The 57,671-nt window shown below is 71.2% G+C and carries 42 protein-coding genes, 1 tRNA gene and 3 pseudogenes; 40 read left to right on the forward strand and 6 right to left on the reverse strand.

Annotated elements, in window-relative coordinates:
* Positions 1-126, forward strand: a pseudogene (locus ACFPK1_RS32065) (IS630 family transposase); the annotation flags it as partial.
* Here ACFPK1_RS32065 and ACFPK1_RS32070 read toward each other — a convergent pair.
* Positions 123-284, reverse strand: coding sequence for a hypothetical protein (locus tag ACFPK1_RS32070; RefSeq protein ID WP_378024990.1), 162 nt, complete (start codon positions 282-284; stop codon positions 123-125). The pseudogene ACFPK1_RS32065 and the gene ACFPK1_RS32070 sit on opposite strands and share 4 nt — an antisense overlap.
* Before the next feature lie 890 nt (positions 285-1,174).
* On the opposite strand from ACFPK1_RS32070, the gene ACFPK1_RS32075 reads away from it, so the two are divergent.
* The 4 genes from ACFPK1_RS32075 to ACFPK1_RS32090 all read left to right on the forward strand — a co-directional run bounded on the left by ACFPK1_RS32075 (position 1,175) and on the right by ACFPK1_RS32090 (position 4,075).
* Positions 1,175-1,771 carry a ScbR family autoregulator-binding transcription factor gene (locus ACFPK1_RS32075; RefSeq protein ID WP_378024991.1) on the forward strand — a complete coding sequence of 199 codons (597 nt, stop codon included), beginning with the start codon at positions 1,175-1,177 and terminating at the stop codon, positions 1,769-1,771.
* Positions 1,772-1,914: 143 nt separating this feature from the next.
* On the forward strand, positions 1,915-2,910 hold the full coding sequence (locus ACFPK1_RS32080; RefSeq protein ID WP_378024992.1) for an AraC family transcriptional regulator: 996 nt from the start codon (positions 1,915-1,917) through the stop codon (positions 2,908-2,910).
* A gap of 142 nt (positions 2,911-3,052) precedes the next feature.
* Positions 3,053-3,622, forward strand: a complete 570-nt coding sequence (locus ACFPK1_RS32085) for a type 1 glutamine amidotransferase domain-containing protein (protein ID WP_378024993.1) — start codon at positions 3,053-3,055, stop codon at positions 3,620-3,622.
* 39 nt (positions 3,623-3,661) lie between these two features.
* Entirely contained in the window at positions 3,662-4,075 is a 414-nt protein-coding gene (locus ACFPK1_RS32090) for a GlcG/HbpS family heme-binding protein (RefSeq protein WP_378024994.1), read from the forward strand.
* A gap of 508 nt (positions 4,076-4,583) precedes the next feature.
* Here the strand turns inward: ACFPK1_RS32090 and ACFPK1_RS32095 are convergent.
* Entirely contained in the window at positions 4,584-5,525 is a 942-nt protein-coding gene (locus ACFPK1_RS32095; protein WP_185717352.1) for a GlxA family transcriptional regulator, read from the reverse strand.
* 107 nt (positions 5,526-5,632) lie between these two features.
* On the opposite strand from ACFPK1_RS32095, the gene ACFPK1_RS32100 reads away from it, so the two are divergent.
* From ACFPK1_RS32100 to ACFPK1_RS32160, 13 genes are all read left to right on the forward strand, one after another.
* Positions 5,633-5,944 carry a putative quinol monooxygenase gene (locus ACFPK1_RS32100; protein WP_006247389.1) on the forward strand — a complete coding sequence of 104 codons (312 nt, stop codon included), beginning with the start codon at positions 5,633-5,635 and terminating at the stop codon, positions 5,942-5,944.
* Positions 5,945-6,721: 777 nt separating this feature from the next.
* Positions 6,722-8,047 carry an ISL3-like element ISPfr2 family transposase gene (locus ACFPK1_RS32105; protein WP_378024995.1) on the forward strand — a complete coding sequence of 442 codons (1,326 nt, stop codon included), beginning with the start codon at positions 6,722-6,724 and terminating at the stop codon, positions 8,045-8,047.
* 32 nt (positions 8,048-8,079) lie between these two features.
* On the forward strand, positions 8,080-8,388 hold the full coding sequence (locus tag ACFPK1_RS32110) for a putative quinol monooxygenase (RefSeq protein WP_378024996.1): 309 nt from the start codon (positions 8,080-8,082) through the stop codon (positions 8,386-8,388).
* Positions 8,389-8,640: 252 nt separating this feature from the next.
* The gene (locus tag ACFPK1_RS32115; protein WP_378024997.1) at positions 8,641-9,165 is read left to right on the forward strand and encodes a 2Fe-2S iron-sulfur cluster-binding protein; all 525 of its coding nucleotides are present in this window, start codon (positions 8,641-8,643) and stop codon (positions 9,163-9,165) included.
* On the forward strand, positions 9,162-10,238 hold the full coding sequence (locus tag ACFPK1_RS32120) for an FAD binding domain-containing protein (RefSeq protein WP_378024998.1): 1,077 nt from the start codon (positions 9,162-9,164) through the stop codon (positions 10,236-10,238). Before ACFPK1_RS32115 ends, ACFPK1_RS32120 begins: the two co-directional genes overlap by 4 nt.
* A complete protein-coding gene (locus tag ACFPK1_RS32125; protein WP_378024999.1) occupies positions 10,235-12,349 on the forward strand; it encodes a xanthine dehydrogenase family protein molybdopterin-binding subunit in 2,115 nt (704 codons plus the stop codon). The genes ACFPK1_RS32120 and ACFPK1_RS32125 overlap by 4 nt, the downstream gene beginning before the upstream one ends.
* Positions 12,350-12,416: 67 nt before the next feature.
* Complete coding sequence (locus ACFPK1_RS32130; RefSeq protein ID WP_378025000.1) at positions 12,417-13,421, forward strand: zinc-binding alcohol dehydrogenase family protein; 1,005 nt, start codon at positions 12,417-12,419, stop codon at positions 13,419-13,421.
* 283 nt (positions 13,422-13,704) lie between these two features.
* Complete coding sequence (locus ACFPK1_RS32135; protein ID WP_378025001.1) at positions 13,705-14,844, forward strand: glutathione-independent formaldehyde dehydrogenase; 1,140 nt, start codon at positions 13,705-13,707, stop codon at positions 14,842-14,844.
* Positions 14,845-14,877: 33 nt separating this feature from the next.
* On the forward strand, positions 14,878-15,696 hold the full coding sequence (locus ACFPK1_RS32140; protein ID WP_378025002.1) for a SigB/SigF/SigG family RNA polymerase sigma factor: 819 nt from the start codon (positions 14,878-14,880) through the stop codon (positions 15,694-15,696).
* A 114-nt stretch (positions 15,697-15,810) separates the two neighbouring features.
* A complete protein-coding gene (locus ACFPK1_RS32145) occupies positions 15,811-16,200 on the forward strand; it encodes an ester cyclase (protein ID WP_378025028.1) in 390 nt (129 codons plus the stop codon).
* Positions 16,201-16,235: 35 nt separating this feature from the next.
* The gene (locus tag ACFPK1_RS32150; RefSeq protein ID WP_378025003.1) at positions 16,236-16,670 is read left to right on the forward strand and encodes a PPOX class F420-dependent oxidoreductase; all 435 of its coding nucleotides are present in this window, start codon (positions 16,236-16,238) and stop codon (positions 16,668-16,670) included.
* 138 nt (positions 16,671-16,808) lie between these two features.
* Positions 16,809-17,807: a sulfite oxidase gene (locus ACFPK1_RS32155; protein WP_378025004.1), complete on the forward strand. Its 999-nt coding sequence runs from the start codon at positions 16,809-16,811 to the stop codon at positions 17,805-17,807.
* Complete coding sequence (locus ACFPK1_RS32160; protein ID WP_378025005.1) at positions 17,807-19,453, forward strand: Na+/H+ antiporter; 1,647 nt, start codon at positions 17,807-17,809, stop codon at positions 19,451-19,453. Before ACFPK1_RS32155 ends, ACFPK1_RS32160 begins: the two co-directional genes overlap by 1 nt.
* 149 nt (positions 19,454-19,602) lie before the next feature.
* On the opposite strand, the gene ACFPK1_RS32165 is transcribed toward ACFPK1_RS32160, so the two are convergent.
* From ACFPK1_RS32165 to ACFPK1_RS32175, 3 genes and pseudogenes are all read right to left on the reverse strand, one after another.
* Complete coding sequence (locus ACFPK1_RS32165; protein ID WP_378025030.1) at positions 19,603-19,857, reverse strand: hypothetical protein; 255 nt, start codon at positions 19,855-19,857, stop codon at positions 19,603-19,605.
* A gap of 56 nt (positions 19,858-19,913) precedes the next feature.
* Positions 19,914-20,210, reverse strand: a pseudogene (locus ACFPK1_RS32170) (DUF6247 family protein); the annotation flags it as partial.
* 85 nt (positions 20,211-20,295) lie between these two features.
* Positions 20,296-20,361, reverse strand: a tRNA-OTHER gene (locus tag ACFPK1_RS32175).
* Positions 20,362-20,711: 350 nt separating this feature from the next.
* On the opposite strand from ACFPK1_RS32175, the gene ACFPK1_RS32180 reads away from it, so the two are divergent.
* From ACFPK1_RS32180 to ACFPK1_RS32280, 21 genes and pseudogenes are all read left to right on the forward strand, one after another.
* Entirely contained in the window at positions 20,712-21,752 is a 1,041-nt protein-coding gene (locus tag ACFPK1_RS32180; protein ID WP_465252236.1) for an IS110 family RNA-guided transposase, read from the forward strand.
* 427 nt (positions 21,753-22,179) lie between these two features.
* On the forward strand, positions 22,180-22,968 hold the full coding sequence (locus ACFPK1_RS32185) for a leucine zipper domain-containing protein (protein ID WP_378025007.1): 789 nt from the start codon (positions 22,180-22,182) through the stop codon (positions 22,966-22,968).
* A 279-nt stretch (positions 22,969-23,247) separates the two neighbouring features.
* On the forward strand, positions 23,248-23,667 hold the full coding sequence (locus ACFPK1_RS32190; RefSeq protein WP_378025008.1) for an IS110 family transposase: 420 nt from the start codon (positions 23,248-23,250) through the stop codon (positions 23,665-23,667).
* 234 nt (positions 23,668-23,901) lie between these two features.
* The gene (locus ACFPK1_RS32195) at positions 23,902-24,765 is read left to right on the forward strand and encodes a polysaccharide lyase (protein WP_378025009.1); all 864 of its coding nucleotides are present in this window, start codon (positions 23,902-23,904) and stop codon (positions 24,763-24,765) included.
* A gap of 76 nt (positions 24,766-24,841) precedes the next feature.
* Positions 24,842-27,334, forward strand: coding sequence for a hypothetical protein (locus ACFPK1_RS32200; protein WP_378025010.1), 2,493 nt, complete (start codon positions 24,842-24,844; stop codon positions 27,332-27,334).
* A 691-nt stretch (positions 27,335-28,025) separates the two neighbouring features.
* Positions 28,026-29,489 (forward strand): tyrosinase family protein, encoded by a 1,464-nt coding sequence (locus tag ACFPK1_RS32205; protein WP_378025011.1) that lies wholly within the window; start codon positions 28,026-28,028, stop codon positions 29,487-29,489.
* A 51-nt stretch (positions 29,490-29,540) separates the two neighbouring features.
* Positions 29,541-31,184 carry a WD40/YVTN/BNR-like repeat-containing protein gene (locus ACFPK1_RS32210; RefSeq protein WP_378025012.1) on the forward strand — a complete coding sequence of 548 codons (1,644 nt, stop codon included), beginning with the start codon at positions 29,541-29,543 and terminating at the stop codon, positions 31,182-31,184.
* Positions 31,185-31,211: 27 nt separating this feature from the next.
* Positions 31,212-32,672, forward strand: coding sequence for a LodA/GoxA family CTQ-dependent oxidase (locus ACFPK1_RS32215; protein WP_378025013.1), 1,461 nt, complete (start codon positions 31,212-31,214; stop codon positions 32,670-32,672).
* Complete coding sequence (locus ACFPK1_RS32220; RefSeq protein ID WP_378025014.1) at positions 32,669-33,694, forward strand: FAD-dependent monooxygenase; 1,026 nt, start codon at positions 32,669-32,671, stop codon at positions 33,692-33,694. Before ACFPK1_RS32215 ends, ACFPK1_RS32220 begins: the two co-directional genes overlap by 4 nt.
* Before the next feature lie 120 nt (positions 33,695-33,814).
* Positions 33,815-35,767: a ferritin-like domain-containing protein gene (locus tag ACFPK1_RS32225; protein WP_378025015.1), complete on the forward strand. Its 1,953-nt coding sequence runs from the start codon at positions 33,815-33,817 to the stop codon at positions 35,765-35,767.
* A 47-nt stretch (positions 35,768-35,814) separates the two neighbouring features.
* Entirely contained in the window at positions 35,815-37,542 is a 1,728-nt protein-coding gene (locus tag ACFPK1_RS32230) for a M4 family metallopeptidase (RefSeq protein WP_378025016.1), read from the forward strand.
* 1,105 nt (positions 37,543-38,647) lie between these two features.
* Positions 38,648-38,820: pseudogene (locus ACFPK1_RS32235) on the forward strand (transposase); the annotation flags it as partial.
* A gap of 686 nt (positions 38,821-39,506) precedes the next feature.
* Entirely contained in the window at positions 39,507-41,375 is a 1,869-nt protein-coding gene (locus tag ACFPK1_RS32240; protein ID WP_378025017.1) for a metallophosphoesterase family protein, read from the forward strand.
* A complete protein-coding gene (locus ACFPK1_RS32245; protein WP_378025018.1) occupies positions 41,372-44,734 on the forward strand; it encodes a DUF6603 domain-containing protein in 3,363 nt (1,120 codons plus the stop codon). Before ACFPK1_RS32240 ends, ACFPK1_RS32245 begins: the two co-directional genes overlap by 4 nt.
* A complete protein-coding gene (locus ACFPK1_RS32250; protein ID WP_378025019.1) occupies positions 44,734-47,346 on the forward strand; it encodes a hypothetical protein in 2,613 nt (870 codons plus the stop codon). The genes ACFPK1_RS32245 and ACFPK1_RS32250 overlap by 1 nt, the downstream gene beginning before the upstream one ends.
* Before the next feature lie 50 nt (positions 47,347-47,396).
* Positions 47,397-51,197, forward strand: a complete 3,801-nt coding sequence (locus tag ACFPK1_RS32255) for a hypothetical protein (RefSeq protein WP_378025020.1) — start codon at positions 47,397-47,399, stop codon at positions 51,195-51,197.
* Positions 51,198-51,207: 10 nt separating this feature from the next.
* Positions 51,208-52,722, forward strand: a complete 1,515-nt coding sequence (locus ACFPK1_RS32260; RefSeq protein WP_378025021.1) for a hypothetical protein — start codon at positions 51,208-51,210, stop codon at positions 52,720-52,722.
* A gap of 98 nt (positions 52,723-52,820) precedes the next feature.
* On the forward strand, positions 52,821-53,525 hold the full coding sequence (locus tag ACFPK1_RS32265) for a hypothetical protein (protein ID WP_378025022.1): 705 nt from the start codon (positions 52,821-52,823) through the stop codon (positions 53,523-53,525).
* Positions 53,526-53,926: 401 nt separating this feature from the next.
* On the forward strand, positions 53,927-54,334 hold the full coding sequence (locus ACFPK1_RS32270) for a transposase family protein (RefSeq protein WP_378025023.1): 408 nt from the start codon (positions 53,927-53,929) through the stop codon (positions 54,332-54,334).
* A gap of 174 nt (positions 54,335-54,508) precedes the next feature.
* Entirely contained in the window at positions 54,509-55,060 is a 552-nt protein-coding gene (locus ACFPK1_RS32275) for a transposase (RefSeq protein ID WP_378025029.1), read from the forward strand.
* A gap of 318 nt (positions 55,061-55,378) precedes the next feature.
* On the forward strand, positions 55,379-55,585 hold the full coding sequence (locus tag ACFPK1_RS32280; protein ID WP_378025024.1) for a hypothetical protein: 207 nt from the start codon (positions 55,379-55,381) through the stop codon (positions 55,583-55,585).
* Between the two features lie 324 nt (positions 55,586-55,909).
* Here the strand turns inward: ACFPK1_RS32280 and ACFPK1_RS32285 are convergent, their stop codons facing one another.
* Complete coding sequence (locus tag ACFPK1_RS32285) at positions 55,910-56,467, reverse strand: hypothetical protein (RefSeq protein WP_378025025.1); 558 nt, start codon at positions 56,465-56,467, stop codon at positions 55,910-55,912.
* Positions 56,468-56,968: 501 nt separating this feature from the next.
* Between ACFPK1_RS32285 and ACFPK1_RS32290 the strand changes: the two genes are divergently transcribed.
* On the forward strand, positions 56,969-57,112 hold the full coding sequence (locus ACFPK1_RS32290) for a DNA ligase-like domain-containing protein (protein ID WP_378025026.1): 144 nt from the start codon (positions 56,969-56,971) through the stop codon (positions 57,110-57,112).
* The last annotated feature ends 559 nt before the right edge of the window (positions 57,113-57,671 follow it).

Consider the following 57,671-nt stretch of genomic DNA (forward strand, 5'->3'; position numbering starts at 1 on the left):
CGCGCCTGGATCAAGGCCTGGAACGACGACCCCAAGCCCTACGTCTGGACCAAGACCGCCGACGACATCCTTGACAGCATCGCCAACTACTGCAACCGCTGGCGAACTTACGACTCAGGACACTAGGTGGTGTCGAGCATGTAGTCGCGGAGGAGGGCGAAGTAGGCCTCGGTGAGGTTGCCTTCGGCGAGATGGGCGCGGGCGATGTGGGCGACGATGCCTCCGCGCGGGTCGGGGTGACGGTAGGCAGCCCGCGGGGGTGGGGCCGAGCCGTATCCGGCCATGGACGCGGTGCGAAATCGGCTGTGCCGCGCCTCGGGTGCCCTACTGCGTCACTTCGTCGAGCGGTCACCGCGTGGAGAGAGGCCGATTCCGGATCGAGTCCGGGGCCGGAATCGTCTCGGCGCTCCGGGTGGTGGGTCCTAGCGTCGTCGCCGTCCGTACCACCGCGGGAGCCTGGCTCCGAGGGGCCGGATTCGGAGGGCGTGTGGGCGGCATGGGTGCTCGGTTCACGGCGTGGCCACCGCGGGCGGGCCTGAGGCCTTCGATGAGGGCACATCGTGGCGAGAACAGCGGGAGCGCGGCGACGGTCGCAGCGTCCGGACGCGACGCTGGGGGTTCTGGTGGAGGTGGCCTCGACGCCCGACCACGGAGATGAGGCGGTGATCGCGATTCGTGCGATCGGGGCCGGCCGGCTGGCGCTGGCGGTGGCAGGTGTCGTCGATGACGGCGTCGTCGATCGACTCCGGGCTCTGCTCGCCGGACCCCTGGTCCGTGAGCTCGGCGCTCAGGAGCTGGTGATCGACCTGTCCGAGATGCGCGCCTGTGAGCCCGGTCTGGCCCGGTTCCTGCGCCGGGTACGTCTGCGGCGCCAGGCCGCGGGGTGCCGGGTGGAGCTGCGCAATCCGTCGGGAGGCGCTCGGTGTGGGTCTCGAGGACGCCACGTTGAGCGAGGTGTTCACCGTTTACGACGCGGCCCGTCGCCACAACCCGCGCTGAGGTCGGCGACGGATCGGGCTCCGCAGGCGGGCCTGGGTGTCGGCGGAGTAGGCGCCTCGTCGTGCCGGGAGAGAGGAGAGCTCCTGTGAGCGATCCAGAAGGGTGGGCGGACAGGTCCGCTTCCGTACCGGGCACCGGCCGCCCCCGTCGGGCGGGGGAGCGTCACGAGCAGTCGGTGGCGACGCGTGCGGCGATCGTGGCGGCCGCGGCGGAGCGGTTCGCCGAGGTCGGATACCACGGCGCCACGCTCAGCGAGATCCTGGCTCGCAGCGGGGTGACCAAGGGTGCAATGTACTTCCACTTCCCGCACAAGGAGGCTGTGGCCGAGGTGGTGATCGCCGCGACCGACGCGGTCTGGGGTGCGCTGCTCGCCGATCTCGAGGCACGGGGCTGGGACCCGTTGCGCACCGTGGTCGTGATGACCGAGCGGGTCGTCGACGCGGTGCGCCGCGACCCGGTCGCTCGCGGCGGGGTCCGGCTGCTCAACGACGTCGCCGTAAAGGTCGAGCACGGTGCCGCGCACTACCGGTTCGCCGAGGAGGCCGTCGCCGCTCGCCTGCGGGAGGCGGCCGAGGCCGGCTCGCTGCGCCCGGCGGTCGACGTGGCGGTGCTGGCCCGTCAGGTCGCGACCCTGATGGCCGGGCACCACCTGATCTGCGATCGCAGCGGCACCCTCGACGTGCTCCCCGCCCGGGTCGCCGCCATGTGGGACGTGCTGCTGCCCTTGATCGCCACTGACGACTGGCTCGCCGAGTACCGCGTCAGCACCTGACCCGGCTCCCGCGGTTCCGTACCGGGCGCCCCGTTGGTGTAGTTTCGTGAAACGCACCTGCACGACCCCGGTGCGTAGTCATCCCCGGCTCGCTCCACCAGCGGCGGCCCGCCGGCCGTGAGACTCGGCGCGGGAGGAAGCCAGTGAATCAAGAGTTGCCCGCACCGCCCGAACGGCCGCTGATCCGGACCGACGACCTCGACGACCTGGTGTCGCGGGTCACCGACCTGATGTCTAGCCACACGGTGGCTCCGGCGCGCTCCGGCGGGTTCGTCGCGGAGGTGTCCGGTGTCCGCACCCCGGGTCTGTCGCTGCTGGAGATGGACTACGGGATGGCGGTGCGGTTGACCGCCGATCCCTGGCCAAGCTACGTCGCGGTGTCGCTCCCGCTCGCGGGTGGGATGACCGCGCAGCACGCGGGGCGCCGGGTCGACGCGGTCAGCGGGCGGTCGGCCGTGGTGGGCGCCCCGGCCTCCGAGCTGGTGATGGACTGGGGCGAGGCGTTGCGGTTGCTGGTGCTCCGGATCGACCTCGACGCGCTGCAGTCGTTCGCCGGCCGGTTGGTCACCGCCGCCTCGCCCGACTGGCCTGACCTGCGGTTCGACCCCGTCATGGACGTCCCCGAGATCACCGCCGCGCTGCTGGGACAGGCCCGGCTGATGCAACGGGTCGTCGCCGACACCGGCTCGGGAGCGGTGAACCCCCTGGTGACCGCGCAGATGCGCGAGCAGGTGATGAGCACCCTGCTGCTGGGGCAGCCCAACAGCTGGACGGCGGCGCTGCGCCACCAGCCGGAATCCGTGCCTCATACGACGGTCTCGGAGGCCGCGGAGCTGATGCGGACCCACGCCGAGGAGCCGCTGACCGTCGAGGGCATCGCCCGCGCGGTGGGTCTGTCGGTGCGGGCGCTGCACGCGGGGTTCCGCCGCGAGCTCGACCGGTCGCCGAAGCAGTACCTCCAGCAGGTCCGCCTCGAGCGCGCCCGCTCCGACCTGGTCGCAGCCGAGACCGGGAGCGGTGTCCGCGTCATCGACGTCGCGCACCGGTGGGGCTTCAGCCACCCCGGACGTTTCGCCACCGCCTACCGCCACCACTACGGCGAAGCACCCGCCGTCACCCTGGCCCGCACCCTGCGCTGACGGGCGGCAGGCGCCGCCACCTGCGACGACGAGTGCCGATTCCGCACCGCCGTCCCGTCCGGAAACGGCTCTGGCCCGCGGGTGACGGCGCCTAGCGTCGTGGCGTCCGCACGGGCGGTCCACGACGAAGAGGTGACGATTGATGGCGGAGGAACTGCGTGGTCGGCGGGTGGCCATCCTGGCTACCGACGGCGTCGAACAGGTCGAATACACCCAGCCCCGCCAGGCCGTGGAGGACGCGGGCGCGCAGGTCACGCTGCTCTCGATCCACAGCGGCGAGATTCAGGCGATGAACGGTGACATCAACAAGGGCGACACGTTCCCGGTCGACCGGCTGGTGTCCGAGGTCTCGCCCGACGACTTCGACGCCCTGATCCTGCCCGGCGGCACCGTCAACCCCGACGGGCTGCGGGTGAACGCCGACGCGGTGCGGTTCGTGGGGGACTTCGTCCGTTCCGGCAAGCCGGTCGGGTCGATCTGTCACGGCCCCTGGACGCTGGTCGAGGCCGACGTCGTGCGGGGCCGGACCCTGACGTCGTTCCCCAGCATCCGCACCGACATCCGCAACGCCGGCGGACACGTCGTCGACCAGGAGGTCGCCACCGACAACGGCCTGGTCACCAGCCGCAACCCCGACGACCTGCCCGCGTTCGGCGCGAAGCTCGTCGAGGAGTTCGCCGAGGGCCGCCACCCCGCGAGCGCGCAAGCCTGACCCCGGCCCCACTCGCGCCGCTGGAAACGGAGACCGACGATGAGACAGATCGAAACGGTGGCCCTCGAGGACGCCCGCCGGGTGATCGCCGCGGGTGAGCAGAAGGCCCGCGAGATCGGCTCGCCGAGCAACGTGGCGGTGGTCGACGCGGGCGGGAACCTGGTTGCCCACATTCGGATGGACGACGCCTGGATGGGCAGCATCGACATTTCGATCAACAAGGCGTTCACTGCGCGGGCGTTCGACACCTCGACCGCCGACCTCGCGAAGAACGCCCAGCCCGGTGATCAGTTCTACGGCATCAGCGACTCCAACCACGGCCGGGTCATGATCTTCGCTGGCGGCGTGCCGCTGCGCGGAAGCAACGGCAACGTCGTCGGTGGGGTGGGAGTGTCCGGGGGTACCGGCGACCAGGACCAGGCCGTCGCCGAAGCTGCCGGTGCCGCGTTCTGACGTCGAACCCACCGACCTTCCAACAGGTCGGCCTCAGGACGACGCTACCTCGCGAAGTTCCGTCTGGCGGACGGGTTCACCGCCGTCGCCGCGACCGCACCTGACGAACAACGTGGCTCTTCCCAGATGAGGGTGTAGGTCGGCCGGGCGCGTCGGTCCGCAGATAGACGTCGAGGTCTCCCGACGATGGAGGTTCCTACGCCATCCATCCGAAAGACCTCGACGTGTCCGACGCTACCCCGCCGGCCGGCTTCGGCCGCCCTGACCTGACCGCCTTCGCGGCTCATCCCAATCGACCCTGATCGGGTCTGCTGACCCCCTCGACGAGAACGCAGCGACATCACAGCCACCCAACCCCGACCGTCCGGGAAGCCGGGGCACGTCACATGGCCTGTGCTGCGGGCGTGTCGAGTGGGTCGTCCAGGGGCGACGCAGGAGCGTCGACGCGACGTGCTGAAAGGTGGTTCCAACCGAGCGCTAGGACACCGGCTACAGGCATGGCGATAGGTCAGGAACGGCGTCGCTCCCTGCGCAGGAGGGAGCGCAGAGTCTCGGCGTTCGCGTAGCCGACCCGTCGCGCGATCTCGGCGGAGGTGAGGTCCGTGGTTGCTGAGAGGTGCCGAGCTCGTTCGATGCGAAGCCGTTGGACGAAGCCGAGCGGAGTGAGGTTGAGCGCCGCACGGACTCGTCGTTCGAGGGTGCGCCGGCTGGTGCCGAGCGACTGCGCGACGAAGGCGACGTTGAACGGTTCGTCCAGGCGGACGCGCACGAAGCGTTCGAACTCGACGACGATCGGGTCCTCGTGCCGGAGATGTTCGTAGGCGACGAAGGCCGCCTGCGACGGGCGCTCGTCGATGATGAGGAGCTTGGCGACATGTTGGGCCAGGTCGGGGCTGATCGATCGCACGAGTGAGAGCGCGAGGTCGATGTGGGCGAAGGCGGCGCCGGCGGTGACGAGGTTCCCGTCGACCACGACCATGGTGTCGAGATCGAGGGCGACGGTCGGATAGCGCTTCAGGAACTCCGGCCCCAGGAACCAGCTGGTCGTCGCCCGCCGATGATGCATCCGTCCGGTCTCGGCGACGGCGAACACGCCGGTGCACGCCGCGGCGATCCGGGTGGTCGCGTCGTCGAGGCGCCCGAGTGAGGCGATGACCGAACGAGCATCTCGGCTCTGGAGGGCGTCGTGGGTCGCGGCGGCCGTGAGGGTTCCAAGCGCAGGGACGACGACCACGTCGAACTCTCCGGACTCCGACAGCGGGTGGTCCACCGACAGGGTCATCGATGCCGTCGTGGTCACTCGCCGTTTCGGTCCGAGGATGGCGAGTTCGATCGGGTCGATCCGCGGGTCGACATCGCCGCGGGCTCCGTCGGCCACCCGCACGATGTCGATGACCGACGCGACCGCCGAACCGAAGCAGCCGTCGATCGCGATCAGTCCGATACGCATGGCGCGAACAATAGCAATACTGCCGTATACGCCACTCCCCACCGGCCCTCGCTCGTCATACGCTGAACTCGCCCCACGAAGAACCCCGACTTCAAGGAGAACCCCTCATGTCCACACCCGCATCACTTCCGTATGCCTTCGTCGCCAAGATCGTCGCGGCCGATGGACAGCACGACGCGCTCGCCGATCTGCTCGCCGGCGCTGTCGCACTCGCCAACGAAGAAGTAGGAACGATTGTCTGGTTCGCGGCTAGGACCCACGCCGACACCTTCTGGATCTTCGATGCATTCCCCGACGAGGCCGCTCGCGACGCCCACGCCAACGGCGCCATCGTCGCAGCCCTGATGGCCAACCAGCACCTCCTCGGCGCAGCACCCGAGATCCTGGCGGCCGACGTCCTGGCGTCCAAGCTCCCGTAGTCCGCCAACGCACGAGACGATCGCGCCCCGCCGAGCCGTCGGACCCGACCGCCTCGACACCCGCACCACGTTGACGATCCCCGACGGGCCGATCACGAGGAGGCCAGGCAACACCAGGCGCAAGCCTGGAGCGGCACTGTTTCACCGGTGGTCATCGAGAGAGTCAGCGCGGTTCCATGGCAGCGCAACTGTGTCAACTTGCCCTCCGTCCCGCGAGGCGCCGTGGGCGGGTCGTGGTTGCGATCCGTTGCCGTGACGGGAGACGCGTTGCGCGTCGCAGCGATGACGGGTCGTTGGCGTTCCGGGGCGTTGCGTTCGTGCGCGCCGCGCGTGCGGCATGGAGCATCTCGCTGCGCACACAACGATCGCTGCGCCGACGCACCGTTGACACCTCGCACGTCCAGGTCGCGACACAACGCCACGCTGCGTTGCCGAGCGGAGCGAGGCATATCGGCACACGGACAGGAGGCCGGCCGCGAGCGCTCAGCCGGCGAGGGGTCCGTCGCAGAGGAGAGCGACGTCGGTGTCGGGCAGAGCCGTGAGGCCAGCGCATCGCGCGACCACCAGAACCGAACCGCCCCTGCCCTGCGTTTGCGCAGGTCAGGGGCTGTTCGCCGGAGCCGCCTGTCGGAATCGAACCGACGACCTAATCACGTCGGCTTTGCGGGCTCTTCCCAGATGAGGGTTGTAGGTCGGCCGGGCGCGTCGGTCCGCAGATAGACGTCGAGGTCTCCCGACGATGGAGGTTCCTACGCCATCCATCCGAAAGACCTCGACGTGTCCGACGCTACCCCGCCGGCCGGCTTCGGCCGCCCTGACCTGACCGCCTTCGCTCGACTCGACGGCCTCGGTCTGAGCGTGACCGGGCAACGACTTGAACCGGATCGTGCGGTCCTCGCGTGCCGCGTGGTGGAACCAGATCAGTCTTGCCGACGGTGCGGCAGCGAAGGCGCTGCTCGTGACACCGTGATCCGGCGGTTGGCCCACGAGCCGCTGGGCTGGCGACCGACCGTGCTGGAAGTTGTAGTGCGCCGCTACCGCTGTGCCGACTGCGGACACGTGTGGCGCCAAGACACCAGCGCCGCGGCGGAGCCACGCGCGAAGCTCTCGCGCACCGGGTTGCGGTGGGCGCTGGAAGGGATCGTGGTCGCACACCTCACCGTCGCCCGTGTCGCCGAGGGACTCGGGGTCGCGTGGGACACCGCCAACAACGCGGTCATGGCCGAAGGCAATCGGCTGCTGATCAACGACCCCACGCGGTTCGAGGGCGTGAAGGTCATTGGCGTCGATGAGCACGTCTGTCGCCACACCAGGCGTGGCGACAAGTACGTCACCGTGATCATCGACCTCACCCCGGTCCGCGATGGCGCCGGCCCAGCAAGGCTGCTGGACATGGTCGAGGGCCGGTCGAAGGCGGCGTTCAAGACCTGGCTCGCCGACCGCGACGACGCCTTCCGTGACGCGGTCGAGGTGGTCGCGATGGACGGCTTCACCGGGTTCAAGACCGCCGCTGCGGAGGAGATCCCGGACGCGGTCACGGTGATGGATCCCTTCCACGTCGTGCGCCTGGCCGGTGACGCCCTCGACAGGTGCCGGCGCCGGGTCCAACTCGCGATCCACGGGCACCGTGGGTTCAGGGACGACCCGCTCTACAAGTCGCGGCGCACGCTGCACACCGGCGCGGACCTGCTCACCGACAAGCAGAGCGACAGGCTACGCGCGCTGTTCGTTGATGACGCTCACGTCGAGGTCGAGGCGACCTGGGGTGTCTACCAGCGCATGATCGCCGCCTATCGCCACGAGGACCGGCAACGTGGCCGCGAGCTCATGGAGAAGCTGATCACCGACCTCAGCGCCGGCGTCCCCAAGGTGCTCACCGAGCTCACCACCCTGGGCCGGACCCTGAAGAAGCGAGCCGCCGACGTGCTCGCCTACTTCGAACGACCCGGCACCAGCAACGGGCCGACCGAGGCGCTCAACGGACGGCTCGAACACCTGCGCGGCTCCGCACTCGGGTTCCGCAACCTGACCAACTACATCGCCCGAAGCCTGCTCGAGACCGGCGGCTTCAGACCCCAACTCCTACACCCCCGATTGGGATGAGCCAACAACGTCCTTGAGGAGAGAGATCGATCATGGCTGAGCCAGTGACCGTAGGGTTCCTTGTGCGTATCGAGGCGCTGCCGGGTCGAGAGACGGACGTCGAGGACTTCCTGCAGCACGGGCTGACCCTCGTGCAGGACGAACCCGCCACGGTCCGGTGGGTCGCCTTCCGGTTCGGGCCCTCGTCGTTCCCTATCTACGACGCGTTCCCCGACGACGCGGGGCGCCAGAGGCACCTCAACGGTCCAGTCGGGCAAGCCCTCGCCGAGAACACCGGCACCTTGTTCGAGCAGCCCACCATCGAGCCCGTGCACGTCATCGCCGAGAAGTCACCGATCTGACCGACCCACCACGGCGCCGGGTGGCCTGGCCACCCGGCTGCCTGCCGAAGCCGGCGGACACCCGCTCGGTCCCCACCGAGCCGCGACCGCTTGACGGCCTCATCCGGTCACCGTCACTGCCGACGCGCGGAACCCACTGACTCGGGTCTCTGCGACCTCGATCCCCTCGCCTACCGCTGAGGCGGTCGTGCGGGTCGTGGTGCGGGTCGGGGTGTGCATCTAGCCGTAGACAGAGAGTGGGTAACCAGAGTCATGGACACCTCCATCACGCTGAGCGTGGACGGTCAGGAGCGGTCGCTGACGATCGATTCCCGGACCACTGTGCTCGACGCCCTCCGCGAACATCTCGACGTCACGAGCGTCAAGAAGGGTTGTGATCACGGCCAGTGCGGTTCGTGCACGGTCCTGCTCGGCGGTCGGCGCACTCTGGCGTGTCTCTCGCTCGCTGTCGCCCACGACGGCGACGAGGTGGTCACCGCGGACGGGCTCGCCCCGGAAGGGGAGCGGCACGCGATGGCGCAGGCGTTCCTGGACGCCGATGCCTACCAGTGCGGCTACTGCACCCCGGGCCAGATCACGTCGGCGGTGGGGATGCTCGCGGAGGTCGACGGCGGTCACCCGAGCGCCGCGGCGACCGACGTGGCCGCCCCGCCCCGGCTCGACCGCGCCGAGATCGCCGAACGCATGAGCGGCAATATCTGCCGCTGCGCCGCGTACGCCAACATCGTCACCGCGATCGAGAACGCGCACGCCGCGCAGGACGGAGCCCTGCGATGAGGCCCTTCACCTACGCCCGCGCCGACGACGCCGCCGGCGCCGTCGCCTCGGTGACCGCCGACCCGGACGCGATGTTCCTCGCCGGCGGCACCAACCTCGTCGACCACCTCAAGCTGGGCATCGCGGCGGCGGGCACGCTCGTCGACGTCACCGGCCTGACCTCGGACCGGATCGAGGACCTGCCCGGCGACGACGGGCAGGAAGACGGGCTGCGCATCGGCGCCGCGGTCCGCAACTCCGACCTCGCCGCGCACCGCCGGGTGCGCGCCGAGTACCCGGCGCTCGCTGAGGCGCTGCTGCAGGGCGCGTCGGGCCAGCTGCGCAACATGGCCACCACCGGCGGCAACCTGCTCCAGCGCACCCGGTGCGCCTACTTCCAGGACCGCACCACACCGTGCACGAAGCGATCACTCGACGAGTCGTGCTCGGCGCTCGGGGGCTGGGCGCGGTACCACGCGATCCTCGGCGCCGCCGAGGACGACGAGGGTCTGCAGCGTTGCATCGCCACCCACCCGTCGGACATGGCCGTGGCGATGTCGATGCTCGACGCGCGGGTGCAGGTCCTCGGCCCCGAGGGCGAGCGCACGATCCCGATCGGGGAGTTCTACCGGCTGCCCGGCGACGACCCGACCCGTGACACCGTCCTGCGCCACGGTGAGCTCATCACCGCCGTCGACCTGCCGCCCGCGCCGATCGCCACCAACTCCACCTACTACAAGGTCCGTGACCGGGCGTCCTACGCGTTCGCGCTCGTCTCGGTGGCCGCCGCGCTCGAGGTCGACCGCACCCCCGACGGGCCGGTCGTCGCCGACGTGCGCATCGCCCTCGGCGGCGTCGCACACCTCCCGTGGCGCGCGTTCCGCGCCGAGGAGGCGTTGCGCGGGCGCCCGGCGACCGACGAGAACTTCCGCGCCGCCGCGGAGGCCGAGCTCGAGGGCGCGCGCCCCGTCGAGAGCCCGGCCGGCGGTAACGCCTTCAAGATCCCGCTGGTGGCCGGGACCGTGACCACGGCCCTGCGCCGCCTGACCCAGGACCCGTCCGCGACCGACGGCGTCCCCGGAGAGTCCGCATGAGCATCACCGCACGGTCGATGGGCACCTCTCAGCCCCGCATCGAGGGCCCGCAGAAGGTCGCCGGCACCGCCCGCTACGCCTTCGAGCACCCCGTGGTCCGGCCGCTGTACCTGCACCCGGTGCAGTCGACGATCGCCCGTGGCCGGATCACCGCGGTCGACGCCTCGGGGGCCGAGGCCCTCGACGGTGTCGTGGCCGTGATCACCCACGAGAACGCAGCCCGGCTCGCGGACACCTCGGACGCCGAGTGGTCGGTCCTGCAGACCCCCGAGGTCGGGTTCCGCGGCCAGTACGTGGCCGCGGTGCTCGCCAAGGGATCCGAGATCGCCCGCCAGGCCGCCGAGCTCGTGGCCGTGACCTACGACCAGGACACCCACGTGGCGTCGCTCGACGAGCACTCGCCCGATCTCTACGCCCCGGACGTGGTCAACCCGGCGTTCGCGACCGACGAGAGCATCGGCGATCCGGACGCCGCTCTCGCCGCCGCCGAGTACACAGTGCGCCAGACCTACACCACGGCGATGACCCACAACAATCCGATGGAACCGCACACCACCATCGCGACCTGGGACGCCCAGGGCGGCCGGCTGACACTGTTCGAGTCGACCCAGGGCGTGGTCACCACCCGCGACGCCGTCATGAACCTCTTCGGTCTCGACGCCGACGCGGTAACCGTGATCGCCCCGCACGTCGGCGGCGGGTTCGGTTCCAAGGGCAACCTGCACGCCAACACCGTGCTGGCCACCCTCGCCGCGATGGCCGTGCCCGGCCGGGCGGTGAAGTACGCCTTGACCCGCCAACAGATGTTCGACCTGGTCGGGTACCGGACACCGACCATCCAGCACGTCGCGCTCGGCGCCGACACCGACGGGACCCTGACCGCGATCACCCACGACGTGGTCGAGCAGACCGCACGGTTCAAGGAGTTCGCCGAGCAGACCGCGACCTACAGCCGCTCGATGTACGCCACCCCCAACCGGCGCACCACCCACCGGCTCGTCCCGCTCGACGTCGGGATGGCCTCGTGGATGCGAGCGCCCGGCGAGGCACCGGGCAGTTTCGCCGCCGAGGTCGCCATGGACGAGCTCGCCGTCGTCACCGGCCTCGACCCCATCGAACTGCGGGTGCGTAACGAGCCGACAGTCAGCCCGGAGTCGGGGCTGCCGTTCTCCAGCCGTAACCTCGTCGCCTGCCTGCGACGCGGCGCCGAGCGCTTCGCCTGGTCACATCGCGACCCGCAGCCCCGCGCCCGCCTCGTCGACGGCTGGTGGCACGGGACGGGGGTGGCCAGTTCCAGCTACCCGGTGTTCACCATGCCCGGATCCACCGCGGTCATCCGCTTCCACCGCGATCCCTCGCTCGACCCCGCCCTCGGCGCCACCGGGCGCTACGAGGTCGAGCTCGCCGCCGCCGACATCGGCACCGGAGCACGCACCGTCCTCACCCAGATCGCCGCCGACGCGCTCGGCGTGCCTACCGAGGTCGTCGACGTCGCGATCGGCGACACGGCGCTGCCGACCGCGTCGCTGGCCGGCGGGTCCTCGGGCACCGGCTCGTGGGGCGCGACCATCGCCGACGCCGCCCACCGCTTCCGCGACAAGTGGGGCTCCGACCCCGAGGACGGCGCCGAGGCCGACGGGGCCATGCCCGACAACCCGTACGGCGACCAGTACGCGATGTCGGCGTACGGAGCGCATTTCGCCGAGATCGCGGTCCACGCCGATACCGGCGAAATCCGAGTGCCACGGATGCTCGGCGTGTTCGCGGCAGGACGCATCGTCAATCCGACGTTGGGGCGGTCGCAGTTCCTGGGGGGTATGACGATGGGCCTGTCGATGGCCCTGCACGAGCAGAGCGTGCTCGACCCGCGCACCGGCCACGTCGTCAACCGTGACCTGGCGAACTACCACGTCGTCTCCAACGCCGACGTCAACACCATGGAGATCGACTGGATCGACGAGCAGGACCCCTACGTCAACCCGATGGGCACCAAGGGCATCGGCGAGATCGGGATCGTCGGGTCGGCCGCAGCCATCGCCAACGCCGCTTACCACGCCACCGGACGGCGCGTGCGGTCGTTGCCGCTGACGGTGGACGAATTCCTCGGCTGAGCGGTCGCCGCAGGCGGCGGGACGGACCAGCGGGGCCAAGCTTTCACCGAGAGTCGAGGATGGGCGGATGACCCCAACGATGCGTGCCGTGGCCCACCGTCGTCCCGGGGGCGCGGACGTCTTCGAGGACGTCGAGCTGCCCGTTCCCGCGCCCGGCCCGAAGGACCTCGTCGTCGCCGTCCGCGCTGTGTCGGTCAACCCGGTCGACATCGAGCTCCGCGGGAGGAACGACCCCGAGGGCGAGGCCGACGTCCTGGGCTACGACGCGGCAGGGGTCGTCTCGGGCGTCGGCGCGGAGGTCGAGCTGTTCGTCCCGGGCGACGAGGTCTACTACTCCGGCTCGACCGCGCGGGCGGGAACAAACGCGCAGGTTCACGTGGTCGACGAGCGGATCGTCGGGCCCAAGCCGCGCACCCTGTCCTTCGCCGAGGCGGCCGCGCTCCCGCTCACCACCATCGTGGCCTGGGAGACCCTCGTCGACCGCTTCGGCGTCGGCACCGACTCCACCGGCACGCTCGTCGTGGTCGGTGCCGCCGGCGGCGCCGGCTCGATGGTCATCCAGCTCGCCCGCGCGCTGACGGGGCTCTCCGTGATCGGGACCGCGTCGCGCGAGGAGTCGCAGCGCTGGGCGCGCGACCTGGGCGCCCACCACGTCGTCGACCACTCCGGCGACCTCGGCGAGGCCGTCGCCGCCGTCGCGCCCGACGGTGTCGACCTCATCTTCTCCTCGCGGACGGGCGGGATGATCGAGACCTACGAGCGGATGCTGCGCCCGGGGGGCGCGATCTGCGCGATCGACGGGCCCCAGGGGCTGGATCTGCTGCCGCTGAAGAACAAGAGCATCACGTTCCACTGGGAGCTCATGTTCACGAGGCCGCTCTACGGCACCGACGACATGGTCGCGCAGCACGACCTCCTCGAGACCGTGGCCGGTCTCGTCGACGCCGGCACGGTGCGTACCACCCTCACCCGCGAGCTCGGCCCCCTCGACGCCACCGCCCTGCGGCAGGCGCACGAGCTGGTGGAGGCCGGGCACATGGTCGGCAAGGTGGTACTCACCGTCGAGAGCTGACCCGGCAGCGATCAGCACGAGCACCACGTCACGCAGCCGCGCAAGGAACTCGCGGTATCGGTCGGGTCGACCGCCACCCTGGTGGCCGATCATCGACAAGGCTCTCTCGCGAGCGGCCCCGTGGACCCGTGGGGACGTGCCGATTCCGGCTCCCGGCGGAGCCGAGAACGGCTCGGTGGACGCCGGGACGCCTCCTACCGTCGGGAGGGTTCTGCGCTGCCCCTCCGCCGTCGCACCGGGGTGTGGGCGGGCGTATCGACTCTCGAGGTGTGGAGGACCTGCTGTGAAGGCGCTGGTTTACGAGGGCCCGAAGTCGGTGTCGGTGAAGAACGTGCCGGACGCGATGGTCGAGAAGCCGACCGATGTCCTGGTGCGCATCACGACCACGAACATCTGCGGGTCGGACCTGCACATGTACGAGGGCCGCACCGGGCTCGAGGCCGGGAAGATCCTCGGTCACGAGAACACGGGCGAGGTCGTCGAGGTCGGCTCCGGCGTCGACCGCGTCAAGGTCGGCGACCAGGTCAGCCTGCCGTTCAACATCGGCTGCGGGTTCTGCGAGAACTGCGAGCGCGGCAACACCGGCTTCTGCCTCACGGTCAACCCCGGCACCGCCGGCGGCGCCTACGGCTTCTACGGCATGGGTCCCTACGCAGGTGGCCAGGCCGAACTGCTGCGCGTGCCCTACGCCGACTTCAACTGCCTCGTCCTGCCCGAAGACGCCCGGGACAAGCAGAACGACTACGCGATGCTCTCGGACATCTTCCCGACCGGCTGGCACGCCACCGAGCTCGCCGGGATGCGCCCGGGCGAGTCCGTCGTGGTCTACGGCGGCGGCCCCGTCGGGATCATGGCCGCCTACTCCGCGGTGATCCGCGGCGCGAGCCAGGTGTTCGTCGTCGACCGCCACCCCGACCGGCTCAAGCTCGCCGAGCGGGCCGGCGCCACGCCCATCGACGACTCGCAGGGCGACCCCGCCCAGCAGATCCTCGACCAGACCGACGGCAGGGGCGCCGACCGCGGGTGTGAGTGCGTGGGCTACCAGGCCCACGACGCCCAGGGCAACGAGGACCCGTCGATGACGCTGAACTCGCTGTTCCAGGCCGTGCGGCCCACCGGCAAGATCGGCGTGGTCGGGCTGTTCCTGCCCGACGACCCGGGCGCGAAGACCGAGGACGCGAAGACCGGGCGCTACCCGCTCGACTACGGCACCACGTGGTTCAAGGGCCAGGGCATCGGCAACGGCCAGGCCAACGTCAAGAACTACAACCGCCAGCTCGCCCAGCTGATCCACCAGGGCAAGGCGAAGCCCTCGTTCATCGTCAGCCACGAGCTCTCCCTCGACCAGGCGCCCGAGGCGTACCAGAACTTCGACGACCGCCTCGAGGGCTGGACCAAGGTCCTGCTCAAGCCCGCCGCCTGATCCGGTCCGAGCGATCCACGGAGAGGACGAGCAGTGGCGCGTGGCGAGGACGACGGGGAGTACGCGCGTTACGCGCCACTGCTCGCGGAGTACGCCCGGTTGAGCGGCGGCGACCCCCGCCGATCCGGGCTGCGCGAGCGGCTCGTGGTCGGCTACCTGCCGGTGGCCCGGCACGTCGCGCGCCGGTTCGCGAGCAGGGGTGAGCCGGTGGACGATCTCGAGCAGGTCGCCACGATCGGGCTGCTCGGTGCGTTGGAGCGGTTCGACCCCGAGCGCGGCCGGGACTTCCTGCCCTTCGCGGTGCCCACGATCATGGGCGAGGTGCGACGTCACTTCCGCGACCGCACGTGGTCGGTGCGCACCCCGCGCAGGGTGAAGGACGACTACCTCGCGGTCGGGAAGGCCATCACGTTCCTGTCGCAGGGTCTGGGTCGGGCCCCGACCGTGCCGGAGCTCGCCGAGCACCTCGGTCTGACTCCGGACCGGGTGGGCGAGGCGATCGCAGCGGGCGGAGCCCTGCGGCCCGCCTCGCTGGACGAAGGCCGGGACGAGGGCGACGACGGCGGTCCCCTGTCCGGCGTCCTCGGGACGCTGGATCCCGACCTCGGGCGGGTGGAGGTCGGGACTGTCGTGCAGGACCTGGTGCGGGCCCTGCCCCAGCGTGAACGCACGATCCTCGCGCTGCGCTTCGTCCACGAGAAGACCCAGACCGAGATCGCCGAGGTCCTCTGCATCTCCCAGATGCACGTCTCGCGCCTCCTGGCCCGGACCCTCGCTCAGCTGCGGGGCGAGGCCGAAAGCATGGTCGCCGCGGACCCGGAGCACGGCCTGAGGGGCCTCGTCGCCAGCTGACGCCACGAGCCCTGGCTCGCCGCGGAGTGCCAGCCGGCTTCCCGAGGCGGCACGGCCGCCCGCCCGATCCACCCAGACCTCAGGAGCAGCCCCGTCAGCAGTCGGGACGACAACATCGCCACGCAGGAGAAGGCCGCCGAGCGCCTGAACGCCGGGGACGTCGACGCCGGGGTGGACATCATGTTCGCGCCGGACGCGGTCGACCACGATCCGGCGCCGTTCCAGGAACAGGGCCGCGAGGGGTACCGCCGGTTCTTCCACTACCTGATCTCCGCGTTCCCCGACTTCACGATCACCCCGCAGCGGATGGTGGCCGACGACGACACGATCGCGTTCGCCTACACGCTCACCGGGACCCACCAGGGCGAGTTCGAGGGCGTCGCCGCGACCGGCCGGCGCATCGAGGTGCGCGGGCTGCAGCTCGGACGCTTCGAGGACGGCCAGATCGTCGAGCGGTGGGGCGCCACCGACATGGCGGTCCTGCTCTCCCAGCTCCGAGCCTGACCCCCGCCCGACCCTGCGCTACGAGAGGACCCGTCATGGCCGACACGAAGAACGGACCCGAGCTCCACCCGGTCACCGAGGAGCTCGCGAACGGCAAGAACTTCGCCGCGGTGACCACGGTGCTGCCCAGCGGCAGGCTGCAGACCCAGATGCTCTGGGTCGCGATCAAGGACGGCTCGCTGGTCCTGAACACCGAGACCCACCGTCGGCGCTACAAGAACCTCCAAGACGACCCCCGGATCACCGTGCTGATCCGCGACGAGGACGACCCCTACCGCTACGCCGAGATCCGGGGGCGGGTCGAGCGCACCACCACCGGATCCGAGGCGCGCAAGCACATCGACGAGGTCGCCCACCAGTACCTCGGGACCGACTACCCGCCCGAGGGCATCAAGTCCGAGCGCGTGATCCTCTGGGTCACCCCCGAGCGCCAGACGATCATCGACCAGAACAAGGACACCAGCGACTGAGCGCGGGCCCGTCGACCATCGCCAGCCACGAGGAGAGGAGATGTCGGTGACGAGCACGCCGACCAAGCGCGCCGGCATGATCGTGCACGAGCAGGAGCCCTACAACGCCGAGCCGCCGCGGCGGCGCTCGCCGAGAACGTGATCACCCCGGTGGAGGTGTTCTACGGCCGCAACCACGGGGCCATGCCCGAGATCGACCCGCGGGCGTGGCGGCTGCGTGTCGGCGGCATGGTCGAGCAAACCCTGGAGCTCTCGCTGGCCGAGCTCCAGCAGCGGTTCGCCCCCGTGGAGGTGACCGCCACCCTCCAGTGCGCCGGTAACCGTCGCGCCGGGCTGATGGCCTACCGAGACATCCCCGGACAGCACCCGTGGGGAGCGGGCGCGACGTCCACGGCTCGTTGGCGCGGGGCACCCCTGACCGACGTGCTGGCCGCGTGTGGCCTCGACCCGCACGTCACGGACATCGCGTTCGACGCCCCCGACGTCGCGTCGGAGGCCGACCCGCCGCAGCCCTTCGGGGGGTCGATCCCGGTGGACAAGGCCATCGCCCCGGAGGTCCTGCTGGCCTGGGAGATGAACGGTGAGGCGCTGCCGACCGCACACGGCGGGCCCGTCCGCGTCGTCGTTCCCGGCTACATCGGCGCCCGCAGCGTGAAGTGGATCGGGCGGATCACCGCTCAGGACCACCCGTCGGACAACTTCTTCCAGCAGGGTGCCTACCGGCTGCTGCCCGCCGACGCCGACACGGCACGGACGCGGCCGGGAGACGGCGTCGCGCTGGGCCCGGTCGCGCTCGACTCCGAGATACTCGCCCCCGACGACGGGGACGAGCTGCCCGCCGGAACGACCCGCGTGGCCGGCTACGCCTTCGCCGGTGACGACCGCACCGTGGTCCGCGTCGACGTCACCACCGACGGTGGCGGCACCTGGGTCCAGGCCGAGCTCGACGCGCAGCCCACGCCCTGGACCTGGCGGTTCTGGCACGCCCGTGTCGACGTCCCGCCCGGCCGGGTCGAGATCATGGCGCGTGCCTGGGACAGCACCGCGGCCGTGCAGCCCGAGCACGCCGCCACCGTCTGGAACCCCAAGGGCTACGTCAACAACTCCTGGCCCTCCGTCACCGTCACCGCGTCCTAGTGGTCGAGATCGTCGCCGTGGTGGTCGGGCTGGTGACGCTGACGGCGGGGGTCCGGGCGGGGGCACGTCGGCTCGGTGTTCCCGACCCGATCGCGCTGTTGGTGGTGGGCGCGGCGGTGTCGTGGGTGCCGGGGGTCCCGCCCTTGCGCATCGACCCCGACCTCGTCCTGGTCGTCCTGCTCCCGGTGCTGCTGTACTGCGCGGCGTTCGCCGCCTCGCTGCCGGCGTTCCGGCGCCACGTCCGGCCGATCCTGCTGCTCTCCGTCGGCCTTACGATCGTCTCGGCGCTGGCGGTCGGCGTGGTGGCCTCTGCCGTCGTCCCCGGCCTCGGGTTCGCTGCGGCGTGCGCGCTCGGGGCCGCCGTCGCGCCACCGGACGCTGTGGCCGCGACCGCCGTCGCCCGCGGCATCCGCATGCCGCGGCGGGTGGAGGCGCTGCTCGAGGGCGAGAGCCTGTTCAACGACGCCGCCGCGCTCAGCGTGCTCACCGTCGCCGTCGGCGCAGCCACCGGCGAGAGCCTGTCCTTCACCCAGGCGACGGGGCAGTTCCTGCTCAACGCACTCGGCGGCCTCGTCATCGGTGCGGTGATGGCGGCGGTGGTGGGTTGGGTGCGTCGTCGGGCCCTCAACCCCTACACCGACGTCGTGGTCTTCCTGGTCGCGCCGTTCGCGGCCTTCCTGCCCGCCGAGGTGGTGGGCGCCTCCGGGCTGGTGGCGGTGGTCATCACCGGCCTCTACCTGGGCCACCGCGCGACGGCGATCATGGAGCCGGGCGCGAGGGTCGTCACCGGGTCGGTGCGGACCGCGCTCTCGTGGCTGCTCGAGGGCGTCGTCTTCTTGCTGGTCGGGCTGGAGCTGCGTGAGGTGGTCGCCGGGCTCGCGTCGACCCCGCTCCGTGTCGTGGTCGTGTCGGCGGTCTCGGTCGTGATCACCTTGATCGTCGTCCGTGTCGTGTGGCTGGCCCTCACCGAGCAGGCGGCGCCCGCAGCGGTCGGGCGTCGTCGCGCGAGCTGGGGTGAGTCGACGTTGACCGCGTGGGCCGGGATGCGCGGCGCGGTGTCCCTGGCCGCGGTGCTGACCCTGCCGCTCGTGGTGCCCGACGGGCGAGCCTTCCCGCAGCGCGACCTGATCGTCTTCCTGACCTTCGTGGTCATCGTGGCGACCCTGCTCGGTCAGGGACTGACCTTGCCGCTCCTGGCTCGCCGGCTGGTCGGCGGCGACTCGGAAGCGGCTGCGGAGGCGCGGCAGGAGGCGCAGGCGCGTCGTGAGGCGGCCGACGCCGCGATGGCCCGCCTGGAAGAGATGCACCAGGACGCTCCCGGCGGCGAGGAGATCGTCGATCAGCTCCGTCGCCGGGTGCAGAATCGTGTGCGCGCCGCCGACGAACAGCTCGCCGCGATCGAGACCGAGGCCCGGGCCGACACCGCCGACTCCGACCCGCGCGCCTACCTCGAGCCCCGCCGGGCGCCCGATACCGGACAGCCGGAGCTCCCCCGGGACACCTACCGGCGTTTCAGCCAAGCCATGATCGTCGCCGAGAGGGCCCGTCTGCTCGCCTTGCGTGACGACGGGCGTCTCGGCGAGGACGCGTTCGTGCGCATCCAGCGCGAACTCGACCTCGAGCAGGCCGCCCTGCTCGTGCGGTGAACTGCCGAGCCGACGTGGTTCATCAGTGCACCTCGCGCAGGTCCAGCGAGGCGCGCCGCATTGAGCGCGGGCTCGGACCTGGCGGCGAAGGGGAGCGTTGGAGACGGTCGGCGGCGGTGCGACGCCGCCGAGGCAACTCTCGGCCGGTCCTAGAGGAAGCTGACCCGCACGATCGGCACGATTCGGTCGCGTTCGAGGACGTGGAAGACGACCTGACAGGTGCCTATCGGACCGATCGTAGCCACGCGCAACCCGTCCGGGTTCGTCGGCACCAGCGGTCGGACGACCGTCCTGGGCGAGACTTCGAGTGCAGTGCGAAGTTCGGCGAAGGGGCCGAGGAGTTCGGGTGGGAGTGCTGCGATCGAGGCGTCGATATCGTCGCCGACGGTCTCGACGACGGACATCTGCTACAGGCCGGCCTTCGAGGCGGTGATTTCGAGGGGTTCGTCTTCGGGGAGGGTTCCCCGGTGGCGATCTCGGCGGCGAGCGTCATGGTGTGCCGGTAGACAGTCGGGTCGGTCTGCAAGATCGCGATGCCACGCCAGTGCTCGACGACGGCGTGTACGCCGGCGAGGTCGAGCGATGTGCGGGCGTCGTCGAGGGCGGCCTCGTAGGCAGCGACGAAGCGGGCGGCGTCCTCGGGGAGCAGCCACTGCCTGATGACGGCCGGCGAGGTCCCGAGCGCGAGCGGGTGCGGCTCGGGATCGCGACGGGCTGCGGCGGTCACAGCACCGACGATAGCGACTGCCACCGACACCGGACCAGCACACCGATCCGACGCCAGAATTTAAGAGTCAATACCGGGAAAAGATCGCTTTCCTGTGCTGTGACCAGCAAAAACATGGTGCGCCGTCAGGGACTCGAACCCCGAACCCAGTGGACGAGAGTCACTTCTCCTGCTACGACGCACGGTGCTCATCTGTGCAGGTCAGCAACGGTGTCGCCGAGTCTCGATCATCAGCTGTGACCGCCCGCGGGCAGCCATGATGTGACGTAAGCGGCCACCTAAGCGGCCGGTTCAGCCTCAACGTCGTGGCTGCCGTCTCTGGGCAGGCGTCGCAGATCAGCGGCGGGGCCGAGGGAGGATGAAGAGCGGTCGACGAGCCTTCGCGCCTAGCCCGTATGGAGGCCGGCGCCTCCGCTCGTAAGTTGGCGCGGGTCACCGTCGCAGGTGGCGGTGCCGCATTTACGGGGAGGCGCCGGTGGCTGGCGAGGGTACGTGGGTCGGGTTGGACGTTCACGCGCGTTCGGTGATCGGGTGCGCCATCGACGAGACCGCAGCGGAGATTCGCACCCAGCGGATCGGTGCACGGACGAGCAGATCGTGGCCTGGATTCTGGCTCAGCCGGCTCCGGTGGTGGCCTGTTACGAGGCCGGGCCCACCGGGTTCGGGCTGGCTCGGGCGTTGCTCGCGGCCGGGGTGCGCTGCGAGGTGGTGGCACCGTCGAAGCTCGAGCGACCGGCCGGGGACAAGGTCAAGACCGATCGTCGCGACGCGGAGCGGCTGGCCCGGTTACTGCGGATCGGGGAGCTGCCCGCCGTACGGGTACCGACCGAGGCCGAGGAAGCCGCCCGGGATTTGGTGCGGGCCCGCGAGGACTGCCGCACCGATCTGATGCGGGCCCGCCACCGGCTGTCCAAACTGCTGCTGCTCCAGGGCCTGGTCTGGGAGCACACGGCGTGGACCGGCGCGCACACTGACTGGCTGCGCAGTCACCGCTTCGAGCGCCGCGGGGTGCAGCTGGCCTTCGACGAGGCCCTCGACACGGTGTTCTCGGTGCACGCGCGCCGCGACCGTCTCGACGCCGCGATCACCGAGATGGCCGCCGCGGACCCGGCGTTGGCCGGTCCGGTGGGGCGGCTGTGCTGCTTGCGCGGGGTCTCGACGCTGACCGCGACCGGGTTGTGCGTCGAGGTCGCCGACTGGCACCGGTTCACCGGGGCGACCATCGGGGCCTATCTCGGTCTGGTGCCCTCGGAGTTCTCCTCCGGGCAGCGTCGGGTCCAGGCCGGGATCACCAAGACCGGCAACGCCCACGCCCGCCGGCTGCTGGTTGAAGCGGCCTGGCACCACCGCCGGCCGCTGCGCGCCAGTCGACCGCGAGCGCGCCGCGCCGATGGCCAGCCCGCGGTGGTGCGCGCTCGCGCCGAGGCCGGCAACCGGCGCCTCCATCAGCGCTGGTGCCGTCTCGAGCAGCGCAACAAGCGCCCGACGGTCTCGGTCGTCGCCGTCGCTCGTGAGCTCGCGGGCTGGTGCTGGAGCCTGGCCACGCTCGACCAGCACGCCGCCGCTGCCTGACCCGGCGGCGCCACCAGCCCCGGCGGGAGCCGGGTGAGGATGCAGGCGGCGCGAGGAGCGACCCGCGATACAGCTATGAGCAGCTCAGCCCGTCACGATCCGGCTGGGCGACGCTCGCCCCTAGAGTCGCGGACGCTCCCGACGAACATCCGGTCATGCGGTAACCAACCCGCGCATATCAGTCTGACCGCGCGTCGCGCCGACACGCCTCCACCCACCCGGCCCCGCCGGGCCACAACGTCCTGATTAGCCACGACGCACCGCATCGGAGGCCGACCACCCCTGCCCGCTTGGCAGGGACGCCCTCCATATCAGCTGTCGTGACCCGAGACGTTGTGTGCGGCGGCGTGTCGGGTCTATCGAGGGAGGGCCTCCGGGGCGAGGTAGGTGTGTCTGAAGCATCCGCCCGCACCACCGGAGGCCCTCGGTGCCGCACCGTAAAGCCCGGCTGACCGTTCACGCGCGCCTGCTCATCGTCGAGCGCTCGCGGGCGGGCTGGCCGCAGGCCCGCATCGCTGAGCAGCTCGGAGTTTCGCGGGGCACGGTCAAGAAGGGGCTCGACCGCCACCAGGCCGAGGGTGTGGTTGGGTTGGAGGACCGCTCGTCCCGCCCGCACACCAGCCCGCACCGCACCAGCGCCGAGGTCGAGGCCCAGGTCCTCGAGCTTCGCCGCGATCGGCATCGGGGCGCGGTGTTCCTCGCCGGCGAGCTCGGGCTGGTTGCCCCCACCGTCGGGCGGATCCTTCGCCGCCATCAGGTGTCGGCGCTGTCGGCGATCGACCCGATCACCGGCGCGCCGCTGCGCCGGCGCCGCGGCGGGTCACGCTACGAACGGCGCCGGCCCGGTGAGCTGCTCCATGTCGATGTCAAGAAGCTCGGCCGGGTGCCCGAAGGCGGCGGCTGGCGGCTGCACGGGCGCAGCGAAGCGGTCCGCGGGCGCGGCAACGGCTATGACTACCTGCACGTCGCGGTCGACGACCACTCCCGCCTGGCCTACATCGAGGCCCTGCCCGATGAGCGCGACGCCACCTGTGCAGGGTTCCTGCACCGCGCCGCGACCTGGTTCCACCACCAGGGCGTCACCGTCGAGCGCGTGCTCACCACAACGCCATGGCCTACCGCCGCGGCCGGACCTGGGCCGCGGTCTGCGTCGGGCTGGGCATCCGGCGCCGCTTCATCAAGCCCGGTTGCCCCTGGACCAACTGCGAGGGTGTGATGGCGTCCGCTCCGGGGACTGGCCTGACTCCTAGACCAACCGGCCCGCTGATGCCTTGTTCCCGAAGCGTCCACCGGTCGCCGGGCGGACGTGTTCGGGCCGCCGGGCCTGGTTCGTGACCTGATGGGAGCCTGGCCAGAGGCCCCGTCGCAGTTCTGTCCGTCCCCGGACCCGGCAGCCCTCGCCACCGCCGCTGAGGTCCTGTGGAGGACGACGACAGTGACAACCCACAGCCTGGCAGCCGCTCCGCCACCGGTCACGCCCGCGACCGGTCTCGTCGTGGGCGTCGATACTCACTCCGACATCCATGTCGCGGTCGCCCTCGACGGGCTCGGGCGGCGCCTCGGGGAGCTCGCGGTGCCCACGACCCTGGCGGGCTCGCAGCAGCTCGAGCGATGGGCCGGCGAACTCGGACCGGTCACCGCCTTCGGGGTCGAGGGCAGCGCCAGCTGGGGCGCGAGCCTGACCCGCTACCTGCGCGGGCGGTGCCATGAGGTCATCGAGGTCAACCGCCCCGACCGCTCCACTCGACGCCGACTGGGCAAGAGCGACCCCGCCGACGCCGAAGCCGCAGCCCGATCGCTGCTGGCCGGCACCGCCACAGCGACGGCGAAGGCCCTGGACGGGCACGTCGCCTCGGCGGCCAACCACCCATCACCCGCCTCGCCTGCTAACAACGTGACGAGTCACGACACCTAGCGCGAAGGGCGTTGAGCCCACTTCTTCCCAAGATGGGTGTCCTCACGACGTCCACTCCAAGCCCCACGCATCCCTCACGTTGGAGGCCCGCACCCAATGCTCTAGCCCACGAGGACTACGGGGAGTCCGCCTACTGGTCCAGCATCTCCCGGAGCCGTCAGCCATCGAGTCCATTGCGGGATAGCGCTGAAGCGGGTTGGCTCTTACGAGGGTTTCTCACTCCGGGGGCTGCGCATGACGACTCCTCACGATCCCGGCGGGCCGCCCGGTTACGTTCTGAATTGGGAGCTCCCCGCCCACAGGCAACCGTTTCCTGGTGGGACGCTCCCAGGTTGGACCAGGGAGTACGACCCTGAGCAGTACCACCAGAACCCAGCTCTCCCTAATGAACCACAAGTACGACCAGCAGCCACTGAGGAAGAACCTGTTCGGGCGGGATCGCACTCAGTGCGGTTTCAGCTGTATAGGGGCGACAAGCGCATCAATTGCGGGGTTCGTTCTGAATTGGCCGGTGATTACGGGTCGCCGGGCGAGGAGCGTTGGTACGGTTTCAGCGTCTACTTTCCCGAAACGTGGCTGCCGGACCGCGCACCCGAGAGTGTCACACAGTGGCATCAGGACTCGGGAGCTCCGACCGGCTCGCCTCCCCTGGGGCTTATCACCCAGGACGGCAAGTGGCACATCGGCCAACGAGACTGGAACTCCAGCTCGGTCGGTCTGAACGACGCTGGACTGTGCGCGTTGCGCCAGTGGACAGACTGGGTGTTTCATGTCAAATGGGCGCCCGATGAGCGCGACGGCCTGCTAGAGATCTGGAAGGACGGAGCAACCGTCGCCCCATTCGTCCAAGGTTACCGAGTTCATACTACTTCCGAAGCGGCGACTCGCCACGCCATCAAGATCGGCGTGTACAAATTGGCTTGGAACACAGCTGCTTTTGGTGACATCCCGGTCGGCAGCGACTGCGGTTCAAGGGAGGACGACGACTCGACCCAGTCCAGGCGCGTCATGTACCACGACGAGCTGCGGATCACCGACGGAACGGGGAACCTTGAGGCCGTGGCACCTCCTGGAGGACGGCCACCACCTGTCAGCTAAACCTAGTCCCTCACGTCGTTGACCGGTTCCTCAAGACCAGGGCGACGTCGCTGATCTGTGCATCCCGGGAGCGTCGGTGGCGAGACACGAAGAGCTGTTCTACGAGGTGATGTGGCGGGCCTGGACCTCTGGCGCGACCTACCCGATCCCGTGGTGGGCTCTTCAAGCCCTGCGCGCGTGGAGCGACGACTTTGACCAGGGCTTGTTCGAAAGCAAGCAAGCGGCTTTCGCTGCCAACGCGCTCTACCGATACTGGAACATGATCGGCGTGAAGGACGCGGGCCTGGAAAGCCTCGTCGGGCAGGCCGGGGAGATTGCCCCCGTGTACGAGGCCTACGCGGTCTCGGGCTTCCTGTTCGAGCCGGACGGGCGCCGATTGCACCTGCCGCAGACGCCGCGTCCGGGGCAACTCTTGCGGCAGCGGATGGAGGACGACCATCTGCCGGTCGTGGAGACGAGCTACCAGGTTGGCACAGCCACGCTCCAGCAGAAGGCGCTCGCGACGACTGTCGGACCCTCACAGCGCAGCATGGTGCTCCACCGACTACGGGTGACGGCTGAGGGTGGGTCTGCCCGCGGCTGGCTGTGCCTGTCGCTGCTGCCTTGGGGGCCGAGCAGTTTCCAACGTCGAGACAGAGCAGGTCGTTACGAACTCGACCGACAGCTGACCTTCGTCCGGTATCTCCCCGCCGAGGCACGGGTGGAGGTCAATTCCGGATGGGGACCGGTGTTCGACACGGCGCCGACGCACGTCGGTCTGTACGGCAACCCGCTCTCGCTGGCCGACCCGGAGCTATACCTGCAAGACAACCCATGGGTGGAGCTCGGCACCACTGGTGCACTCAACGGCGTTCACACCGTGCGCGACGGCGTTGCTCGGATGTGTACGGCTGCTTTCGCCTGGCCCTATGACCTCGCCGAGGGCAAGACCCTCGCGGTCGATGTGCGTCTGCCGGTCGATGACTACCGCGGAGGCGCCGACCTGGTCGCGCTGAGAAGCCCGACCGCTGACGAACTGGAGGCCGCCAACCGCGCTTTCTGGACCGGCAAACTCAACGGCAGCGGACTACGGCTAAGCCTGCCCGCGCACGTCACACACCTTGTTGACCTCTACCGGCTCTCCCGCGCCACAGTGTTGATCCTCGCCGACCACGGGGTGATCCACCCTGGTCCTACCATCTACGACTCGTTCTGGGTGCGCGACTCGTCCATCGAAGGCATCGCCTCCGCGCTCGCCGGCGACTCGGCCCTGGCCGAGACGCAGTTCAGTCGGCACTACCCGACGGTGTTCAACCAGGGACCCGACCGGATCGACGCGGTCTCCCTGCACGGCTTCTTCGGTGGCAAGCACGAGAAGGACGACCGGGAGTGGGACAGCAACGGCCAGGCCCTCTGGGCGTTCGGGCGGCTGGACCGCATCCTCGGCCCCCACTCCCACTTCGGCGCACGAATGTTCACCCCTTACGTCGTCGAGGGCGCACGCTGGATCCGAGACAATCGTTCGGAGTTCGGACTACTGCACAGCGGGTGGAGCGCCGAGCACCTCGGCGAGAAGGACAAACCGCACTACTGGGACGACTTCTGGGGAGTCGCCGGCCTCTATGAGGCCGCCCGGCTCGCCGACCGGCTCGGCGCCTCGGAGGCCGGCGAACTCTGGGGTGCGTATGACGACCTACGTCACGACCTCGAGGCTTCGATCCGGTGGGTGCTCGACCGGCAGCGCGAAGCCGGGCGCTGGGAGACATTTATCCCCACCGGCCCCGCCGACGTAAACCGGCGGGATTCGACGATCGTCGGCACGATCGCCTACTTCCACCCCTGCCGGCTCTACCAGAGCCGCAAGCTCGGGGACGCCGTCGACGCCGCCGCGCACGACACGCTCGACACGATATGGGCTCACTTCGTCGACGGCGGCGGCCTCCGGCACGACTCCGCCTGGCGGGCGTACGGCCCCTACCTCGGGTTGCAGCTCGCGCACGCGTTCCTGCTGATCGGCGACCAGCAGCGGATGGACGCGTGCCTACGCTGGGCCGTGGGCGAGGCGGCCTACGCCGCCGGACCGCCGCTAGCCGGCTCGGACTCGGTCCAGATCGTCAGCGGAGCCTGGAACGAGCAGCACGCCTACTCAGTGGCCAGTGACTTCACTCATGTGCCGAGCAGCTGGTGGTACATGGGCGACATCCCGCACGGGTGGGCAGCCGCAGAGTTCCAGTTGCTCATGCGAGACATCTGCTTCTTCGAATCGGGCGAAGACGAGAGCCCGCACGTCTACCTCGCACCCGGAGTGCTTCCCCACTGGCTGACGGGCGACACCAAACTCCAAGTTCAAGACGCCCCGACCGTGTTCGGCGAGTTGTTCGGCTTCACCCTCACCCACGACGCGGCGGCCCGTGAAGTAACAATCGACATCACTCAGCCAATGCGTGCTCCGATTACCTACATCTATCCGCTTCGGCTGGGCAAACTCCGCCGTTTGGCAGTCGACGGCATCGAGACGCAACTGGCCTTGGAGACAACTGATCTTCCTATTCCCGCCGGCACCGAGCAGGCGGTAATAGCGTACCACTGAGCGATCGTCGGTTCTGGTGGATCTGCGGCTGGGTCCGGCCCTCCTCGACTCCGCGCATCTGTCGTGGGACACAACGCGGCTTCTATTGCGTTGTCGGGTCAGGCGGGCGAGCGGAGCGCGACCAGGCCGGGGTCGTCGATGGCGGCCAGCAGACTACCTCGCGCCGGGCGCGCTCGACGACCTGGGCTCCGTCCGGCGGCGCCATCACTATCACCTCGAGCACAACGTTCTCAGCCTCACACCGATCCCCCCGGAGGTGCTTCTGACCGCCGCAAGACACGATTGGAGATGCCTAGCACGGTGGCGCGCTGAGCGACGGGCTTCTCGCGATCGCGGAACAGCTGCACAGCCCGACGCCGGGACACTGACAATGCGGTGCAGGACGGGACGGACCCTTCCGACGGCAGGCGCAGCCGCAAGATCGATGTCCACGGAACCGGGGCAAGGTCAAAGCGGGAGGCGCGTGACGGAAGAGGCGAACACACGGTTTGCGAGCGGACACGGTGCGTCGTTGAAACCAATCGTGGAGACCGCCCTGTCACCGTTCCAGCCTAGCTGCGTCGCTCGGTCAGTCCTATCTTGTGCCGTAACGCACCCATATCCTCGTACCTGCGGGGGATACAAGATGTGAGATAGGCATGGTGGAGTGCTTGTCAGGTATGCGGCCCCGCTACACCAGGGGGTGGGTCGCGTGACTGAAAGTATCATCGAAGAGCCGACATATATGCGCGATGTTCGGCACTTCTTCGCCGACGTCGACCTCGATCACATGTTTGGCCTGGGAATTGACATCACAACTTACGACGCTCTAAAGGCCGAGTCGACGGACGTCTACGTCCACACTCTCGGACCGAACGCGCACATGCCGCCGGAACCGGATCGGAAGTGGACCGCGGAGCGGTCGCAGTCGTTCTTCAACTGGATCTCCAAGGGCCATCCGCTCGGGGTGCCCGAGGTCCAGCCACTCGCCACGAGCGCCGCCTCCCGGATCCGCAAGGACGCGCGGGATCTCTCGGCGGACGAGCTCCAGGCCCTTCGGAACGCCTTCAGCGGGGTGATGGCTCTCGAGCCCGACGACCCGAACAGCTACTTCACGCTCGCCGGGCTGCACTGGTTCCCGGTGCCCTCCGAGTGCAAGCACCACGAGGACAAGTACAACCCGTGGCACCGCGTCTTCATGAACCGATTCGAAGATGCGCTGCGAAGCGTCCCCGGCTGCGAGACGGTGACCCTTCCGTATTGGGACATCACGGGTGCGCCACCCAATTTCCTATACGAGCCGCCGTTCGACTCCTACACGCTGCCCCTCGACGTTCACGCGCTGTATCCGGCCGGCTACGCCACTAGCCGCTTTGATGCTGCGACCCTCATGGAGAACGTCGCCTCCTACGGGATACCCGAAGACATCACGACGTCGCTGGCCGAATTCCGCTGGTCCCGCTTCACCACGGGGATCGAGGGCGCCCACGACGAAGGGCACGTGTCCATTGGTCCGACCATGAGCCGACCCGACGTCGCCGCGTTCGACCCACTGTTCTGGTTCTTCCACTCGAACTGGGAGCGCCTGTGGTGGAATTGGCAGCAGGCCATGCAGGCTACAACGGAGTGGTCCTTCCGTAGCACGATCGACACGTCGACGCTATTCCTGACCCCGCCGTTCAACGCCCTGGAGCCGTTCTCTCAGACGGCGGAACAGGCGATCAACCTCGCCGCCATGGACGTCGGCTATGCCGAGCCGCAGGGACCGGACAAGGGGCCAGTGGTTCCCGAAACCCTCGAGCCGTCGACGCGGGGCAGCCTGATCGCCTCGAGCACGATGCGAGCGACGCGGCGACGGGTGTCGGCCCGCGTGAAGGGCGTGGATCGCTTGGCCATTCCCGGGTCTTTTCGGGTGGTGCTCCGCGCTGACGGCGAGCCCGTCGGCCGGCGGGCGTTCTTCCAATCGACCCAGCCCAAGGACTGCGAGAACTGTCGGCAGCGACGGCGGGCGGACTTCGACTTTGTCGTCGACCTCGAGGACGTCAGCGACCGATCGCTCTCGGTGGACGTCGAGCTCCTTTCCCGGGACGACCCGCGAGAGGGGGTGACTGTCCCGCTGCGTGCGTGCGGCAACCCGACGCTCAACGTCAGAGTCCTGCTCGAGGAGATGTCCTGAGGGAGCCCGTTCCCGGCGGGCAGGGGGTTCGACGGTCGCGAGGGAGGCGGCATGGGATTCGCTCAGATACGTGAGATCCTGGACGATGCGATTGGTGGCCCGGAGGCGACGATCGGTGTCCACGGCCCGTTCTGGCGGGACGTCACGCGCGACGAGTTCGTCACGGCGACGGTTCGCGGTCGGCCGCTACTGGTCGTCGGCGCCGGCGCGGCGTCGAACCTGGTCAAGTCGCTGAAGGGTGGTGCCCCGTTCGGGGCCGACCTGCCCGAACCGCCCGCGGGCGCATCGCTGAACCGGATGCCGTCTGGCCTGGCTCCTGTTTCGGCGGAGTCGGTCGCGGTCATCGAGGCGTGGATCGACGACGGGTGTCCCGACGACATGCCCGCCGCGCCGCGGATCTGGCGTCCCACCAACGCCCCAGTGTCGAGCGCGCGGACCGACGACATTTGGTTCGCCGACGCGCGCGAAGGCTGGGCGGTCAACAGCGACGGTCAGGTCGTGCACACTACCGACGGCTTCGCCACGTGGGAGGAGCAACTCCACCTCCCCGACGTCTGGCTCCGGTGCATCGGGTTCGCGTCCCGCACACGGGGCTGGGTGGGGACGACGACCCCGAACGACCGCCTCTACGAGACCGTCGACGGCGGCACCACGTGGACCCCTGTTGCCACGCTCCCGCCGACCGCGCCCTCGGCGATCTGCGGGCTCTCGGTGGTCGACGCAACGACTGTCTACGCCTCGGGGACGAACTACCCGAACCGACCCACCCGGATGATGCGCACCGTCGACGGGGTGAGCTGGCAGGGCTGGGAGATGTCCGAGCACGCCGACCTGCTGGTCGACACCTACTTCACCGACGCCGACCACGGCTGGGTCGTCGGCGGGAAGGCCGAGGTCAGCAACCCCACCCGTGCCGACGTCCGCGCGGTCGTGTTGCGGACTGAGGACGGTGGACGGACGTGGGTTGACCGGCTCGCGCCGATCGCAGCCGAACTGCCGCTCGGTGAGTGGGGATGGAAGATCCAGTTCCTAGACGACCGGGTCGGCTTCGTCGCCCTCGAGAACTTCGACGACGCGGCGATCCTCAAGACCGCCGATGGCGGACAGACGTGGGAGCGGATCGAGGTGAACGACCCCCAGGGCAACGCCAACCTCGAGGGCATCGGCTTCCTCGACGAGACCACCGGCTGGGTCGGCGGCTGGGGCGACAGGTTCTTCACCGGCGGCTTCAGCAGCGGGACGACCGACGGCGGGGCCACATGGCACGACGCCAACGAGATCGGGGCCTTCATCAACCGTTTCCGCTTCGTCGGTGACGAGCCCCAGATTGGGTACGCATCGGGTCTGACGGTCTACCGCTACGCCGCGGAACCCCTGCCGGAGCCGCCCGTGCCCACCGTGAGCGCGGAGCCCGCGCTGAAGCTCCTCGACGACAACGCGCCGGCCCGCGCCGAAGCGCCCCTGCACGTGGCCGTCACGATCCCGGAGGACGCGTCGCGACTCGTGGTCGATGTGTGGGACCGCTTCGGGGAGCACAGGCGTCGCCTGCTCGAGCAGAACCGGCCGCCGTCGGGACGACGCGACGTGGAGTGGGACGCCACCGACGAGCACGGCGCGGCCGTGGGCGGCGCGATCGTGCTGCGCGTAAGCGTCGACGGGCGCTCGGAGAGCCAGATCCTGCACATCGACCGCTGAGCGAGGTCGTCACGGGAAGGAAGCGCTATGGGAACCGTCTACAAGATTCACCCCGCGCTGGGGGTCGCCCGGGTAGGCAACCACCAGACCGCGTTCTTCGTGGGTCCCGAGACCCCCGGCACTCCCGGGGTGGAGATCGGCGCCGACGGCACCGAGTCACCCGTCACCGCCTACAAGGCGGACGGCCGCATCAAACGCCAGGCCGCGCGCTTCCGGGTGTTTGCCTACGAGCAGGACCCGGACGGAACGCTGCACCTGACTGGGGAGGTCGGCCCCGAGACCCACGTCGAGTGGAGCGTCGACCTGGTCAACCGGAAGGCCGCGCTCGACCGCAAGGTCGAACCCGCCGGACACCGCAACCCCCTGGTGACCGACCGCGACAGCCTTATCATCCGCGGGGCCACCACCGCCGCTGTGTCCGGGAGCGGAGCCGGCCCGACCGAGGTTTCTGGATCGTTCCTCGGCGCGAACGTGTACCTCGGCGAGATCCGCACCGACAGCGCCGGACGTTTGATAGTCCTCGGCGGACGCGGGACGAGCGCGTCGGTTCCCCCGGGCCTGCCAATGACCAACTTCGTCAACAACGACGGATGGCACGACGACGTCGCAGACGGCCCGGTCCGTGCCACGGTGACCAGACCTGGTGAGTCGCCGGTCGCCGTGCACCAGCCTGCCTGGGTGCTCGTCGCCCCGCCCGACTTCGCGCCGAGCGTCGACTCGACGGTCTCGCTGTACGACATCGCTCGCCAGCGCGCTGTCGAGCGCGGAACCCTACGGCCGGCGACGAGCCCGTCGTTCACCCACGACATCCGTCCCCTCATCGAACGGACGATGGGCCTGCGCTGGGTCGACGACTGGAACCAGTGGGTGCATCTGGCGGGCGTCGATTGGATGACCCTGGCTGACCCGTCCCCGGCCGCGCAGCCCGCACGCGCCACTGTGGCCGCCGACGTCAAAAACCCTCAGCTGACGTTCTTCGAGCTCCCGGAATTCCTCGAGCGCTACGTCGACCAGTGGGCAGCCGGTGACTTCGTCAGCGATCTCGGCGCCCCGACGCCCGCCGAGTCGCTCCCCGATCAGCTCGACCGGGCCAGCCTGGAGCGCTGCACCGGCAACAACTTCTACCCCGGGATCGAGGGCGGCCAGACCCTCAAGGACCTGAAGATGTATGACGACCCGCCCCGCCTCGACCACGGCCATCTCACCGCGGTCTATCCCGGCTGCCTGACCGAGGTGATGGCCGTTCCCTGGCAGGCCGACTTCTACGACTGCCGCGGGGGCTCCTGGTGGCCCACCCAACGGCCCGACCATGTCATGCTCGACCCGAACGACGTCCCCGGCAGCGCCGCGAACTGGGCGAACCCGGTCAACGGCTACCAGTCGATGGTCGATCACGTGCACCAGCTGGGGTTCGTCGTCCCGCAGGACGTCGGGGGCCAGACGGTCCTCGTCGAGTCCGAGCGCGATCCGCAGTTCCCGCGACCGTGAGCACCGACGCCGACGTCGCGGACGTCTTGGTGCTGGGCGCGGGTCCCGCCGGCGCGTCCTGCGCGATCGCGCTGGCCCGCGACGGGTGTTCGGTGACCGTCGTGCGAGGACGCGTCCCGCGCCGCCCCCGCCTCGGCGAGACGGTGCCGCCGGCGATGGTCCGCCCCCTAGCCGCCCTCGGGGTCTGGGAGGAGTTCCGCGCCGCCGAGCACCTGCCCGACCCCGGCACCGTGCTGCACTGGGGCGACGACGCGCCCTCCGGGAACGACCACATCCTCGATCCCTACGGCTGCGGTTGGCACCTCGACCGGGACCGGTTCGACACCATGCTGCTCGACGCGGCACGCGCGGCCGGTGCCCGCGTGCACGACCGCGTCCCCGGCGGCGGCCCCGAGCTCCGAGCCCCGTTCGTGGTCGACGCCACCGGCCGGGCGGCGTGCGTGGCGCGGCGCCACGGCCCCGCCCGAGTCCGGGAGGACCTGTTGATCGGGCTGGTGCGGTTCGGGACGTCGTCGGGGGCCGACACGCGCACCGTCGTCGAGGCCTCGCTCCGGGGCTGGTGGTACGCCGCTCCGCTGCCCAGGGGCCGCGCCGTGACCATGTTCTTCACCGACGCCGACCTCCTGCCGCGCGGCTCGGATGCACGGCGACGGTTCTGGGACCACGCCTGGGCGCAGACGGCCGCCGTCCGCGAGGTCGCGGCCCTCGAGGCCCATGGATCGATCCACACCGCCGTCGCCCACACCGGGGCAATCCCAACGTGCGCCGGATCGGGCTGGATCGCAGTCGGTGACGCGGCCCGGACCCTCGACCCGCTCTCGGGCCAGGGGCTCACCACCGCGTGCGTCTCGGGTATCCGCGCCGCCGCGGCGATCCGGTCCGGGGCGGGGCGGGGCGCTCTGGCGGCGTACTGCGAGCGGGTCGCCAACGAGCACCGAGCCGCGCTGTCCTCCCGACGCACGACCTACCGCCGCGAGCAACGCTGGCCCCGCGACCCGTTCTGGGCGCGGCGCCACCGCTGACCCCACCACTCGAGCCCAGGAGGCCACGTCGTGGAGCATCGCTTCTTCGTCGCCGGCGCGACTCCCGTCGTCGCCCGCTGGACGGACGACGACGGCGCGCCGCGCACCGCGCACCTCGCGATGCCCGACCCGGCCGACCCCGTGCACGACCCGCCGCTCGAGCCCCGTGACGAGGCCGTCTTCCTGCTCACCGCAGCGGCCGAGGTCGAGCACGCCCTGATGGTGCAGTACCTCTATGCGGCCTACTCGGTTCGCGTCGTCGACGGGGATCCGCAGCAGTCCGAGCTCGCCGCCGTGCGGGATCTGCTGCTGCAGGTCGCCCGGGAGGAGATGGGGCATCTCGCCACGGTGCAGAACCTGCTGCTGCTGGTGGGTGGGTCACTGCACCTGGGTCGGGGGGACTCGTCGCAGGCCGACGGGGTGCACCCCTTCCGGTTCGCGCTCGAACCCGTGTCCTCGGCCTCCCTCGCCAAGTACGTCATCGCCGAGAGCCCGGCTAAACCACCCGCAGAGATGACCACGCAGGACCTGGCCCAGCTCGAGGCGATCCGGCAGGAAGCGGAGGCGGCCAACGGCGGGATGCCGGTGCGCCACGTCGGGCAGATCTTCGCTCGGCTGGCTCACCTGCTCTCCGATCCGGTGGCTGGCGTACTCGATACCGACTTCGCGCTCGACGCCGCCGGCCGGCAGGCGACCTTCGCGGACTGGGGCCTCGAGGCGCGCAGCCCCGACACCGGCGAGGCCCTGGTCGTCGAGTCGTTCACCGGTTCCGACCTCGCCGCGGTCCGAGCGGCCGCGGTGGCCGCGGTGCACCGGGTGGGGGCTCAGGGCGAGGGCTTCGATCTCGAGCCGGCGGGGCCCGGCTCGGAGTCGCACTTCGAGCGCTTCCTCGACCTCTATCGCCGCGTGAGTGCGCTCGACGCCGCCGGGGTCGTGGTGGCCCGGCCGCTCGCGGTGAACCCCACCACGGCGCAGGAGGGGACCGAGCCTGGCCGAATTGTCGCGCCGAGGGCCCGGGCGTGGGCTGCCTTGTTCGATCTACGCTACCGCCTGCTACTCGGCCAGCTCGGGCACTTCCTCCTCGTCGACCAGCCGTGCTACTCCTCCGCGAACAGCCCCGAGCGGGGCGACCGCACCGCGCGCGGGCTGCTGCTGGCCGGAACGTTCGACGAGATGCGGCGGCTCGCGAAGATCGCCGGGCACCTGGTGCTGTTGCCCCAGCAGGACCCGGAGACCGCGACCCGGGCCGGCCCGCCGTTCGGGCTGCCGTACACGTTGAACCTGCCCGACCGGGACCGGTTGCGGTGGCGCAGCCACCTCGACGTCTCGCGTGCCGCTGGACGGTTGATCCGCGACGAGCTGCTCGACCCGGCGGCACCGGACGGTTTCCTGGAGGACGTGCTCGCGGCCGACGGGCGCGCTCAGACGATCATGACCGCGCTCGCAGCCGGGCAGGCCGTCCCGCCCGGGAGCCTTCCGGCTGGCTTCGCCAAGGTGACCACGATCCTCGAGGAGGCCGTTCGCGGGTTCACGATCGTCAGCCCCATCCACGGCAACTTCTGGGCCGGACGGTCCCGCGACGAAGTCGTGGACGGCCCTCCGAGGACCGTGCGCCGCAATGCCGACGGCAGCACGGATACGGATCCGGACCGTTCACCGCTGGTGCAGCGGCTGGAGCACGCGAACCCCACTATGCGGATGCCCCGGTTCCGGCCCCCTGTCCCGCCGGAGCGCGTCGAGTACATCCGGGAATGGATCCGCGCGGGCGCCCCCGACGATGTCCCGCCCGACCCCGATGGGCTGCAACGCGAGCGCGACCCCCGGACCGAAGGGTCGGCCCCGCCGCCCGGCCCGCTGAGTTTCGAGATCGACATCAAAGGCCTGTTCCGGGCGAGTCCGGACCGCTCGGCGATGATGTTCCGCTTCGACCTGCACCGCTACGAGGACGTGCGCGACCACGCGAGCGAAATCGAGTCCCGGCTCCTCGACGGCTCCATGCCGTGCGACACCCCGTGGCCTCCCGAGCGGATCGCCGTCTTCAGCCGCTGGATCACCGACGGCCTGCGTCCCTGACACCCACCGTCGCGGGATCGTCCCGCGCCCACCCTCGAGGAGCCTCCGTGGCCGACGACGGACTGTCCACGTTCACCCTCCACCGCGACGACCAGCAACCGATCATCGCGGCGATCAACGAGGAGGTCGCCGACACCTCGACGCGACGCCCGGCCTCCCTCGCACCGGACGAGGTGGACCCCGAGACCGCCGCGCGTCGCTACCTCCGGGAGATGGTCGCGCGCCCGGAGGTGCCCACGCCCACCGCCGACGTTCCCGCCGACACCCCCGAGTACCGGACGATCGCCACCGAGACGTTGCCACTCACCGACACGACCACGGTCAAGTTCGCGCAGTACTTCCACCGTGTGCCGGTGTACGGGTCGCTGGTCACCATCGAGCTCGAGCGGGACAACACGCTCCTGTCGATCAGCTCGACACTCGCCGAGCCAACCGGGGTCGACCCGGTGGCCCGGGTGTCGCCGCTGGAGGCGCGCGATGCGGCCCACGCCGCCGCCGGGATCGATCGGGCCGGCGACGACGAGCAGCGGCCGCGCCTCTACTACTACCGCGACTCTCGTGCCCAACCCCCTACCTGGCGTCTGGTCTACATGGTCAGGGACGTCCTGCGCGACGCGCCGGGCGACGACGGCGGGGGGCCGACCACGATCGTGCCCGACCTGGTCGACTACGTCGTGGACGCTCACGACGGTGGCGTTGTCGCGGTCCTGCCCCGAACCCAGTCCGTGGGACCGGGGGCCGACGAGGAAATCGCCGATGATGCGCTCGGCGAGCCGCGGCGCTTTCGGGTGCTCCCCGACGGGGCGGGTCGCCGTTGGCTTCGCGATCCCGAACTGAATGTGCGTACCCACGACTTTGAGTTCCAGGACGCCTTCGGCCGCGCCCATCTCCTTCCCGGCGACGGGGTGAGCGCTCCTCCCGAACCGTGGAGCCCGGCCGCGGTGAGTGCACACGCCAACGCCGCTGAGGTCGCGAGGTTCCTGGTCGAGGTGCTGCGGCGCGACGGGCTCGACGGCCGGGGCGGCTCGTACGTCTCGAGCATCAACTGCGTCGATGGTCCCGCCGGGGCCAACCGGGAGTGGCGTAACGCTGCCTGGTTCCGCGGCCAGATGATCTATGGACAGCGGCGGGTCGGAGGGCAACTGCAGTCCTACGCGGCCGCAGGCGACGTCGTGGCCCACGAGATCGTGCACGGCCTCACCGACAACACGGCGGGCCTTGAGTACGTGACCGAGTCGGGTGCGCTGAACGAGTCCTACTCCGACATCCTGGGCATCATCATCGCCAACCGGAACGAGACTGACATCGCCCGCTGGGACTGGGAGTTGGGGGAGGACCTGGACGGGACTGGCGTCCCGCTGCGGGATCTCAGCGATCCCGCGCACCGCGGGCAGCCCGCCCACATGGACGATTTCCTGCGGCTCCCTCCGGGCGTCGCCCCGAGTCGCAGCAATGACTGGGGGTTCGTGCACTCGAACAGTGGGATCCACAACAAGGCTGCTTACGGCGTTCTCACCGCCACTCACGCCGACGGCACGCACGTGTTCGCGCCGGCCGAGGGAGCGGCCCTATTCTATCTCGCCCTGACCCAGCACCTCTCACGCCGCTCGGGGTTCGACACCAGCCGCCGAGGTGTCGAGCTGGCGGCACGAACCCTGTTCCGCCGCGATCCGCCCGCGACCAGGGCCGCCAAATTGGCCGCCATCGGCGAGGGCTTCGATGCTGTTGGCATCGAAGGAGCCGACGACGCCACCGTGCTCGCCGGGCGGGGGTAGGCACGGTCGCCGCGACGACTGACGTCTTCGTCGTGTCGGCGTGATTCCAGCGGGCGAGTCTCGATCCTCCGGAGGGAGGGCGCAATAATCGGGATTGAAAACTGCACTGCGAGGTAGCCGAATTAGTTCCCGTGCTATCGAGAAAGTCCGAGCAAGCCGACTCCGCTTGCTCTACATGTCGGTTTTGATTCCAAATGTTCTGCTGGAGGTCAAAGTCCACTACAGGTCAACCCGGCCCACTGGCTCGGATGCGCGGGGGCGTTCTCGTGGCCTGGGAGGCGCATCAGCGCTCGCCACAGGTCCACGGCTGCCCCCCGGGTCGGACGCCGTCGAGCTGATGCGTGGCCTACTCGGCCTGCTCGGCGTTCGTGCTCCACCGAGCCCACTGCCCCGCGGGACGGAGCGCGTGCGGTAGGCCTCGGCCGCCTTGTTCCAGGCATGCTCTGCGGACATCCGGTCGCCCGGTACCCGGGCGGCGGCGAGGGACCACTCCGCGAACCGGACTGTCCCTCCACGAAGGCCGCCCGAAGGGCCGCCCTCGCCTGCGTTCGAGCCTCGTCTGTGCCTGTCGCCTCGTGCACGGTCCAGAGGCCCCGAGCCCAGGTTGTACAGCCTCGACGCGAGGTCGGTCGCTCCCGCGTCGGTCGGGCCAGGGAACGGCGGCGGTAGTCCACCGCACGCTCGAGCGCGGCCTGATCCCCGGTGGAGTCGTACAGGGCGGACGCCGCGTCCCGGCGTTGTTCAGACGGCTCGCCAGCTGCCAGTCCCCCTCCGCGGTGTGCTCGACGGCCCGCTCCTGACAGGTCTCGGCCGTGCGCAGGGCGCCGAGGTACTGCTGGTCCGTGGCGTCGTAGTGGGTGAGCAGCGCATTGCGAGGTTGGTGAGTGCCACGGGATTGGGACGACCGGCGGGTGAAGCGCACCGGGTCTGGTGGAGGCTCTGATCCCACGGGAAGGTGGCGATCGTGCCGGCGCCGAGGAAGTTCAGCGACGAGATGAGGGAGCGGGCCAAGCGGCTGGTGCGTGAGGCCCGCGAGCAGCAGCCCGGCCTGTCGGTCAACGAGGCCTGCAAGCGGATTGGTCCGCAGCGGGGGATCGTCCCGGACACCCTGCGCAGCTGGTGCCGCAGAGCGACATCGACGAGGGGCTGCGGCCGGGCACCACAACCGCGGAGTCCGAGGAGCTCAAGCGGCTGCGCCGGGAGAACGCCGAGCTGCGGCGGGCCAACGAGATCCTCAAGACGGCGTCGGCGTTTTTCGCGGCGGCGGAGCTCGACCGCCATACCCGTTGATCGTGGACTACATCGACCAGCGCTGAGCCATGGCTTTGCCCAAAGTGCAACGACGGTCACCGCGGCCCGTCCGGGACACTCGAACTGCAGTTCGAGGCCAAGGACTTGTCCGATCGCGGGATACCTTGTGCAGTCGCCCCGCGACCGTGTGTCACGCGCCCGGACGAAGCACGGATGACGCAACGAATTCGCGTTGACGGAGTCTTCTGAACGTTACCCGTTTGGCCGCTGTTGAATGCGGACGAGGCCGCCAAGGTGAGTGGTCTAGCGATCCCGGTTAGTGCGGCGCGAGGTCTCGGAGCAGGGCGATGGATGACGTTCCGTTGGACCCCACGGCGCTGCCGACAATAGTTGCCGGTCCGATTTTGCGACGGGTCACTCGGACCCGAGCGGCCGTGTGGCTGGCGCTGACCCGTGGCGACCCGATCACCCTCCATCTGCGACCTGTTGGTCAGCAGGGCCAGGAGGTCGCCTCGTCGCCGGCGGCGCCTGTCCGGGTCGGTACTCGGCTCTGGCTGGCGGTCCTGACGTGCGATGCCCCGGGAGGCTCTTTCGTGCCCGGAGGGCTCTACGAGTACCGCGTGTCGTCCCCTGCGCCGGGGTGGACACCGCCGACGTGGAGCGAGCTCGCGGTCGGGACCGAACGGCCGGCCTTTCCCGGACCGCCGGAAGACGTGACCGACCTCGTCGTGCTGCACACCTCGTGTCGCAAGGCCCACGGCGGCGGGCGCGACTCGCTGGAGACCGCGGGAGCGGTGATCGGCGAGCGTGTCGCCGCCGGGGCGTCGAACGCCCGCCCGCACCTGCTCGTGCTGTCAGGGGACCAGATCTACGCCGACGAGGTGGCGGCACCGCTCGCTCCGCGGGTGCGGCGGATCGCCGGTGACCTGGTCGGTATCGACGAGTCCGACGTGTTCCCCCCGGTGTCGGCCGCAGGGCGCCAGGGCCCGACGGAGGGGTTCGGGCTCACGTCCAGCGCGGCGAGCGACCACCTGTGGTCGCTGGGGGAGTACCTCGCGACGTACCTGCTGTACTGGTCCGACGCGCTGTGGCCGGCTGCTCCGCCGCCCTGGTCGCAGGCGGTCGGCGAAGTCGACCCCGCGGCGGGACTGAACGAGACCACCTGGGACGACCTGGTCGCGCGCGTGACGACGTTCCGCGCCGGCCTCCCCACCGCACGCCGGGTCCTCGCCACCGTCCCGTCGTTGATGATCGCCGACGACCATGAGGTGACCGACGACTGGAACCTCGACCACGGGTGGGCCCGGGCTGTCTACTCCGACGCCGCGGGCAGCCGGCTCGTGTTCAACGGCCTGCTCGCGTACGCGCTGTGCCAGCACTGGGGCAACGTCCCCGAGCGCTTCGTCACCGGCGGTAGCCCGGAGGCTGACGTCCTCGCCATGGCGTCCTTCACCGGCGCGAGCCCCGATACGCCGGCGCTGCGCGGGCAGCTCGGGATGCCGGCCACGCCCTTCCCCGACCCACCGACGGTCCTGCGCGACCCGGGCGCGGGAGTGGCGTACGACGTGCGGCTCGACGCCACCGACGGCTGGCCGGTCCGGGTGATCGGGCTCGACGAGCGCACCGTGCGCGAGTTCCCCGACGCCGACGGGCAGGCCGCCCGGATCTCTCTGGACGGCTTGGCCGCGATGCTGCCGGAGCCCGCCGGCCCCGCGCCCGGCGCCACGGTGGTGATCGCCCCCTCGCCGGTCCTCGGAACCCACGTGATCGAGCACGTCCTGCAGCCCGCGGTGAATCTGCTGCCGGGGGGCTCGGTCTACGCCGATTTCGAGTCCTGGCCCGCCGCCCCGGCCCAGCACCAGGAACTGCTCCGCCGCGTCGCCGCCCAGGGGCCGACGGTGATCCTCTCCGGCGACGTGCACTACAGCGGGACGGCGGGACTCGAGTACGTGCGGGGCCCCGTGACGACGACGGCGGCGCAGGTCACGAGCAGCGCCGCGAAGAACGCCGACACGAAGACGATGATGCTGCACCTGTTCGGCGACCTGGCCATGCGCCTGGGCATCGAGCGCACGCGCACGGTCGACGGCTACACCGCACTCTCCGCTGCGCAGCAGGCGGCGCTGGTGTCGCCGCCACCGGCGGGCAGCGAGCTCCCTTACGACGACATGGTCGACGTGCTGCTCGGGCGGGTAGCGCGCGCGGCGCAGGAAACGCCGGCGCTGATCTCCCACGAGGTCGCGGTGGTCTACGGACTGGGCACGCCCGACTGGACCTACGAGGTGGAGCCGGTGGACGACGAACGCATGCCCGCGCCCGGTGCGCTGCTCGACGCCATGACCGCGGCCCCGGATCCGTGGCCCGGCTGGGACCCGGCCAAGTCGTCCTCGTTGGTGCGGGCGCTGCGCGCGTCGGACCTGCACCGGATCGGGCGCATGTTCGTGGGGCTGCCCCAGATCTCGATCCTCACCTTCACCAGCGGCCCGCTCACCCTGCAGCACGAGCTCGTCTGTCCCGCTGGCGAGGATCCCGCCGGGACCGGGCGGCACGACGCCCGCACCGCGGTGGTGCTGGCGCCGTGACCAGGCCCGTTTCGCTCGTCGAGCAGCTCACCGCCGTGGTCGTCGACTCCGTGACCGCCGCCCTCGACGGGTCCACGGCGATGCTCCCGGCACTCGACGCCCCAGACGCCGGGGGCGCCCGGGCGGCGCTGGGGGAGCTCACCGACGCGGCGGCGGACCTCGCGGCGGCGCCCCCGGACGCCCTCGAGGGGGCGGCCCGCGCGTGGTGGCAACGCCTCGACCAGGTGTCCGCCCGCGCCTTCGGCGGACCCGCCGCGTTCGACGCGCTGGTCGTACGCCTGCTCGACGAGCGGTTCCCGCGGACCGCGGCTTACCTCAGCCTCGGTGGCGTGATCGTCCGTAGCCCGGACGGCGAGCACACCCTCGATCGTGAGCGCCTGGCTGAGCTGATCGACGACCCCGCCCTCGCCGTCGACGAGGACGCCTGGGACGCGGTGCTCGCCGACCTGGGATCGTCCGTCAGCGGGCGGGTCGTCGCCGTGCTGGTCGCCCTGCTGTTGCTGGCCCCACAGACCATCCTCGCGTTGACCCGGGGCGATCTGCGCGTCTCGGGACTGCCGGTCCCGCCCACCGATGCCCCTGGCCCGTGGCGGACCCTGCGCGAGAAGAGTGGCGGGTGGGTGTCGATCACCGTCCCGAGCGGCGATCCCGCCGCCCCGTCGCCCCGCCCCGCCGGCATCTTCGACTTGGTCGCCGATCTCGAGCCCGACCTGTCGGCCACGGTGGCGATCCGTTCCCAGCGACGCGCGAGCGGTGCGGGGACGGTGACCGACTTCGAGATGTGGCTGGCGCTGGCGGTCGCCCGCGACCGCTGGGAGCTCGACCTCGGTGACGGGTGGTACCTGCGCGTCGAGCCCGGCCTCACCGTGGGGTTCGGCCATGACGGCGGGTGGCACGGCGCCTTCCGCCAGTTCCTCGTGGCCGGCGACCCGGAGCCGCCCGGGCCCGACGACCCGGTGACGGTCTCGTTCGGCCGCGAGCGCAGCGACGGCGCCCCGGACGTGCTGGTGGGGCCGCCCTACGACACGCGGATCGTGGTTGGCGACCTCGGCGCGTACCTGAAGGTCCGGGAGCAGACCCCCGTGGTCGAGCTGGGGGTGCTCCTGCACGACGCGGCGCTGGTGCTCACGAACCGGTGGTGGCGCACGTTCGGTATCACCGCCGAGCTCCTGCGCGACGGCATCCGCCTCGACGTCGACCTCGACCTGGCCTACGTGCAGGGCACCGGCCTCGTCCTGGGGCTCGGTGCGGGGCTGGACGTGACCTTCCACGTGGACAAGGAGTTCTTCGCCGACGGGCTCGTCAGCCCGAAACTGCACAGCGTGCGGCTGGTCATTCCGGTCCGGGCCACCGCCGACACGTTCGACGTCCGCGCCGAGGTGCGCTTCCACGCGTCGGTGCGCATCGGGCCCGCGGTGCTCGTCGTGGACGGACTGGGCGGCTGGGCCGGGTGGTGGACCGAGGACGGGGAGAGGCGCCACGTGGGTTTCCTGCCGCCCACCGGCGCCGGCTTCGAGATTCGGACCGGGCCGTTCACCGGCGGCGGCTTCCTCGACTTCACCGGCGGGCCCAACGAGCGGTTCGGCGGCGTGCTGCACATCGGCGTGAAGGCGTTCGACATCGTCGCCTTCGGCCTGCACGAGCTGACCGGGCGGCCCGGCGACGCGGCCCGGCGCTCCTCGTTCGTCGCCGTCCTCGGTGTGCGGTTCTTGCCGGGCATCCAGGTGGGGTTCGGCATCGCCATCACCGGATTCGGCGGCATCATCGGGATCCACCGACGCGCGGACACCGACGCGCTGCGGGAGCGGCTCACGTCGGGGGCGGCGGGCAACCTGCTGTTCGCCGAAGACCCGATCCGCAACGCGCCGGCGTTGCTGGGTGACCTCACGGCGCTCTTCCCCGCCGCCGACGGCGTGACCGTCGTCGGCCTCACGATCCAGCTGTCGTGGCTACGGGTCGCGGGCGCGGCGCTGCTCTCGGTCGACCTCGGACTCCTCTTCGAGTTCCCCGGGCCCAGCAAGATCGTCATCCTCGGCTCGGCGCGTGCCTGCCTGCCCCCGATCAAGGGTGTGCCCCACCTGCTGGAGATGCGGCTCGACGTCGTCGGGTTCGTCGACCTCGTCCGCCGCTCGGTGGAGTTCGACGCCACCCTGATCAAGTCCAAGGCGCTCTACGTCTTCCACCTGACCGGCGACGCGGCGTTCCGGCTGCAGTGGGGCACGCCGAGCTACATGGCGCTGACCCTGGGCGGCTTCCACCCGGATTACGACCCGGAACCGGGAATCTTCCCCGCGCTCACCCGTGTGGCCCTGACAGTGGACAACCCCTTCCCGGGAGTGTTCCTGCGAATCGAGGCCTACCTCGCGGTCACGTCGAACACCTTGCAGTTCGGCGGCCGCGCCGAGGTCGGCTACAAGAAGGGGCCGCTCAACATCGTCGGCTTCCTCGGCCTCGACGCCCTGATCCAGTTCGACCCGTTCGCGTTCGAGGTGGCCGTCTCGGCGGGCGTGCGGCTGCGGTGGAACGAGACGACGCTCGCCGGCGTCCGGCTGGAGGGCGTCATCCGCGGCCCGGGGCCGTTCGAGATCATCGGCCGGGCCTGCTTCGAGATCCTGTGGTTCGACATCTGCAAGACCGCGGAGATCCGCCTCGGACCGACCGCCGGAGGTGGTCCGGCCCCGCCGGTCGCCAGCGTCGTCCAGGCCCTGCGCGCCGAGCTGACGGCGGCGTCCAACCTGACGGCGGTCGGTGCCGAGGACCGCCACGTCGTCGTGTCACCGCGCCCGGCCACCGGTCCGCGTCCGCTGGTGTCCCCGGTGGGCACGCTGCAGTGGGCCCAGCGGCGTGTGCCGCTGCGCCTGGTGCTCGACCGGCTGGAGGGGGCACCGCTCCCGCGCCGGCAGTCCGTGGCGCTGACCGGCGACGCCACGCAGGGGCCGGTGCACGACTGGGTCAGCCCGGGGTCGTACCGGGACCTGCCGGATGCGGAGGCCCTCGCCGCGCCCGCCTTCGAGCGTTGCGAGGTCGGCGCCACCGTCGGGTTCGGCGTCCGCACCGGTGCGGCGCGCAGCCGCGAGGTGACCGTCACCGAGATCCGCCTCCCGCGACCGCCGCGCGTCGGTCTGCCCGCCCTGCGGTTCCTCGGCCTGACCCTGGAGGGCCTCGTCGCCCGGACCGCCGCCGCGCAAGTCCGCGACACCGTCGCCCGCATCCGGGTCCGGGACCCGCGCGCCGTCGTCCGCGGTCCGGACGGGTCCGTCCTCGACGACGAGCGGACCGTCAGCGACGCGTTCGCCCGGGCGCGTGGCCGCGGCGTGCCGGTCCGCGAACGCGACCTCGTCGACCTGGAGAACTTCTGATGGCCGAGACCCTCGACTTCCACGGCTGGACCCGCTCGGGGGTCTTCGACCTGGCCGCCGGCGCGGCGGTCACCGACGGTCGGCTCACCGGCGGGGTGACGCTGACCCTCCGCGACGAGCTCGCGCCGTCCGACGCCGCCAGCGAGGTCGCGCGGTTCGACATCATCGCGCCCGGCGACGTGTCGGGTCTGCGCCCCGGCGCGGTCGCGCGGGTCCACCCGTCGGCCGGGGCGCCGGACGCGGAGCGAGAGAAGGCCGCCTACGTCGAGCTCGCCGCCGAGGACCTCCCGTGGCGCTACAGCACCTTCCTCGCCGCCGGGCCGGCGCTGCGCCCCTGGCTGGTTCTGGTCGTCGCCCGCGCGGGGACCACGGAGGCCGAGCTCAACGCGGGCGGGCAGGTGACGCTGGCCGGCGACGCCCTGACCACCCACGACCTGAACGCCTCAGCGCGCTGGGCCCACGTGCAGGCCGACCCCTCCAGGCCGCACGCACCCCGCCTCGCGCGGCTGCTCTCCCCGCGGGTCCTCGCGCCCACGACGGCCTACCTCGCCGTGCTGGTGCCCGCCATCACGGCAACGGGAGCACCGGCCTGGACGCCGGGGACCGCGAGCGTGACCCTGCCCGCCTACCACCACTGGGAGTTCGCCACCGCGGACGCGGGGGACTTCCCGACCCTGGCAGGACGGCTGGCCCCGGCGAGCGGAGGGGACCTGGGCCGCGCCCCGCTGACCTACGGCCCGCTCGAGGTCGGCGGGCTGTCGGCCCGGGGCGCCCTCATGCCCGTCGGCGTCCCCGACACGCCCGTGCCCCCGGCGGTGACGGCGGACGTGGCCGCCCTGACCGCCCCGGTCCTCGACCCGCGTCGCCCCGCTGTGACCCTGCCCGACTACGGCGCCGCGTGGGTGGCGAGCCCGGTCGACACGACGTGGGGCGCCGTGTTCCACGCCGACCCCCGCCACCGGGGAGTCGCCGGTCTGGGGCTGATGGTGGGCATCGCCGAGCAGGAGCACCTCGCCGACGCCGCCGCCGAGCAGGCCGGCGCGCTCGCCGCCGCGGCCCAGCGGATACGCCAGCTCGTCGCCGGCCTGGGGGCGGCGCAGGCGGTGTGGCGCCGGCGCCTCCCGACCGACGCCCTGCGCCGACTCGCGGTGTTCGGGCCCGCGCTGCGACGCATGATGACCACCACCGGCAGCGTCCGCGACCGCATCACCGAGCAGGGGCGCCCCCTGCCAGCGGCCCTCTTCTCGAGCGCGGCCCGCCGCGTCCTGCGCCCCGGCACCGTACGCGGGCGGCGGCTCGCGCGGGGAGCGGCCGACCCGGCCGCGGTGATCAAGGCAGGCAACGTCTGCCGCCCGCTCCCGGACCGGGTCGTCGACGGCCTCCCGCACGCGGACGCGCTCGCGGAGGCGACCGGGACGAGGCCCCTCGACGAGCTCATCACCGAAGCGGTCGGCACCGGGTCCGCCCCGTTCCCGGACCTGCCCCGGCTGGTCGACGCGTTCGACCGCAGCGGCTACTCGCCGAACACCCTCGAACTGTTCGACGGGATCATGCATGTCTGGGTGGAGATGGCCGCGGAGGGCGGCGACGTGCCGGTGCACGACCTGCTCACCGTGCTCGACCCGGAGCGCAGGCACACCGACGAGGAGCTGCGGCCCCTGCTGATCGCGCTGCGCGGTGCCGAGCCCGAGCGGCCCGTCGAGGGCGGCGAGGACGTCGTCACCGTGCCGCCGGAGCGCGCGTGCCGGCCGGTCGACCTCGACACGGTCGCCGAAACCGTCGCCGACGCCGTCGACCCGACCGTGGAGCGGCCCTCCGTCGTGGACCAGGTCCTCGACCTGATCGACGGGCTCGAGGAACCCGTGCTCGCGCCCCCCGAACTGTGCCCGGACCTCGACATCCCGGCCTGGGCGATGCTGCGCGACCACGCGCCGGACTGGTTGGTGCCCGGCGGGCTGACGATGCCCGAGGACCGGGTCGTGGCCTTGTCGACCAACCCAGAGTTCGTCGACGCCTTCCTGCTCGGCCTCAACACCCAGACGATCGGGGAGCTGCGGTTCCGCAACATCCCCGTCCGGACCGGGTGCACCCCGCTGCGCCAGTTCTGGTCCCGGGCCGACCCGTCGACCGGCACGTACGCCGACGACATCCGCGGGATCCACACCTGGCCCGCGGACTCCGCACTGGGCTCGATCACGCACCAGACACCCCAAGCGGCCAGCGCGGACCTGGTGGTCGTCTTCCGCTCCCCGTTGTTCCGCCGCTACCCCCGCACCCTCGTCCACCTCACCCCGGCTCCGCCCGACGGCGACGGGGACCCGGATTGGGAGGCCGATCCCGACCTCGCGGTGCGCCTCGAACCGACGTTCCAGGGCACGCTCACCCCCGAGATCACCTTCTTCGGTTTCGATCTCGAGCCCGCGCTCGCCGCGCGCCACTGGGTGGTGCTCGAAGAGCCGCCCCACGGTGTCCAGTTCTTCAGCGAGGAACGTCCCGAGTGGGACGCGACGCGCAGGAACGACTTCCGCACCGGCGCCGACGGCGGCACCTTCGCCGCCGCGGCGTTCGCCGAGCCCTTCCGCGTGCTGCTGCGCGGTTCCGCCCTCCTCTGACCCTGCTCCGGCCCCTGCTCCGACCCGACGACCCGGAACGAGGAAGCGCGATGACGGCCTCGATCGGTGTGCTGTTGCCCCTGCGGCTCGAGACCAGATTCGTCGAGCCGCCGGCCCCGGCCGGGAGCTGGACGCTGCGCGTCCGCGTCGTGCCGGACGCGGCGTCGCTGGACCGGCACCAGCCACTGGCGACGACCGGCGAGCTGGACGCGGTGGAGGCGATGTGGCGGGCAACCGGGGGCGATCTGTCGAGGGACGACGCTGCGTCGCCGTGGCGAGAGTTCGCCGCACGGGTCGGCGCGGGCCGCGCGGCGTGGCTGGTCCGGACGTTCCCTCCCGTCCAGGAGCCCGGGGGCGACATCGGGATCGAGCGTCCGGGCGAGACCCGGGAGGGGCTCGACACCGGCCGCGTCGTCGGGCTGCCCGCAACGCTGGAGCTGTGGATGGGCCGCGGGGGCGCACCGCCGCAGCGCGCCGCCGAGCTGTCGGTCGACGCGAGTGGTCTCTCGCTGGAGTTCGCCGACCCGGGCTCCGGCGAGGATCGCTGGTGGACCTCGTTCGCGGAGGCGCGCCGCGTCGGGTTGGGCACCGAGCTCGATCTCGGGCCGGCGTTCCCCGACGACATCGACGTGCTCTACGTGATCGGGCTCGGCACGGCGTCGCCCGGGACGGTGCTCGGCGCGCACCGTGACGCCGGCGTCCTGGGGATCCCGGCCCTCGGCGCGCCCACCAACGCCGTCGACGGCGAGCCTGCCGCGGAGCTCGCCCCGGACGTGGACACCTGGCGGCGGCTCGTCGCCGGAGAGCTGCCGGCGCCCCGGGCCGAAGCGCTCGGTCTCGCGCTGTGCGGCGACCCGTCCGCCGTCCTCGGAACGCCGGAGGCCGAGACCGAACCGCCCGGCGCCGACACGACCCTCGTCGCCGCCCTGTGGCCGGTGCTGTGGGGGCACGCGCTCGGCGACGTGTGGGGGCTCCACGAGCACGTGCACGATCTCGGGTCCTGGGCACGGGCGAACCTCGCCCCGGAGGGTCCGCTGCCGCCCGTCCGCGTCGGTGACCAGCCCTACGGCGTGCTTCCGGTGACCGCGCTGCGGCGGTGGGTGCCGGACGCCGGCGATCCTCCGGTCGAGGCGAGGCTGATCCCGACCCTGGGCACCCTCCGGGGGCACTGGGTACAGGCCGCCGAGAAGGTCGGCACGGTCGTGGGCGCCGACACCGAGGCGCTCCTCGAGGCGATCGGCGCCACCCCGTCCTCGGACGGATATGCCTGGCGGTGGCTCCTGCCGCTGCGGCTGCTCCACGAGTGGGGCTGGGCGTACGGCTCCGGCAGTCCGTGGACGATGGTGAACCGGTGGTGGGAGGACACCGCCCGTGCGGTGCTCGCCCTCGGCGCGACGCCGAACCGGGCCTACGCCACGCTCGGCTACCCGGTCGACCTTGCGCTGCCGCTCGTCCAGCCGGACAACGTCGACCATCCGATCGGCGAGCTGCTGAACCGGCTGCTGGAGTTCCCCCCGGACCAGCTCGCCGACGAACGCATGCTGGACGAGTGGTTCAGGCCGTGGCCCGACAGCCTGCTCTTCCGGCTGCTCGTGCACGCGGTGCTGATCAGCACCGCCGAAGTAGCGCGCGCCGCCGACCGCGACACCGGGCCGCTGCTCGACCCGGTGGTCGCCCACGACGCCGAGCCCCTGCTCGCCGTGTGGAACGCCCGGTTCGACGAGGGGCAGGTGGCCGGCGACGCCGTCGGCGAACAGTGGAAGGCGACAGTCGAGGCGATCGCCCGCCTCCGCGGCGAAGCACCGACGGCTCTCGAACGCGCCCTGCGCGCCGTGCTCGACACCGCGAGCCACCGGGTCGACCCCTGGGTGACCGGGGCGGCGTGGCGCCGGCTGCGTGAACAGGCGCCGACGGCACAGTTCGGCCTCGGGGCCTACGGCTGGGTCGACGCGCCCCGCCCGCGCGGTGCCGACGGACCACCGCAGGAGTTCCTGCACGCCCCGTCGGACGCCCAGGCGCTGACCGCCGCAGTGCTCCGCGACCGCGCCCTGTTCGACGCCGAACCCGGACGGTGGGCGATCGACATGACCTCGGGCGGGATCCGAGGCGCGGCCGGGCTCGCTGCCGAGGTCCGTCTCGGTGCGCACCCGGCCGAGGCACTGGGCCGTGTCGTCGAACAGGCGGTGGCGTCGAGGGGAGACGTCGATCGGCTCCGGGAGCGGTTCCCCGTCCGTGACGAGCACGCGGGACGTCGAGTGTGTGACGGCCAGGCCTTGCTCGCAGCGTACCGATCCGACCCGGGTTCGCTGGGCCTCTCCGCGGCGCAGCTCGAAGCCCTCGCGCCGTGGTCGGAGGCGCACGACACCTACGGCGACCTCCTCCTGGCCGACGGGGTGCACGACGTCGTGTCTGGTCGGACCGCGCTCGCGGGGGCATCGATGGAGGCCGCTGCCGGGCTCGCCTCGCCACCGGCGCTGGACGTGCTCCGGACACCGCGGGGCGGCCGGACGCTCGGCACCACGGTCGTGATCGCGCTGCCCGCGGGCGAGCCGGTGTCCGGCGAGCCCGCGGCGTCGCCGGGCTCGCTCGGGGAGCCGGCCGTCGCCGCCCACCTCGAGGGGATCGACGCCCCGGACGGCCCCGCGTGGGTCTGGGAGGTGCTCGACGCCGCCGGGGACGTCGCTGGCCGGGTCACGCTCGCCGACCTCGGGCTCGGGCCGGTGGACACCCTCTCGCTCTCGCCGGCGGACCTGGCCGACGCCGTGCTGGACGCCGGTCTCGTCGATGGAGGCGTCGCTGTGGATCCCCTCGTGCGCGAGGCCGGCCCACCAGCGCACGCACGGGCCCGGGCGGCATCGGACGTGCTCGGCACCCGGCCCGTGGTACCGGCCGATCTCACCGTTGACGGGGTCTCACCGGACGCCGCCCCATCGGACGACGCCGTGCACGCTGAGCTGCTCGCGCGCTACGCGACGGTGCACGCCGCCGGCACCGCGCTCGCCGGGCGCCTGGCCGCGGCGGCCGGGGCCGGGACCGAGGACGAGCAGCGGACGGCGCTGCGGGACGCCCTGCGCTGGGGCGTCACTCCTCTGCGGGCCGACGAGCCCCCGCGGGCGACGCGGGTGGCGCGCGCCGCTGCCGCTGTCGCCGAGCGCCTGAGCCGATCCCCGAACCCGTCCGACGCCGCCACCCAGGCGGTCGAGACCCTCGCCCGTGCGCTCGCCGAGCTCGTCTCGCCGGAGGGACGGCTCCCGGTGCTCTCGCGGATGGAGCCGGTCGACCTGCCGGTCACCTTCGTCCCCGAGCCGCCGCTCATCGGGGACAGCCTTGACCCGGACTGGCTCGAGGTCGTCGCGGCCGTGCGCCCGCCGCTCGCGCGCCTGGAGGCGCAGCAGCTCGACCGCGCGCTGCGCGACGCCGGACCGTTCGCGTCCTGGTCGACCTTCCCCGGCGATCCGTGGCAGCTCAGCGCCGGCGCCGGCGACCCGGTCCCGGCCTCGCCCCGGCTGTTCGCGGCGTTCGGCCCGGCGGGCGCGATGAACGGGGGAGCGGTGGCCCTGGGTCTGCTCGACAGCTGGGCGGAGACGGTGCCCGCGACCGAGCACACCAGCACCGTCGCGTTGCACGTCGACGCACCGGGGGCGAAGGCCCCCCAGGCGATCCTCGTCGCGGTGCCGCCGGACCTCGGCACGCCGCTCGACACCGAGACGCTCGTGGCCATCGTCGCCGAGACCCGCGAACTCGCCCACGCCCGCGCGGCCCGTCCGGCCGACGTCGACCTCTACGCCAGTGGCCTGCCGCTCGCCCTCCTGCCCGCTCGTCCCGCCGGCGTCGACCTCGACCGGACCTAGGAGGCCGAGGATGCCCTACCGCTACGACCTGGTGCGTCGGCTCGAGCCAGCCCGACCCGCCGGTGACCTCGACCGGGGCTTCCGGGCCGAGATCGCCGACCCCGCGTGGTTCCTCGCCGTCCAATGGAGGATGGGCGAGCACGCGGGGGAGGACGCCGCGTCCCCGGTCGGGGTCACGATCGCCGCGTCGGCCACCCCCCTCGACCCGCTCGGAGGCGATCCCGCGCTCGACCCCCAGGTGGTCCCCGCGGAGATCCTGGTGGAAGCCGAGGCGGGCGACTGGTGGACGCCTGGACGCCGCGTGCGCATCGGGCTGTCCGTCGGCGCGGCGCACCCCCTGCCCGACGATCCGTCGCTGCTGCTGGAGGGCCTGCCCCCGCCGTACGACGGCCTGCGCGGCCTCGACGGCCGCACGTTGTACGAGCGACGCGATGAGCTCGGTCTGCCGGAGTCGGCGTTCGCCGGGGTGCCGACGTCGGAACCCCCGGACTGTTGGGATCCGGCGGAACTGGTGCACACGGCCCGCTTCACCGCGGGCGGCTCCGAGCTGGACCTCCCGCGTCACGACGGAGGCGACGTCGACTGGTACGCCGTGTCGGCCACCCGTCCGGTCGTCCCTCCCGCACCCCCCGAGGAGCTGGAGCTCACCCCGGCACGACTGCGCTATCCCGGCGCCCCGCACCCGCGGTGGTGGCAGATCGAGAACGCCCGCGTCGACGTCGGCGGGTTCCCGCCCGACCGCAGCCACCTGGCAACGATGTTGTTGATCGACCTCGTCGTGTCCCACGCCGACAACTGGTTCACCGTGCCGGTCCCGGGCCGGGTCGGCACCGTGTCGACGCTGCACGAGGTCGTGGTCCGCAACGCGTTCGACGAGAAGATCACGCTCGGCACCCCGGCCACCTGGGGGCTCTTCCACGTCGACGGGCTGGACCCCACGTCGCTGGTCGTCTGGCCGACCACGACCACGCCGCTCTGCGGCCCGGTCGAGGACGACGTCCTGCTCGGCGTCGACGAGGACGCCAACGTGCTCTGGGCGATCGAACGCCGCGTCGCCGGACGCGACCTCGCTCCACCGGACCCGCCCGTCGCCCCCGCGCCGCCTGTCCCCGACGGCGAGCTGCGGGCGGACCTGCCCGCGACCTACCGGTACCGGCCAGGGACGCCCGCACCCCGCTACTGGCATCCCTACGTCGTCGCGGACGATCCCGCCGCTCCGCGCCGCTTCGTGCAGGGAACCCTGCTCGACCTCGAGCAGCGGCCGCCGGTGCCGCTGCCCGAACCGCGCACGCCCCTGCTGCGCAACCCTGCGGCGGGACCGGCCGACCCCGTGCACCACCTCGAGCCGGCCACGGTGCCGACCACGGGGCTGCACCTGGAGCGCCGCTGGATGCTCGGGCGCGCCGCCGACGGGAGGCCGCAACTGTGGCGCCAGCGCCGCCGGCTGCCCAACCTCGCGCTACCGGCGTCCGGGCTGCGGTTCGACGTCCTCGAGGAGACCCCCGCGGTGTCCCCTCCCCGGTGAGCGCCGGGACGAGCCACCGCAGGAGCCCGGATCGCCGGGCCGGCGTGACAGGAGGAGCCGTGCCGAGCTCTCGGACGAGGATGCCCGCACGACCGCTCGTGCTCCTGCTCGCCGGAGCGCTCGTCCTCCTCGTCGTCTGTGTCGCCCTGCTGGTGCTGAGCCGAGCACCCGGGTCCGTCGTGGCGCTCGAGGTGTCGAAGGTCCTGATGTCGCTCATCGTCGCCATCATCGTGACGGGCTACATCACGTCGACCCTGAACAGGCAGGCTCAACGTCGCAGCGAACGGATCGCCAGGCTGGGCGCGCTGTCGTCGGCACTCCAGGAGCTCAAGGGCGCCTACGAGCAGATGTCGGTCGCGAGGACCATGCTCCGGGCCGATCTCAGCGGCCGCGCGTTCGAGGAACAGCTACCGGCGATCCTCGACTGCCGATCTCGCCTCCAACGAATCGAACGCGACCGGGTCGTCGCACTCGACGCACTGACCGGCGAGCACGGGCCCATCTCCGACATGGTCGCGTTCACCCGAGGAGTCAAGAACGTCTACATCGCGAACCACGCCCTGATCCGCCGCAGCTCACTGCTCGACGAACGGCGACGCAAGCGCGTGGTGGACGGGGAGGAGGCGCCGGACTCACCGGCGGCCTCCGCGCTGGACCCGGGTCAGCTCGTGGACGCCGAGTTCCTCCAGGTCCTCACCGCCCCGAGGCCCGTGTGGCGCGGGAAGACGTTCTACCTGGGTTACGTCAGCGCAAAGAACATCCTCGAGGGCGAGATCCTGGAGATCCGGGAACGTCTCGGCTAGGGGGGAAGGGTCCCCGCCGACGGTCGTGGTCGATTCGTCCTGCCAGACCACCAGCCCGGGTGCGGTGCCCGAGTCACGTCACGGCCTCCGCGTCCGTGCGCCGTCGCGCACCGAGACGGTGGCCCGCACGCGGCCAGTGTCGTGGGGGTCCTCGATGCTGATGCGGTAAAGGACGTCGTCGCCGCAGAGAGGTACACGTCGGGTCCGTTCGAGCGCGCAGGCGGCGGCGCTGCGCTCGATGGCCCAGCCCTTCACGACGCCGCTCGGGTCGAGGACGCGCCCGCCGTCAGGGCGGCGGCGGTGGGCGGAGAACGCCGCTGATGGCCCGTCGGCGGCGTCGTCGGCGGGGTCACTCTTCGTGGTGCATGGTCACTTCGGAGGGAGGCCCCAGGTGGGAACGAATGCTACTGGCGCGCGCGATCTGGGGCGGTGTCCTCGGGCTCGACGGGTTCCGGCTGGTCGCGGCCGACGAGCACGACGGCGAGCTTGAGCCGACGGTGGAGGCCAAGAACGACGCGCTCGGCTGTTCCGGTTGCGGCGCGGCCGCCACCGCGCACGTACGCCGACCGGTGCGGGTGCGCGACCTGCCCGTGGCCGGCCGACCGACGACGCTGATCTGGATCAAGCGGCTCTGGCGGTGCCGCCACCGGCGTCGCGAGACCCGCACCTGGTCGGAGACCAGCGGCGAGATCGCCGCCCGGGCCTCGGTGAGCACCCGCGCCCCCGGGGAGGCGTGCCGCCGGGTCGGGCAGGTCGGCGAGTCGGTCGCGCTGTCGCGACCGACCTGGGGCTGGGCTGGGGGATGGTGATGCCGCCGTGGCCAGGCACGGCAGCCCGCTGGTCGACGACCCGGCCCGACTCGAGGGTGTGGCCGCGCTCGGGGTCGACGAGACGGCCTACCTGGCCGACACCGCCAGCCATGGCACCGAGTTCGCCACCGGGCTGATCGACCTCACCGCCCGAGCGGGTCACCGGCGCGGCTGCTGGACATCGTGCCTGGTCGCAGCGGAGTCGTGCTCTCGGCGTGGCTGCGCGAGCGCGACCTGGGCTGGCGTGGCGGGGTGCACGTGGCCGCGCGGGACCCGTTCCGCGGGTACGCCTCGGCGCTGCGCGCCCAGCTGCCGCACGCGCTGCGGGTGCTCGACGCGTTCCACGTCGTGCGGTGCGGGTTCGACGCGGTCGACCAGGTCCGCCGCCGGGTCCAGCAGGAGACACTCGGGCACCGCGGCCACGACCACCACAGCAACACCTCGTGGGCCTGGCTGCTGGCCGGGCTCGCCGTCGGTGACCCCGACGGGGAGGTCGCCGCCGCGTGGATCGCCGCCCATGAGCTGCGGCTGCTCTACCGCCACCACACCCCGCCAGCGCCGCGGCGGCGTTCTGCCGGGCTGGCGTTCTGCGCCGACTCCGAGGTCCCCGAACTGCACCGCCTGGCCCGCAGCCTGGACTCCTGGCGCGAGGAACTGCTTGCCCGCTTCACCGTCGCCCGCGTGTTCAAGAGACCGACCGGGGCGGTCAACCCTGCTGATCAATAAGATCAAGCGGGTCGGGTCGACGTTGTCACTCAAAACTTCACCCGATGGCAGAACGGCCTCAACGATGTACCGCCCGGCAGGCAGGGAGAACTCGGCGGGTGGCACATTCCAGCCGAGCGTGTTTGACTCGTCGAGGGAAGATCGCGATCGCACGGCACCGGAGTCGGGAGGCGACAGCCAAGGCGGTACAGACGCGGACTTCGACGTCTTCGACGAGCTCCGGCGGGTCCTGCGGCCCGGGGGCCGCGTCGTCGTCCTGGACACCGACTGGGATTCCGTGGTCTGGCACGCCGACGACCGGGACCTACCCGGCGGGTCATGGCGGTCTGGGAGGAGCACCTGGTCGACCCGCGCCAACCCCGCGTGCTGCCTGGGCTTCTGGAGCGAGCCGGGTTCCGCGTCGTCGACCGGCAGTTGATCTCGCTGTTCAACCCCAACTACGAGGAAGACTCCTACAGCGCCGGCACCACGATGTCATCGGCGACTTCGTCACCGGTCGGCAGGGGCTCACTGCTCACGACGTAGAGCGACGGGCCCTCGACCTGCGGTCGCGCGGTACCGACTACCTACCCAGCGTCAACCGCTATTGCTTCGTCGCCGTGACTCCCGACGGAGCGGACGATGCTCGGGACCGGACCGGCCCCGCTCGAGCCGCAACGCCCTCCTAGTATTGAGGGGAGGCCCGCAGTTCTATGCACCCGCTGGCCGACCACGGCTCCGATAACCGGCTTCTATGCCACTTGCGCCCGCCGGCGGCCGTTCAGAGATAGCCAAGCACGGCGGCGGGCGTGCTGCGAAGGGTCGGTTTGGTGGTCGTCCAGAATAGTTTGTATACGGTGCCGGCCCAGTTCATCGACGGTGCACCAGAGCGACAAAGCCGAGTGGCCGGTGCGGGCGCTTGATCAGCGTGTCGCTGTTCCGCGCGGGAGTGGCTGGGAGCCCAAGGGCTTCGGCGACGACGCGGGACGGAGACCACCCGCCGCTGCTCCAGCCCTGCGCGATCACAACGGTTGGCTCAAGGATGTCGATGGTGCGTCGTAGGTGGGTCGCGCAGCGCTGATACATCGTTGGGGTTCCTTGACCCTTGGCGCTGGCGCCGGGGATGTGTGAGCACAGGGTCGCATTTACGAGCGCAGACCGGTCGAACACATGGACGCCGCCGAGGATGTCATCAGCGTCAGGATCGGACCCGAGCAGGACCTTGATCGCCGCCGCAGTTCCCTCCATATGCGGCGTTCGGGGAAAGGGTCGTGCGGTCTCCGGTTTGGCCGATGCGACCTGGGCAGAGCGGGAGTCCATCGTGACGTGCTCGTGGCCGCGCCCGGTCTGCTTGCCCACGACCAGGATGCGCAGACCTTGCTGATCGTCAGCCTCGTAGTGGCTACCGACGTGCGAGAGCTGGCCCACAGCTACCTCGCCGCGCCCACGGGTCGACATACGACAAGCCTCGGCGGACCGACACCAGACGACGCCCGTCGTCGACCGCGTGCCGGGCATACCGCTCCAGTTGAACGCGAGCCGCGTCCTTGGTAGGTGTGCTCGAGGGCGGGGGCAACGGTTGCATCCTGTGTCCGTTCTCGACGTGGGGACCGGCCTCTCCGCGTGCTCATATCTCCGCCCAGGGATGCCGGAGCAAATGGGTGACCGAGTCAGCGTAGATCAGAGGGCTACGTTCATCTGACATGGCTCGAGGGGGTCGGTCAGCGTGCCAGACCAAGAGCAATGAGCGGTCGGTGACGTCGCGGACGCATCGCTGGAGGCGATGGGCTAATGACCCCCAGGACTGTCACGCGTCGGCGGCCGGAGGGGTGGCGGCGGTGTTAGCCGCGGTGCCGCGGGCGACGGTGGGAGCTCGAGCGTCGGGCCCGGCTCGAGCGGCTCGGCCTCGACGGGCACCGGGGACTCGTGGTGTCCCCGGTGCTGGAGGGACTCGACGCGCAGACCGCGCTCGAGGTGGCCGAGAGCCACGGCATGGAGGGCATCGTCGTCAAGCGCCGCGACGCGCCCTACCGCCCGTGCCGGTCGCACGCCTGGGTCAAGACGCCGCTGTGACGCTGATCAGCTGCCGCATCGGGCGATCGCCCGCACTGCGCTGATCTGGCCTGCGGGTATGACCACATCTACGCCGCGGGTCCGAAGCGCTATGGAGGTGGCCGTGACGGAGAGGCGGTTGCCGCGTGCTGGACGCCGACCGACGCCCGCCCTCGCCAGAATCCCACGGTCCACGAGAGCGGTCTCTTGCACGCCGCTGGCGGGTAACGACGTCCCGAAGTAACGCTGGGGGCGACTGCACCGTGACGTTGATCGGCGGCACCTGGATGAGCACACCAACCTGTCGCTCTCGTACTGCGGCGCGGGCCGGCGAGCCCTACCGAAGTAGCGATGCGTGTCGAGCGGCCGGGCATGCTCACTCCGGCTACTGGGCCGGAGGCAGCAGGTGGGCGGCAGCGAAGCCGCTCGGTTCGTCGCCACCGCGGTGTCTACCAGGGGGTGCAGCCCGGCCATCGCAGCTCGACGCGATGTGGTTACCACATCGACTCAGCGCAGGCCCTGACGATCAAACACCTGTGCAATGGTGCCCGCGTCAAGAAGGCGCTCGTGTCGAGTGAAC

Source organism: Actinomycetospora rhizophila (assembly GCF_042657905.1).
GTDB lineage: Bacteria > Actinomycetota > Actinomycetes > Mycobacteriales > Pseudonocardiaceae > Actinomycetospora > Actinomycetospora rhizophila.

What these genes read in the sequence shown, in the direction of transcription:
- ACFPK1_RS32070 (WP_378024990.1), bottom strand. Translation starts at nt 284, where the DNA reads ATGGCCGGATACGGCTCGGCCCCACCCCCGCGGGCTGCCTACCGTCAC.
- ACFPK1_RS32085 (WP_378024993.1), top strand. Translation starts at nt 3,053, where the DNA reads ATGGCGGAGGAACTGCGTGGTCGGCGGGTGGCCATCCTGGCTACCGAC.
- ACFPK1_RS32090 (WP_378024994.1), top strand. Translation starts at nt 3,662, where the DNA reads ATGAGACAGATCGAAACGGTGGCCCTCGAGGACGCCCGCCGGGTGATC.
- ACFPK1_RS32095 (WP_185717352.1), bottom strand. Translation starts at nt 5,525, where the DNA reads ATGCGTATCGGACTGATCGCGATCGACGGCTGCTTCGGTTCGGCGGTC.
- ACFPK1_RS32100 (WP_006247389.1), top strand. Translation starts at nt 5,633, where the DNA reads ATGTCCACACCCGCATCACTTCCGTATGCCTTCGTCGCCAAGATCGTC.
- ACFPK1_RS32110 (WP_378024996.1), top strand. Translation starts at nt 8,080, where the DNA reads ATGGCTGAGCCAGTGACCGTAGGGTTCCTTGTGCGTATCGAGGCGCTG.
- ACFPK1_RS32115 (WP_378024997.1), top strand. Translation starts at nt 8,641, where the DNA reads ATGGACACCTCCATCACGCTGAGCGTGGACGGTCAGGAGCGGTCGCTG.
- ACFPK1_RS32120 (WP_378024998.1), top strand. Translation starts at nt 9,162, where the DNA reads ATGAGGCCCTTCACCTACGCCCGCGCCGACGACGCCGCCGGCGCCGTC.
- ACFPK1_RS32125 (WP_378024999.1), top strand. Translation starts at nt 10,235, where the DNA reads ATGAGCATCACCGCACGGTCGATGGGCACCTCTCAGCCCCGCATCGAG.
- ACFPK1_RS32130 (WP_378025000.1), top strand. Translation starts at nt 12,417, where the DNA reads ATGACCCCAACGATGCGTGCCGTGGCCCACCGTCGTCCCGGGGGCGCG.
- ACFPK1_RS32150 (WP_378025003.1), top strand. Translation starts at nt 16,236, where the DNA reads ATGGCCGACACGAAGAACGGACCCGAGCTCCACCCGGTCACCGAGGAG.
- ACFPK1_RS32165 (WP_378025030.1), bottom strand. Translation starts at nt 19,857, where the DNA reads ATGTCCGTCGTCGAGACCGTCGGCGACGATATCGACGCCTCGATCGCA.
- ACFPK1_RS32195 (WP_378025009.1), top strand. Translation starts at nt 23,902, where the DNA reads ATGACGACTCCTCACGATCCCGGCGGGCCGCCCGGTTACGTTCTGAAT.
- ACFPK1_RS32210 (WP_378025012.1), top strand. Translation starts at nt 29,541, where the DNA reads ATGGGATTCGCTCAGATACGTGAGATCCTGGACGATGCGATTGGTGGC.
- ACFPK1_RS32215 (WP_378025013.1), top strand. Translation starts at nt 31,212, where the DNA reads ATGGGAACCGTCTACAAGATTCACCCCGCGCTGGGGGTCGCCCGGGTA.
- ACFPK1_RS32225 (WP_378025015.1), top strand. Translation starts at nt 33,815, where the DNA reads ATGCCCGACCCGGCCGACCCCGTGCACGACCCGCCGCTCGAGCCCCGT.
- ACFPK1_RS32250 (WP_378025019.1), top strand. Translation starts at nt 44,734, where the DNA reads ATGGCCGAGACCCTCGACTTCCACGGCTGGACCCGCTCGGGGGTCTTC.
- ACFPK1_RS32255 (WP_378025020.1), top strand. Translation starts at nt 47,397, where the DNA reads ATGACGGCCTCGATCGGTGTGCTGTTGCCCCTGCGGCTCGAGACCAGA.
- ACFPK1_RS32260 (WP_378025021.1), top strand. Translation starts at nt 51,208, where the DNA reads ATGCCCTACCGCTACGACCTGGTGCGTCGGCTCGAGCCAGCCCGACCC.
- ACFPK1_RS32270 (WP_378025023.1), top strand. Translation starts at nt 53,927, where the DNA reads ATGCTACTGGCGCGCGCGATCTGGGGCGGTGTCCTCGGGCTCGACGGG.
- ACFPK1_RS32280 (WP_378025024.1), top strand. Translation starts at nt 55,379, where the DNA reads ATGGCGGTCTGGGAGGAGCACCTGGTCGACCCGCGCCAACCCCGCGTG.